Here is a 56,291-nt window from a genome sequence, read left to right on the forward strand (position 1 = left end):
GTCGATTTGACATGGTGCCCGTAAGGGCCCATGTCAAATCGAGCCTCGGTGGGGAGGTTGCGGGTCCGTTGTGGGCGGTTGGGTGAGGGCCTCGGGGGCGTGGTGGGGTTTGGGGTCGTTCGGTTTGCCGTGTGGCCGGTTTACCTCTGCGTTGCCAGGGCTTGGGGGAGCGGGTCGTAGCGGCTGAACCGGCGGGTGTAAGTGCCGGTGCCCGAGGTCAGGGAGCGCAGTTCCACGGCGTAGCGGAGCAGTTCGGTGGCGGGGACCTCGGCGCGGATCACCGTGTAGCCCGGGCTTTCCGCCTCCGTGCCGAGCACTCGGCCGCGTCGGCTCGACAGGTCTCCCAGCACGGTGCCGAGGTGGTCGTCGGGCAGTCGCACGGTCACCTCGTCGACGGGTTCCAGCAGGCACGTCTTGCCGTTCGCGGCGGCCTCCTTCAACGCCAGCGCGCCGGCGGTCTGGAAGGCGGCGTCCGACGAGTCGACCGAGTGCGCCTTGCCGTCCACCAGCGTGACGCGGACGTCCACCACCGGGTGGCCGCCGGACAGGCCGCGTTCGAGCTGGGCCCGCACGCCCTTCTCCACGCTGGGGATGAACTGGTTGGGCACCGCGCCGCCGACGATCTTGTCCACGAACTCGAAGCCGGACCCGCGCGGCAGGGGGTCGACCACGATGTCGCACACCGCGTACTGGCCGTGCCCGCCGGACTGCTTCACGTGCCGTCCGTGGCCCTTGGCCTGGCTCGCGAACGTCTCCCGCAACGCCACCCGCACCGGCTCGGTGTCGACCTCCGCGCCGCCCGCGCGCAGCCGCGCCAGCACGACGTCCGCGTGCGCCTCGCCCATGCACCACAGCACCAGTTGGTGGGTCTCGGCGTTGCGCTCCAGCCGCAGCGTCGGGTCGCCCGCGACCAGCTTGCCCAGGTTGCGCGCCAGGTTGTCCTCGTCGCTGCGGCTGCGCGGGACGACGGCCACCGGCAGCAGCGGTTCCGGCATCTCCCACGGTGCCATCAGCAGCGGCTTCTCCGGCGCGGACACAGTGTCGCCGGTCTCGGCGGAGCCGAGCTTGGTCAACGCGCACAGGTCGCCGGCCACGCAGTACGGCACCTCGCGCAGGTTCGCGCCCAACGGCGAGTAGACGTGCGCCACCCGTTCGTCCACGTCGTGGTCCTCGTGACCGCGGTCGGCCATGCCGTGGCCCGACACGTGCACCGGGCGTTCGGGGCGCAGCGTCCCGGAGAACACGCGCACCAGCGACACCCGGCCCACGTACGAGTCGACCGCCGTGCGCACGACCTCGGCCACCAGCGGGCCGTTCGGGTCGGCCGCCAGGCGCGGCTGCGGGATGCCGTCCACGCCGGTCACCTCGGGCAGCGGGTGCTCCAGGGGAGAGGGGAACGCGCGGGCGATGCCGTCGAGCACCTCCGGCAGGCCGAGGCCCGTCACCGCGCACACCGGCATCACGGGGTGGAACGAGCCGCGCGCGACCGCCGTCTCCAGGTCCGCGACGAGCGTCGCCTGGTCGATCTCCTCGCCGCCGAGGTAGCGGTCCATCAGGGTCTCGTCCTCGCTCTCCGCGATGATCCCCTCGATGAGCGCGTTGCGCTCCTCCTCGAAGCGGGGGTCGTCGGTGGTGAGCAGGTTGACCAGCCCGTCGCCGTCGGGAAGGTACAGCGGCACGACGCCCGCGCCGAACGCCGCCTGGCACGCGGCGATCTCTCCCGGCACGTCGGCGCGCTGGTGATCGGTGCGGGCGACCACGACCGCCCGCGGCATGCCGACCATCGCGCACTCCTCCCAGAGCGCGACCGTGGCCGGGTCGACGCCTTCCGCCGCGCTGACCACGAACAGCGCCGCGTCGGCCGCGCGCAGGCCGGCGCGCAACTCGCCGACGAAGTCCGCGTAACCGGGCGTGTCGATCAGGTTGATCTTGATGTCGCCGTGCTGGACCGGGGCGACCGCGAGGCCGACCGATCGCTGCTGGCGCACCGCGGCGGGGTCGTGGTCGCACACCGTGTTGCCCTCGGTGACCGATCCTGGTCGGGTCAGCACGCCGGTGCTGGCGAGCAGGGCCTCGGCGAGCGTCGTCTTGCCGGAGCCGGACGGGCCGACCAGCACGACGTTGCGGACCTTGGCCGGGTCGTCCACAGCGACCGCGCCTGCCGAGTGGCCGTTGTCGGAGTGTTTGCTGCCCATTGGGACCACCCTCCACAAGTATTTAGTGTTCGATCTCACACCCGTGGGGCGCGGGGGACAACCCCAAGCGGCCACACCCAACCCGGCAGGAGGAATCCGGACGGAGACCGCCCCCACCTCCGCCGCACGTCGGCGCGTCGGTGGGTGGCGTACGCCACTACCTGCGAAGGAAGCGGAAGTGGCCTGCCGAGAACGTGCCTGATTGGCATGCTTCGGCGGTCCACGTCGGCCGTACCATGGGTGGTGTTCGCCCCCTACTTCGAGAGAGGCTGGTCGTGACCACTTCACCCGACGCCGGCACCCAGGTCACCGGCACTTCCCGCGTCAAGCGGGGCATGGCGGAGATGCTCAAGGGCGGCGTGATCATGGACGTGGTCAACGCCGAGCAGGCCAAGATCGCCGAGGACGCCGGCGCCGTCGCCGTCATGGCGCTGGAGCGGGTGCCCGCCGACATCCGCGCGCAGGGCGGCGTGTCCCGGATGAGCGACCCGGACATGATCGACGGCATCATCTCCGCGGTGTCGATCCCGGTCATGGCCAAGGCCCGCATCGGCCACTTCGTCGAGGCGCAGGTGCTCCAGGCCCTCGGCGTGGACTACATCGACGAGTCCGAGGTGCTGACCCCGGCCGACTACGCCAACCACATCGACAAGTGGCAGTTCACCGTGCCGTTCGTGTGCGGTGCGACGAACCTGGGCGAGGCGCTGCGCCGCATCACCGAGGGTGCGGCGATGATCCGCTCCAAGGGCGAGGCCGGCACCGGTGACGTCTCCAACGCCACCACGCACATGCGCAAGATCCGCGCGGAGCTCCTGCGGTTGCAGAACCTGCCCGCCGACGAGCTGTACGTCGCGGCGAAGGAGCTCCAGGCTCCGTACGAGCTGGTCCGCGAGGTCGCCGAGGCGGGCAAGCTGCCCGTCGTCCTGTTCACCGCGGGCGGCATCGCCACGCCGGCCGACGCGGCGATGATGATGCAGCTCGGTGCTGAGGGCGTGTTCGTCGGTTCGGGCATCTTCAAGTCCGGCAACCCGGCGCAGCGCGCGGAGGCGATCGTCAAGGCGACGACGTTCTACGACGACCCGGACGTGATCGCGAAGGTGTCGCGCGGCCTCGGCGAGGCCATGGTCGGCATCAACGTGGACGAGATCCCGGAACCCCACCGCCTGGCCGAGCGCGGCTGGTGAACCCGACGTGACCGCGGCCCGCCGGACCACCGGCGGGCCGTTCGTCGTATCAGGAGACCAGGTACACCTCGATGTCGACCTGGTGCCCGTTCGAACCGGCCAAGTTGGCTTCGGTGGTCACGAGGGGCACACCCAGTTGCTCGGCGAGGGCGACGTAGAACGCGTCGTGCGCGCTGATCGATCCCCGCAGGCTCCAAGCCCGCTGGCTCAGCCCTCGCAGCGGGAACCGCTCGACTGGGGACGTGCGGATGAACGAGAACGCCGTGGTGGCTTCTCCACCGGACGACTCCTTCCGGCGCTCCATGCGGCGCAAGACCGCCAGCGCTTCCGCGTCGAGGAGGGCCGGTGCGGCCGCAGTCGAGTTCGACAGTCGCCGCAAGAGCATCCGGTCGGGCGCCTTGTTGGCCACGACCTCGATGAGCACCGAGCAGTCGACCACCATGTCGAAGGCCGTCACTCGTCCTCCTCGCGGACCTCGCGGATGGTTCGCTGGATGGTTTCGCCGTCGACTCCCCAGCCGCGGTCGGTGGCGGCCCGTGTCCATTCCTCCATCGTGGGCCTGTTGGCCATGTCCACGAGGTGGTTCCTGAGGTAGGCGGTGAGCGACATCCCGCGGGCCCCGGCACGGGCTTGGAGCGTGTCGACCACGTCGGCGGGCACGTCGCGGATGTGGACCGGCTTCGTGTCGCGCTCGCTCATGTCCTCGACTGTAGGTGGCGCGGTTGCTGTCTGCATGCAAGATCTACCGGCCGATCGGCTGCCCGCCTGGATCGCTCGACCGTGCGTTCTAGACGTGCTCCGAGACCAGCAGGGCGGTCGTACCCCGTTCGAGTGCCTGGGCCGTGTGCGGGACGTCGCCCGGGTAGAGCAGGTAGTCGCCCGGACCCAGTTCGATCGGCTCGGTCTGCGGGCCGGCGAGCAGGCGGCCCGTGCTGACGATCACGTGTTCCACGGTTCCGGGCATGTGCGGCTCGGACTCGCGGGCCGGGCCAGGCTCCAGTTGGAGCATGTAGATGTCACGCCGGGCGCCCGGCGGGCACGAGGCGAGCAGGGTCGCGGTGTAGTGGGCGCGTTCCGAGTAGATCGCCGGACCCTCGCCCGCGCGGATCACCCGGATGCGCGGCGTCGGCGGGTCGACCAGGCGCGAGAACGGCACGCCGAGCGCGACGCCGAGCGCCCAGAGGGTCTCCACGCTGGGGTTTCCGCTCGCCGACTCCAGTTGGGACAACGTGGACTTCGCGATCCCCGCCCGCTTGGCCAGCTCGCTCAACGACAGCCCGACGCGCTCGCGCTCACGGCGCAGCGAGGCGGCGATGACGTCGAGCGGCGCCCCTGTGTTCGACATGACAGTCCAATCGTTCGGCTTGACGAACGTCTTGTCACTGTTCATCGTAAAAGACGATGCGTTCGACATGGCGAACCCTTGATGCCGAGCTGCTGCGTGACGTCGCCGCGGTAGCCGCCGGCGCCGCGGTCAGCGGCGCCTCGTTCGGCGCGATCTCCACCGGCGCGGGCCTGCCGTGGTGGCTGCCCGTGGTGATGTCGCTGCTGGTCTTCGCGGGCGGTTCGCAGTTCATGGCGGTCGGTGTGGTCGCGGCGGGCGGCAGCCCGGCCGCCGCGGTGCTGGCCGGGCTCCTGCTCAACGTCCGCCACCTGCCGTTCGGCCTGGCGGTCGGCGGCGTGCTCGGCAAGGGCCTGCTGCAACGGCTCGTCGGCAGCCACCTCTTGATCGACGAGACGACCGCGTTCGCGCTGGCCCAGAGCGACCCGCGCCGGGCCAAGGCCGCCTACTGGTCGTGCGGCGTCGCGCTGTTCATCGCCTGGAACGTCGCCGTGGTCGCGGGCGCGCTGGTCGGCCAGAACATCGGCGACCCGGCCGCGTTCGGGCTGGACGCGGCGTTCCCCGCGGCCCTGCTCGCGCTCCTGCTGCCCGCGCTCAAGGACAAGGCCACCCGGCACGCCGCCCTGCTCGGCGCGGCCCTCGCCCTGGCCGCCACGCCGTTCCTGCCCGCCGGCGTCCCGGTGCTGTTCGCGCTCGGCGGCCTGCTGATCACCGCACGACAGGAGGCCAAGCCGTGACGCTGACCGCGGTCCTGGTGCTCGCCGCGGGCACCTACGCGTTCCGCCTGGCCGGGCCGCTGCTGCGCGACCGCCTGACGCTGTCGGACCGGGTCAAGCTGCTGATGTCCACCTCGGCGACCGTCTTGCTGTTCGCCCTGGTCGCCACGACCACGCTCACCAAGGGCCAGGGCTTCGCGGGCCTCGCCCTGCCGATCGGCGTCCTGGTCGCCGGTGTCGCGGCGTGGCGCAAAGCGCCGTTCGTCGTCGTGGTCGTGCTGGCCGCCGTGACGACCGCGGGCCTGCGGTTCGCCGGCGTGTTCTAGAGGTACTCGCGCAACCGGCCGGCCAACCGGTGACGGTCCTGGGGCGCGCCGAAGTCCGGCTCGGCGCCGCCCGTCCGGCCGGCCAGCACGTCGTCGACGAACTGCGCCACCTCGTCCGGCGGCGGCACGAGCGGCAGGCCGAGGTGCGCCACGACGACCGGCTTCTCGGTCGGGTCGGTCTCCACCGCGATCGACCAGCCACGCCGCTCGTTCCACAGCAGCATCAGGTCGCGCCCCGGCCCTTCCAGGCCGAGGTACGCGGTGGCGGTGTCGCTGACCTCGAACTCGGTGCCCTCGGGCGGCACGCCGATCTCCTCGGCCACCGCTCGCACGTACCGGGCCAATCCGAGGCTGATCAGCGCACTCTCATCCATACCTCTCATTCTGGACCTTTCCACGCGCTCCCGACCGCTCATCCGGCGATCGGGGCCGTGAGCCATGTCTCCGGGATGCCGAACGCCTCCACCAAGACCCGCGCGTGCGGCCGCAACCGGCCGCACAACTCGTTCACCGCCTGGGACACCGCCTTCGCCCGCTGCGGCGTGAGCCGGCCGTGCTCCAGGAACCACGCCCGGTCCGCCTCGATCGTGCTCAACGCGTACAGGTCGCACACCTCGTCCAGCAACCCCTTCGCCTCCGCGTCCGCGCACCGGTCCACCGCCGCCACGAACGCCTCCAGCACCACCCGGTCCACGTGGGCGCGCGCGGCGTGCAGCACGTGGTCCTGCGCGGCGTTGAACACGTCGAACGCGTCGTCCCGCGACGCGCGCCGCAACCTCCGGGCCAACCCCTCCAGCACGTGCCTCTCGCGGTCCTCGAACTGCCGCACCTGCCAACCCCGGTCCAGCAACGCGTCCGAACTGCCCGACACCAACCGGTCGATGATCGCCCGCGCCGCCGTCCGCTCGATCACCACACCCACCGCCTGGTCCGCCACGAACCGCGCCATGCCCCACGGGTCCAGGTCTCCGACGTGATCGCGATAGCTGGTCAACAACCCCTTCGCGACCAACTGCAGCAGCACCGTGTTGTCACCCTCGAACGTCGTGAACACATCGGTGTCCGCCTTCAACCCGGCGATCAGGTTCTCCGACAGGTAACCGGCCCCACCGCACGCCTCCCGGCACGTCTGGATCGTCTCCGTCGCGTGCCACGTGGCCACCGCCTTCAACCCCGCCGCCCGCGACTCCAACTCCCGCTGCTGCCGGTCGTCCGCCACGTCGTGCAGCGCCGACACCAGTTCCTCCTGCGCGAAGTGCAGCGCGTACGACTTCGCCAACGCCGGCAACAACCGCCGCTGGTGCGCCAGGTAGTCGAGCACCACGACTTCCTCACCCGTGTCGGGCCGCGTGAACTGCCTCCGCGCCTCGCCGTACCGGACGGCCAACGCCAACGCCTTCTTCGTCGCACTACCCGCACCACCGGCCACACTGATCCGCCCCCGGACCAACGTGCCGAGCATGGTGAAGAACCGCCTGCCCTCACCCTCGATCGGGCTGGAGTACGTGCCGTCCGGCGCCACGTCCCCGTACCGGTTGAGCAGGTTCGCCCGGGGCACCCGCACCCGCTCGAACCACAACCGCCCGTTGTCCACGCCGTTGAGCCCGGCCTTCGGCCCGCAGTCCTCGATGCGCACACCCGGCATCGGCGCTCCGTGCTCATCGCGAATCGGCACGAGCACCGCGTGCACCCCGTGCGTCACACCACCCGTCACCAACTGCGCGAACACCACCGCCATCCGCCCGTCACGCGCCGCGTTGCCGATGTAGTCCTTGCGCGCCGACGGGTCCGGCGTGTCGACCACGAACTCCTCGGTGTCCGGGTCATACGTAGCCGTGGTGCGCAAGTGCTGCACATCCGACCCGTGCCCCGTCTCGGTCATCGCGAAGCAACCGGGCAACTCCAACCCCATGATCGCCCGCAAGTACCGCTCGTGGTGCCCCACCGTCCCCAACGCCTGCACCGCACCACCGAACAACCCCCACTGCACCCCCGCCTTCACCATCAACGACAGATCGCCGAACCCCAGGACCTCGAACGCCACCACCGACCCACCGACATCGTCCCGCCCGCCGTACTCGGCCGGAAACCCGATCAACGGGTGCCCACCGTCCGCCAACACCCGCATCTGCTCCCAGACCCAGGCCCGGTACTCCTCGCGCCCCAGCTCACCAGCCGGCTTCACCCCACCGAGCAACTCCAACGAGCCACGGCGCAACTCACCCCACCGCCCGTCCAGCAACTCCCGCACCGCTTCAACTCCACCCACAGTGATCCCCATACCCCCTTGCTAACACAGCTCAACCCCACCGGCCCGCCGAGAACACCCCACCCCGTCCACTGGCACGCCCTTCCCTCAAAAGGAGGGCTTCGTGTCATCCCGCCGACCTGGCTCCGCCCCACCGCGCGTGTCAAGGGGCTGTGCGTCCCTTACCCCAGCCGGACAGCGAAACCCGTCATCCTGCTGATCTGCCCATCCGGCGAGGACAGCTTTTAATCTCTCAAGCCCTTACTCTGAACGGAGTAACACACCCCACCCTCCGGGCGACCCCATCAGTGGAACCTGTCACTCCGGAGGCAACCCATGACGTTCCGTAACCACCCCAAGCCAGTCACGGCCATCGCCGCGCTCGCACTGACCGCACCACTGCTCGTGACCAGCCCCGCCATCGCCGACCCCAACAACAACTCACCGGCCAAACTCACCAAGGCCGTCACTCTCGACGGCGTGCTGCGCCACCTCGACGCGTTCCAGGCCATCGCCGACACCCACGGCGACCGGGCCGCCGGCCGGCCCGGCTACCGGGCATCGGTCGACTACGTCGTCGACACCCTGACCACCGCCGGCTACACCCCGACCGTGCAGCAGTTCGACTTCCCCTACACGGAGGAGAAGTCCGAACTCGAACAACTCGCGCCCGTCCCCACCACCTACGTCGTCGACCGCGACTTCACCCGCAACAACTTCACCCCGACGTTCGTCGGCGAAGCCGCCGCACCGGCCTACCCGGTGGACGTCGTCATCCCGCCCGGCCCGACGCCGAACTCCAACAGCAGCGGCTGCGAGGCCGCCGACTTCTTCGGCTTCCCGATCGGGGGCATCGCGCTGCTGCAGCGCGGCACGTGCGGCTTCGCCCAGAAGACGCTGAACGCCCAGGCCGCGGGCGCGTCCGGCGTCGTCCTGTTCAACGAGGGACAGCCGGGCCGCACGGGTCTGTCCACGCCGATCGGCGACACCCCGGGCCTCGCGATCCCGGTCGTCTTCGCCACCTACGCGGTCGGCGAGGCGCTCGCCACCAACGTTCCCCGGATCGTCCGGGTGAAGGTCGACTTCTTCTCCGAACCACGCCCCGCGTGGAACGTGTTCGCCGAGTCGCACGAGGGCTCGGCCGACAACACCGTGATGGCCGGCGCGCACCTCGACAGCGTGCAGGCCGGCGCCGGGATCAACGACAACGGCACCGGTTCCGCCGCGCTGCTGGAGACCGCCGTCCAGATGGCCAAGGTCAAGACCGACAACCTGGTCCGGTTCGCGTGGTGGGGCGCCGAGGAGGAAGGCCTGCTCGGCTCCGAGCACTACGTCGCCACCCTGCCGCAGGCCGAGTTGGACCGGATCGCGCTGTACCTGAACTTCGACATGGTCGGCTCGCCCAACTACTTCAACGGCGTCTACGACGGTGACAACTCCAGCGGCACCGCCCCGCCCGGGTTCATCCCGCCAGGCTCGGCGGAGATCGAGGACGTGTTCGAGAAGTTCTACGCCGACCGCGGCGTGCCGTCGGAGGACACCGAGTTCTCCGGCCGGTCCGACTACGGCCCGTTCATCCAGGTCGGCATCCCGGCCGGTGGCCTGTTCACCGGCGCCGAAGGCATCAAGACCGCAGCTCAGGCGGCCCGCTACGGCGGCGTCGCGGACGTCGCGTTCGACCCGTGCTACCACCAGCCGTGCGACAGCCTCACCCCGGTCGACGACGGCGCCGACCCCGCGCTGTACGCGCAACTGGACGCCGTCTACGACCTGCGCGGCAACGTCAACGCGGTGGCTCTGGACGTCAACTCCGACGCCATCGCCACCGCGGTCATCACCTTCGCCTTCGACACGCCGACCGTGAAGAGCGTGCGCAAATCCCACTCAGTGCGCATCACCTCCTCGGGATCGCGCACCACCTCCTGAAGAACCCACCCGTCACCTACTCACCACCCGCCGGCGGCACGGTGTGCTTCCGGACGTGCTGGAACAGCAGGTTCGTCTGCACCTCGCTGACCTCCCGGCGGGTGGTGAAGCGGTCCAGCACCAGGCGCTGCAGGTGCGCCGTGTCCGACACCGCGACGTGCACCAGGAAGTCCTCCGGCCCCGCCACGTGCGACATCGCCAGCACCTCCGGCAACGTCAGCACGTAATCCATGAACGGCTCCACGATCGCCCTCGTGTGCGGCCGGACCCGCACCGCGATGATCGCCTGCACCGGCCGTCCGATGGCGGCCAGGTCGACCTCCGCGTGGTAGCCGGTGATCACGCCGCGCTCGCGCAGCGACCGGTGCCGGACCACGCACGTCGACGCCGCCACGTTGACCCGGTCCGCCAAGTCCTTGTTGGGCAGCCGAGCGTCCTTCTGGAGCTCCTGCACGATCGCCGCGTCCACCGAATCCAGCACCGCAAAACCCTCCCACCGCCGAACGACCTGCGGAACTTACCCGCACCAGCCGACGATAAGTCCAAGATTCGCGCATGACCCGGTTGCGAACGACGGCGGTGCACGGTGGGCGCGACGATCTCGCCGACCTGGGCGTGCACGCCCTGCCGATCGACCTGTCCACCACCTACCCGATCCCGGACCAAGCCGAGGGCGGCCACGCGCTGCAACACCTCGCCGAGGGCGCGGCGCACGCCGCCTCGCCGGTCTACTCCCGGCTGCACAACCCGACCGTGGCCCGGTTCGAGCGGGCCCTGGCGACGTTGGAGGGCACGTCGGCCGCCGTGGCGTTCGGCAGCGGCATGGCCGCGGTGACCGCCGTGGTGCAGGCCGCGTGCGTGCTGACCGGCAAGCCGCACGTGGTCGCCGTGCGCCCGATCTACGGCGGCACCGACCACCTGCTGTCGTCCGGTCTGCTCGGCGTGCGCACCACCTACGCGACCGCCGACCGCGTCGCCGACGCGATCACCCCCGACACGGGCTTGGTGGTCATCGAGACACCGGCCAACCCGAACCTGGACCTGCTCGACATCGCCGCGATCGTCGCCCGGGCGGGCGGCGTCCCGGTGATGGTGGACAACACGTTCGCCACGCCCGTGCTCCAGAACCCGGCCGCTCTCGGCGCCACCTACGTGCTGCACTCCGGCACCAAGTACCTCGGCGGGCACGGCGACGTGCTCGGCGGCGTCGTGGCGTGCGCCGAGGAGCACGCCGGGCCGTTGCGCCAGATCCGGATCATCACCGGCGCGGTGCTGCACCCGCTGGGCGGCTACCTGATGCACCGGGGCCTGGCCACGCTGCCGCTCCGCGTCGAGGCGGCCCAGCGCAGCGCGATCGACCTGGCCGCACGGCTCGACGCGCACCCCGGCACCGGCCTGGTCCGGCACCCGAGCCTGCCCGGCGCCGACCCGGCCGGCCTGATCGGCACGCAGCTGCGCGGTCCGGGCGCGGTGCTGGCGTTCACCACCCGTGAGGACCCGACCGCGGTCGTGCGCAGGCTCGAGCTGATCACGCCCGCCGTGAGCCTCGGGTCGGTCGACACGCTCATCGAGCACCCCGCCGCGTTGACGCACCGACTGGTGCCCGACACCGCGCGCGAGGCGTCCGGCGTGCCGACCAACCTCCTGCGCCTGAGCGTCGGACTGGAGGACGTCGAGGACATCTGGGACGACCTCGACCGCGCCCTCTCCGGATACGACCGCACCCTCTCCGGGCATTGTGAAGAGGATTACATCAAGTCTTCCTCAAGCGATTTCCGAGAACGGGCCGTCAGCCACTAGCGTTTCGCCGTCATGGTGTGAACCGGGCGCGCGCAGTCGGCCCCCGTCGAGTGCTCCAATCGAGCCGATCGGCGGCCGGACCTGCTACAACAGGCCACCGCGCGCTTCGGTTCGCGCCATGTCGCGAAGCCGGTGAACGCGATGGATGATTCGGCTTTCCGAATTCCTGCGCGCACTGACCGGTCCCCGACCGGATCAGTGCCGACCGAACGGGACCGAACTGGTGCCAACCGGACCAGTACCGGCCGAATCGGACCGAACCGGACCTTGGGGGCCCGGACTCGACCCGGCACCCGGATCGCGTCGCCGCTTCCCCGTGCTCGCCGCGCCATCCTCCGCTCCGCGGCGCGGGCGAGCCGCCCGAGCCCGTCGTTCGACAGCCCACCAGGCCGCCGAACGGGTCGCGGCGCGCGACTGGCGCGCCGCGGGAAGACCGAACGGCCGGGCGGGTGCCACGAGCACCCGTCCGGCCCGGTCACCTAGGCTGGTGGCAGTTCACCTAGGAGGAAACCCAGCCGTGTCCGTCGTCGGTGTCCTCGCCCTCCAGGGCGACGTCCGTGAGCACCTCGTCGCGTTGGCCGAGGCCGACGTGCTCGCCCGCCCGATCCGCCGGCCCGAGGAGTTGGCCGAGGTCGACGGCGTGGTGCTGCCGGGCGGCGAGTCGACGACCATCAGCCGGCTGCTCGCCACGTTCGACCTGCTCGAACCACTGCGCGCCCGGATCAAGGAGGGCATGCCCGCCTACGGTTCGTGCGCCGGGATGATCCTGCTGGCCGACCGGGTCCTGGACGGGCGGCCCGACCAGCACCAGCTCGGCGGGCTCGACATCGTGGTGCGGCGCAACGCGTTCGGCAGGCAGGTCGATTCCTTCGAGGCCGAACTCGACTTCACCGACGTGGGCGAGGTGCACGCGGTGTTCATCCGCGCCCCGTGGGTGGAATCGGCGGGATCGGACGTGGAAGTACTCGCCCGGGTGCCCGAAACGGAAGACGCCGGAGAGGCCGCCGGTAGGATCGTCGCGGTTCGGCAGGGGCACGTGCTCGCCACCTCGTTCCACCCGGAACTGACCGGCGACGGGCGGGTGCACCGCCTTTTCGTGGACATGGTCCGTGCCGCGGGCTGAGTATTCGACGGAGGAAAGATGAGCGGCCACTCAAAGTGGGCGACCACCAAGCACAAGAAGGCCGCAATCGACGCCAAGCGCGGCAAGCTCTTCGCGCGGCTGATCAAGAACATCGAGGTGGCGGCCCGCACCGGCGGTAGCGACCCCGACGGCAACCCGACCCTGTACGACGCCATCCAGAAGGCGCGGAAGAACTCCGTGCCGCTGGACAACATCGAGCGCGCCCGCAAGCGCGGCGGTGGCGAGGAGGCCGGCGGCGCGGACTGGCAGACCATCATGTACGAGGGCTACGGCCCCAACGGCGTGGCGGTGCTGGTCGAGTGCCTGACCGACAACCGCAACCGGGCCGCGTCCGAGGTCCGCACCGCGATGACCCGCAACGGCGGCTCGATGGCCGACCCGGGCTCGGTGGCGTACATGTTCACCCGCAAGGGCGTGGTCATCGTGCCGAAGGGCGACCTGTCCGAGGACGACGTGCTGATGGCCGTGCTCGACGCGGGCGCGGAGGAGGTCAACGACCTCGGCGAGAGCTACGAGGTCGTGTCCGAGGCCGGTGACCTGGTCGCGGTGCGCAAGTCCCTCCAGGACGCCGGCTACGACTACGAGTCGGCGGAGGCGAACTTCCTGCCGTCGGTGACCGTGCAGCTGGAGGCCGAGGGCGCGCGGAAGATCTTCAAGCTGATCGACGCGCTCGAGGACTGCGACGACGTGCAGAACGTGTTCGCGAACTTCGACGTCTCCGACGAGGTCATGGCCGAGGTCGACTGAGCCCGACCTCCGGATCCGACCTCCGGGCCGGCCTTGAACCCGACGGCCCCTTCGCGGCAGTTGCCGCGGCGGGGCCGTCGCCGTCCCGACCTGTCGTCCGACCGGGGCACGTCGCGGCCGCGCTTATGCGGGGTTGACGCCCGCAACGGGCACAATGGCCGGGTGTCGAACCCCTCCGCCCCCTCCGTCCAGGACATCAACCTGCGCAACTGGCTGTTGACGCAGGCCGAGCAGCACGGTCACGCCGTCGTCACCGTGCCCGAGGACGACGAAGGCGCCGGCTACTCGTTCTCCGTCGGCGCGTGGCGCCGGTTCGGCGTCGCCGAGGCCGTGGTCCTGGGCCTGCCGCCCGAGCACGCGCAGGTGCTCATCCGCGCGTACGTCGACCGCGCCAGGCGTGGCGAGCGGTTCGTGCCCGGTCGGCTCTACTACGACTTCCTGGGCGGTGTGCCGGTCACGTTCGAGCGCGTCTTCAAGGGCTTCTACCCGGAGTTCTTCGGCAGCGCGTTCCTGCTCTACGGCAAGGGCGACTTCGCCGCCCTCCAGATCATCCTGCCCACCGCGGACGGCAAGTTCCCGTGGCACCACGACGCGCCGATGGGCTTCGGCGACTGGCAGCTGCTGCTGACCGAGAGCGGCCGGCCGGAGAGCTGGGAGCCGGGCGTCACCGGTCCCTGAGCGACCCCACCAGCACTGTTCGGCACCGTCCGGGCCCCGCCGCACCACGCGGCGGGGCCCGACGTCGTTGTCCGGGAAATGTTGTCAGGGCAACGCCCACCGACCGCTGACAACGTCCGAGGGCTATCAATGGCCTGTGCGTCGACTGTCGGGGGCTACGCACACCGCGAGGGGGAGGTGCGCCCCGTCCCGCGTAGTCGGGGAGCTGCGCGGGGCGGGGCGCGCGCGACGAGGCTTGGTCACGGGGGCCCCGCCCGTGCCAAGGAAGAGGCCGTGGGGGAGAGCCTCCGATGGGCTCTCCCCTCGGTGCCCACCACCATCCGAACCGCGATCAGCCGAACGATCACGTGACCGGCCACTACCGGATTGGCCGTCCCTGCCCGGCAGCCACCGCGACCGCCGGCTCCACCGCCCGCTACGGCGTCCGGCCGAGCAGCGCGACGAGCCGGGTCTGCGGGTCCGCGTTGTCGGGCACCGGCACCGGCGGGTCGAACAGCCCGCTCGCCGCCCACGCCCCCGCGTTCGGCTCCATGTACTCCAGCACCGCCTCGGCGAGGTCCGGGTCGATCCGGTCGTCCGCCCCGATCGCCCGCGCCAGGTCCCAGGCGTGCACGGCGAGGTCGGACGTCATCTGCCAGCCGTACTCGACCGCCGTCGCCTTGCCGTAGCTCAGGTGCACGGGCTTGAGCAGCGCTTTCGGCGCGATCCACGCCTCGCGAGCCGCGGCTGCCGCCAGCACCCACGAGTGCAGCGGGTCGTGGCCGAGTTGGTCGCCGTCGAACCGGTCGCCGACCTGCTCGATCGTGCAGCCGGCCAGCAGTTCCGGCGCCCACAGCTGCTCGTGGACCAAGTGGTTGACCAGGTCGTGGACCGACCACTCCTTGCAGGGTGTGCCCCAGTCCCACTGCTCGGGGCGCACCAAGCGCACCCGCGAGTCGAACTCCGTCATCGCGCGTCCGTGAGCCTCGATCAGATCCACCCCACGAGTGCACCAAACGTTGAACCGGCCCGCACCCCGAGGCTGTGCGATAGGCCACTCGGGCGTATCGGGATTTCATCCCGTACACCCGTACGGCGTAATGTGGCCCGGTCTGCCGACGGTGACATCGTTGACACAGGAGGAACACGTGAGCGCCACGAGCGCCGTCTCCACCCCGCAGCGGGGCTTCTTCGGTCATCCCCGAGGACTGTCGACGCTGTTCTTCACCGAGCTGTGGGAGCGCTTCTCCTACTACGGGATGAAGGCGATCCTCGCCTACTACCTGTACCGGTCCACCGCCGAAGGCGGCCTCGGGCTCGACCAGAGCTTCGCGTTGTCGTTGGTCGCCATCTACGGCGCGTCGGTCTACATGTCCGGCGTCGCGGGCGGTTGGCTGGCCGACCGGGTGCTCGGCGGGCAGCGCGCCGTGTTCTACGGCGGCGTGCTGATCATGTTCGGGCACATCGCGCTGGCGCTGCCGATCGGCCTGGCGGGCGTCTACACCGGTCTGATCCTGATCGTGCTCGGCACCGGTCTGCTCAAGCCGAACATCTCCACGGTGGTCGGCGGCCTGTACGACCGGCAGGACCCGCGCCGCGACTCCGGCTTCACGATCTTCTACATGGGCATCAACCTCGGCGGCTTCCTCGCGCCGCTGGTGTGCGGGTTCCTCGGCGAGACCTACGACTGGCACCTCGGCTTCGGCGCCGCGGCGGTCGGCATGGCGTTGGGCCTGGTCGTCTACCGGCTCGGCCAACGCGGTCTCGGCGACTCGGCCTCCGCGCCCCCGTTCCCGCTGCCCGCCGAGGAGCGCGGCCGGGTGATCGGTCGGATCGTGGGCGTGGCCCTCGGCTCGGTGGCCGTGGTGGCGCTGCTGGTCGTGCTCGGGGTGCTCGGCGCGGAGGGCGTGATCAACCTGATCAGCCTGCTGTCGGTGCTGCTGCCGATCGGCTACTTCACCGTGATGATCCGCAGCCCGCGCACCACGCCGGTGGAGCGGTCGCGGGTGATCGCCTACATCCCGCTGTTCATCGCGGCGGCGATGTTCTGGCTGCTGTTCGAGCAGAGCGCGACGGTGATCGCCGCGTTCGCCGACACCAGGGTCGACAACTCGTTCCTCGGGTGGGTGTTCCCGCCGTCGTTCATCCAGTCGATCAACCCGGTGATGATCATCGCGGTGGCGCCGCTGTTCGCGCTGCTGTGGGTGAAGCTGGCCAAGCGCCAGCCCTCGACGCCGCGCAAGTTCGCCTACTCGTTGCTGCTGGTCGGCCTGTCGTTCCTCCTGATGATGATCGCGAGCCAGGGTGACCCGTCGGTGCGGGTGAGCTTCCTGTGGCTGGTGCTGATGTACCTGGTCATGACGTGCGGCGAGTTGCTGCTGTCGCCGGTGGGCCTGTCGGTGACGACGAAGCTCGCGCCGCGCGCGTTCGCCTCGCAGACCATGGGCCTGTGGTTCCTGGCCACGGCGGCGGGCTCGGGCGTGGGCGCGATCGTGGTGCGGTTCTACAGCGACGAGAACGCCGTGGCGTACTTCGGCGTGCTCGGCGCGGTGGCGATCGGCCTCGGTGTGGCGCTGGTCGTCGCGACGAAGTCCATCCACCGGTTGATGCGGGGCGTGGACTGACCTGACCCCGTTCGGTGAGGGGCGCGGCGCACGCCCCTCACCGGACGGTCATCCGGACCCCGCTACTTGAACGCCGCGGCGTTGCGCGCGGCCCAGTCCGCGAAGGATCCGGCGGGGCGGCCGAGGACCCGTTCGACGTCCGGGCGCACCCGCTGCTCGTCGGCGGACGGCGTGCCGAGGACGCCGAGGGTGGCGTCCGCGACCCGCTCGGGCATGAACCGCAGCATCTGCGCCCGCGCCTCCTCCCGGGTCTGCTCGACGAACCGCACCGGCTCGCCCAGCGCGTCCCCGATCGCCGCGACCTGCTGCCGCGGCGTGACGGGCTCCGGCCCGGTCAACACGTACGTGCTGCCGCCGTGACCCGCCTCCCGCAACGTCACGGCCGCGACCGCGGCGATGTCGTCCGGATCGACGGCCGGCAGCGCGACGTCCGCGAACGGCGCCGCGGCCACCCGCTGCTCGCGGATCGTCGCGGCCCAGGCGAAGGCGTTCGAGTCGAACGCGCCGGGCCGCAGCACGGTCCACTCCAGCCCCGACCGCTTGACGGCGTCCTCCAGGTCGGGGGAGTGGCGCAGCGTCTCGACTCCCTGCGAGGACAGCAGCACCACCCGCCGGACGCCACCGGCCCGCGCGCGGTCGAGCGCATCGGCCACCACGGTCCCGTCGCCACCCGCCGACAGCCAGTCTCCCGATGTCAGCAGGAACAACGACTCCGCACCGTCGAACGCGGGCTCCAGGCCGGCCGGCCGCATCAGGTCCGCCCGCACGTGGCGCACGCCCTCGGGCATGTCCCGTGCCGAGACCCCGCGTGACACGGCGGTCACCCGCTCACCCGCCTCGACCAGCGCCCGCACCAGCGTCCGCCCGACGTTCCCGGTCGCACCGGTCACCACGATCATGATCACTCCCCATAGGCCGGGTTCTGCTTGCCCGAGGGAAGTTACTGTCCTGGATATAGTAGGTACCTAGAGGAAAGTATTGGCGGAAGGGGCTTGTTGTGACCAGTGGCACAACCCGGGCGGCGGTCGACCCGGAGCAGGCCTGTCCGATCGCGCCGGTGGTGGACATCGTGTTCAGCCGCTGGACGACCCCGATCCTGTGGGCCCTGAACGAGTTCGGGCGGCAGCGGTTCGTGGAGCTGTCGCGCCGCATCACCACGATCACGCCCAAGGTGCTCACGCAGCGGCTGCGGCAACTGGAGCGCGACGGGCTCGTCGAGCGCACCTACCACGCCGAGGTGCCGCCCCGCGTGGAGTACGAGATCAGCGAGCTCGGGCGGAGCCTGGCGCCGTTGTTCGCACACCTGGCCGAGTGGTCCGCGGTGAACCTGGAGAAAGTCGAGCGGGCGCGGCAGGACCACGACGCCAAAGAACACGTGGGTGGCCGCAGAAATCCGCAATAGTGCGGAAAGGACGCAACGACCCGCCGCGGCGGCGGTGCGGCGGGTCGACGCGCGAGTACAGCATGCACCACATTCCTGAGGCTCAGCTGATGGTTTCCACGATCGGGTGGTGTTTTTTCGCGCCCGTGGTGACCGGAAGCCTCGCCGCACCCCGGATGACGCGCGATGGACGGCGGTGCACGCGACCCGCCGCTTTCAGGTCCGGGAACCGGCGGAACAGGCCGCGCAGGGCCGCCGCGCCCTCCATCCGGGCCAGTCCCGCGCCGAGGCAGTAGTGGATCCCGGACGAGAACGCCAGGTGCTCCCGCACGTCCGCGCGACCGGGGTCGAACCGGTGCGGGTCGGCGAACACCGCCGGGTCGCGGTTCGCCGCCGCCAGCATCAGCATGATCGGCGTTCCCTTGGGCAGCCGCGTACCGGCGACCTCGGTCGTCTCGAACGGAACCCGCACCGTGTACTGCACCGGCGGGTCGTGGCGCAGCGTCTCCTCCACGACGGCGTCGGCGTAGCCGGGGTCGGCGAGCAACCGCTCGCGGACCTCGGGGTGCCCCAACACCTCCAGCACCGAGTTGCCGATCAGGTTGACCGTGGTCTCGAACCCGGCCACCAGCAGCAGTTCCGTCGTGGCGATCAGGTCTTCGCGGGTCAGGTCGTCGTGCGCCACCAGCGCGGACACGATGTCGTCGCCGCCCGGGTGCCGCCGCCGGTGCGCGATCAGGTCGTCCAGGAACGCCTCGAACTCCCGCAACGCCTCCTGCAGCGCCTTCAGCCCGCGCAGGTCCCGCACGCCGTCGAGCGCGTTGACCAACGCGCTGCCCCACCGGGCGAACGTCGCGTGGTCCGCGCCCGGCACGCCGAGCAGGTCGGCGATCACCTGGATCGGCACCCTGGCCGCGAAGTCCCCGACGAGGTCGAACGTCCCCCGGTCCGCCACCTCGTCCAGGTACTCGTCGACCACCCGCTCCACGGTCGCCGCCTGCGCGCGCAGGCCGCGCGGCGTGAACCAGGGCGCGACCAGCCGCCGCAACCGCGTGTGGTCGGGTGGGTTGAGCACCAGGAACGACTCCTCGACCGGGTTCACCAGCCGCCGTCCGTCGGGCTGGAGCGACGAGTCCACCGGCGACAGCGCGCCCGCGGACAGCGGCCCGAACCCGGGATCGCGCAGCAACTTCGAGGACAACTCGTGCGAGGCGGTGAGGTACAGCCCCATCTTCGTCTTCACCAGCACGCCCTGGCGGCGCACCGACTCGTACACCGGGTAGGGGTCGCTGGTCGGGTTCTCCCCGAGCAGTCGGGCGGCGGGATCGCCGAGGAGGGCTTGGGCCCGGACGATGGTGCGCCCCAGGAACAGCAGCGTCGCGTTCTTCACCGTGGACGGCATGCCACCACGGTGGCCTGAACGCGAGAAAGGTTCAAGCCGGGCGCGGCGAACCCCGAACCGCGCGCACCCGAGAGAACCCGACCGGGCCCGACCGAAACCGTTGTCACCCGGCGGAAAACCGATCGCCGCCACCGACCCGCCCGCACTACGCTCCCGCGCGATGACCACCGTCCTCTGGCTCCTCGGTCCTTCCGGCGTCGGCAAGTCGACCGTCGGCTGGCTGGTCTACCGGTCCCTCGACCGCGCCTCGTACGTGGACGCCGACCAACTCGGCCTCTGCTACCCGTCGACCGCCGACGACCCCGAGAACCACCGGGTCAAGTCGACCGCGCTCGGCGCGCTGTGGCCGGAGTTCAAGGGCTCCCCGCTCGTCGTCTCCGGCTTCCTCGACACCCCCGAGGACGCCCGCCGGTACACCGAACGCCTGCCGGGCGCGGACATCGCGCTGTGCCGGTTGCGGGTGGGCCGCGCCGAGCTGCGCGCCCGCTTCCTCGGCCGTGGCTGGCTCACCGACGCGGTCGAGGAGGTCCTCGACGGCGCCGACGCGCTGGAGCGGGCCCCCGACTTCGCCGACTTCACCGTGGACACCGACGGCCGCGCGCCCTCCTCGATCGCGGCGGAGATCCGGAAGAGGTGGACCGCGTGACCGTCCTGTGGATCGCCGGACCGCGCGCGGTCGGCAAGTCGACGGTGGGTTGGGCGGTCTACAGCCGGATCTTCGCGCGCGCCAAAGCGGGCTACGTCGACCTGGCCCAGATCACCTTCACCACACCGCCGCTCGACGCTGCCGGCAAGGCGCGGCGGCTCGACGCGGTCCGGCGCACCTACCAGGACGAGGGCGCGCGGCACCTGGTCATCACGGGTGACGCCGAGAACCGCGTGCCGGACGCGAAGCTGTGCCTGCTGGCGGCGAGCCACGACCAGCTCGTGGCACGCCTGCTCCTGCGTGGCGCGGGCATGGGGCCGCCGATCCCGGGCGACGACCTCCGGGGCGTGCCCGAGGAGGAACTGCGCCGCCTGGCCGTACCCGCCGTCGCGCCGGTCGCCGACCTCGTGGTCTACACCGACGGCCGGCAGGTCGACGAGATCGCGGAGGAGATCCTCGACCGGTTCTTCCCCGAGCTCGCCGCCTGACTGGCCCGCCTCGCCGCCTAACCCTTCCGGACCACCAACGACGCCAGCCGCCACGTGCCGCCGTCCGGCGTCCGCTGCGGCGTCTCGGCCAACGCCAGGTCCGGGAACCGTCGCAGCACGGCCGACAGCGCCACCTGCGTCTGCACGCGGGCGAACGCGGCCCCGAGGCAGAAGTGCGCGCCGTGCGAGTATCCGAGGTGCCCGACCGGCGGCACGCGCGTGACGTCCAGTTCGTCCGGCGCGGTGTAGACGCGCGGGTCGCGGTTGGCCGACACGATCGCCGTCATCACGGGCTGACCCTTGTCGATCACCACGTCGCCGAAGGCCACCTCCTCCTTGGTGAACCGGGGCACGGTGAGCAGCTGCGGGCCGACCCACCGCGTCAGCTCCTCCACCGCGCGCGGCATCAGGCCGGGGTCCGCCCGCAGCGCGGCGAGCTGGTCGGGGTGGGCGAGCAGGGCTTCGAGGCCGTTGACGATGAGGTTGCTCGGCGTCTGGCCGGCGATCACCAGCTGCCACACCAGGGTGACCAGCTCCGCGTCGGTGAAGCGGTCGCCGTGCTCGTCCCGCACCCGCAGCAGCTGGGAGATCAGGTCGTCACCCGGTGACGTCCGGCGCAGCTCGACGGCCTCCAGCGCCCCCTCGACGATCCCCGGGATCGCGGCGAGGAACCCGGGCCCGTAGCCGCTCACCACGGCCGCGCCGTACTCGCGCCACCGCGCTCGGTTCCCGGCGGGGATGCCGACCAGCTCGCAGATGACGTCCATCGGCAGCGGCCGGGCGAAGTGCTCCATCAGGTCCACCGTGTCGCCGTCCGGCAGGGCGTCGAGCAGCGCGGCCACGATCGCCTCGACCCGCGGCCGGAACTCCTCCGCCCGACGCGCCGTGAACGCGGGCGCGGCCAGCTTGCGCAGCCGCAGGTGCTCGGGGCCGTTCAGCTCGGACATCGTGCGCAGGTAGGGCTTGCAGTGCTCCGGGATGCCCGGCAGGCCCATGAAGCTGTTCGGGCTCAGCTCGAAGCGCGGGTCGGCGAGCATCGCCTTGGCGTCCTCGTGGCGGGTGAGGATCCACATGTCGCCCATGCCGGGCAGGGGCATCCGCGCCACCGGGCAGCGTTCGCGGGCCTCCCCGTACGCGGTGAACGGGTCCAGCAGCACCTCGGGGTTGGCGGGGTCGATCTCGGGCACGGTCAACTCTGGCCTCCGGATGTTCAGATCAGATGTTCTCATCATCTGAATGGTCACGGTATCTTGACCGCTCGACGGCTGGCAAACGGGGAGCGTGGCGGTGCGGCTGAGCAGGGCGGAGGCGCAGGAGCGCAACCGGGCGCGGGTGCTGGACGCGGCCCGCGCGGAGTTCGTCGAACGCGGTTTCCGGGACGCCAAGGTCGACATGATCGCGCAGCGCGCCGAGCTGACCCGGGGCGCGGTGTACTCGAACTTCCCCGGCAAGCGCGCCCTCTACTTCGCGGTGCTGGCCGACCTGGCGGAACGTGCGACGCCGCCGTCGAACCCGCAACGCGGAGCGGACCGGAGGGCCGCGCTCGGGGCTCTGGCCCGCGCGTGGGTCACCTCGCTCAGCCACGACGCGCTGGCGCGCGATTTCCTGCCCGAGGTCGCCGCCGAGGAGGTGACGCGCCGGCCGTTCACGCAGTTGATGAAGCTGGACGCGGTGCTGCTCAGCCTCGCCCTGGAAGCGCTCGACCCGGTCGTGCCGCCGCCCGGCTCGCCGCCCGCCCGGGTGGTCCGGCTCGCCGAGATCGTGCTCGCCACCCTGCACGGCGCGAGCGGCCTCGCCGCCGCCGCGCCCGGCTTCCTGGAGCCGTTCGACGTGATCAGCGCGTGCGAACAGCTCGCGGACCTGGAGCTGAACGACTGGTGGGCGGCGCCTCCCGGCGCGGTGGTGCTCCCGGAGGACCGGCCGTGGGCTCCGCCCGTCGTGGTCGACCTCGTGCGCGGCGAGGAGGTGACGCCCGATGAGAACGGCGTGGTGGTCGTGCTGGGGCTCAACCGGCTGGCCGCGGTGGAGGAGGCGGTGCGGACCACCGGTGGTCGCGTGACCCTCGCGATGGTGACCGGCACTCCGGGGGAGTTGGCGCCGTTGGCCCGGCTGGTGCTGGCGCGCTTGTGCGTCGGCCTGCGGCAGGCGTTCCCGGTCGGGGCGTGGCCGCGGCTGCGGGTGGTGTGCGACGAGACCGGCGCGCTGGCGGGCGCGGCGGGCGTGCCGTCGGTGAGCGACGAGACCGAGACCGCGATCCGCGTCGAGGGCGGCCGGGTGGTGGCGCGGGCCGAGGGCTCAGGCGCGGGTCACGCGGTCAGCTCCGGGGCACGGGTGCGGACCTAGTCACGGGCCTGGTGGCGGGTCGGGCGGCGGCCGGACGGCGTTCCAGGACCTTGCGGAAGTCGGCCGGGATCGGGGTGCTGCGCAGTTCCGGCGTGCCGAAGGAGACGTACCGGTTCCAGCCGGTGGCCACCGGCGTGCCGTCGACGTCCGCGTCGAACCCCATGGTCAACGTGGTGGTGCCCAGCGTCCGCACCCGGACCGCGATGCGCAGCAGGTCGTCGAACCTGGCCGGGTGGAGGTACCGGATGGACGTCTCGGCCATCACGAAGTCGACGCCGTGCTTCTCCAACTCCTTGTAGGAGCCCAGCAGGGAGCGCAGCGTCTCCACCATGGCGGCCTCGAAGAAGACCGCGTAGCGCGACGCGTGCACGATCCCCTGGCGGTCGCAGTCGACCGGGCGCACCCGCACCCGGTGCACGTGGGCAGGTCGGGCGTCAGCCATGTCGGCGATCCTATGGGGTCACCTGGACGGTGCGCGTCGGCCTAGCGGTGACTGCTCCGAGTGATGCCCCGACCAGTTGGCCCGCCGCGACCAGCAAGATCACCGACGTCGACGACCACGCGATGAGCAGCGCGCCGCCGCCCGCCGCGCCCACCGCGTACGCCCCGATCTTCAGGCTCGCGCCCGTGGTCGACACCTGGCCGAGCAGCGGACCCGGCGTGTACCGCTGCCGCGCGGTGATCGTCGCGGTCAGGACGGGCCCCTGCGCCAGACCGCTGACCAGCGCCAGAACCAGCAGCACCGGGAAGTGCTGGGCGATCGGCCACAACGCCAGCGTCACGCCGTACAGCGCGACCGTCGTGAACACGACCCGCTCCGGACGCCACCGCGGCAGCCACCGGCGGACCGCCAGGATGCAGCCGATGGCGCCGACCTCGAACACCGCCCACACCACCCCGGCCTGGTCGCCGTCCACGCCGAGCCCGGCGACGTGCAGCGGCAGCGCCGTGGCGAGCATGCCCACCGACCCGTAGCCGACCACGGAGGCGACCGTCGCGCCACGCAACGGCGGCGTGGTGACCAGGTGCCGCAGACCCCGCTTGATCGCCGCACGCAGCGACGGGTGCTCGCCGGGCGGGTGCGGCGGCACGCGCAACGTCAGCGTGCACAGCCCGCCCGCCAGCGCCAGCGCGGCGACCACGGCCACCGCGACGGCGGGCGACGCGGCCGTGCTCAGCACGCCCGCCAGCCCCGGTCCGGCGACCGCCGCCCCGTTGAACAGCAACGCGTCCTGCGACGTGGCCCGGTTCAGGTCGCCGGCCAGGCGCGGGACCAGGCTGGTGAACCCGCCGCTGGTCATCGGCAGCGTGATGCCCGCGACGAACGCCGCCGCCACGAGCCAGGGCGCCGGCGCGAACACCATGGCCACCGCCATCGCGCCGAGCGCGAACTGGTTGGCCGCCAACGCCGCCACCGGCCGACCGGTACGGTCGAGCCACGCGCCCAGCAGCGGCCCGGACAGGATCGAGGGCACGGTGTACGCGGCGATCACCGCACCGGACAGCACGGTCGACCCGCTGCGCGAGAGGGCGAGCAGCACCACGGCCACGGCCACCATCTCGTCGGCCAGCCGGGCGAGGCCCGCGGCCCAGAGGTACCGGCCCATCACGCCTTGCGGCGGTGCCGTCGGACGCTCTCCTCCACCAGGTCGAGCACGGGTTCGAGGTCGTCGGCGGGCAGGCCCATGGCCAGGTGCGACACCAGGCCTTCCAGCACCAGCTCCAGGAACGACGTCAGCACGTCCACGTCCACGTCGTCGCGCAGGTTCCCGGCCTCGCGCTGGCGCTCCAGCCGCTGCCGGGTCGCGTCGGTCAGCTGCCGCGAGCGCTCCGCCCACCTGGCCCGGAACTCCTGGTCGGTGCGCAGCCGCCGCGACACCTCCAGCCGCGTGCCGAGCCAGTCCGCCGGGTGCTCGACGTCGTTGGGGTCCGGCGGGTACAGCAGGTCGCGCATCACCTGCACGAGCCCCTGCTCGGCGACGACCTCGGCCATGCGCAGCGCGTCGTCCTCGGCGAGGGCGAGGAACAGCGACTCCTTGTCCCGGAAGTGGTGGAAGATCGCGCCCCTGGACAGGCCGGTAGCCTCTTCCAGGCGGCGCACGGTCGCGCCTTCGTAGCCGAAACGCGCGAAACACGCACGAGCGCCGTCGAGGATCTGACGGCGACGGGCATCGAGGTGGTCCTGGCTCACCCTGGGCACCTGTCGATGTTGCCAGGGCCGCCTGACGAAATCCAATCAGTACGTACGGCTTGCCCTGTCCACTTTGGGGTGTACTTCGACGTCTCGACTCGAAACCCCAGGTCACCGTCACTACGGTGGCGCACCGTGACCGCAGGTGAGGACATTCGTCCGCCGCTGAGGCTGGTGTCGGGATTGGGCTGGTCGAACCGACCGTCCACGGTGGACCGCAGTCGGCACGGCCCCGACTTGATCGATCTGATCAGGCTCGTCGGCCGGCGACCCGGTGACGTGGCCGACGGTCCGGCCGGGTGCGCCGTCGTGGTCTTCGAGGCGTTGTGCGTCCCGGAGCCGCTGCGCACGCCCGCCTACGCCCTGGCGTTCGGCGACGACCCCGCCGGCATCGGCGTCGACCGGTTGCCGCACGCGGCCGCGCGGTTCTTCGTGCACGAGGCCGCGCTGCACGTCCGCGTCGGAGACGAAGCGGTGATGGCCGACCAGCTGGACGCGCTGGCGAGCCGGACCGACGCGCCGGTCCGCCTGGTGCCGTTCACGGCGGGCCACGTCGGCGTGCTGCGGTCGTCGTTCGCGCTGCCGGAGGGGCGGCGACCGGCGGACGTGCTGGACCGGATCGCCTTGGACGTGCCGTCCTCGCGGACCGAGTTCCGCCGCCAGGCCGCGCGCTACCGGAGCAGGTGAGGGGACGGCCATGGGATCGCACTCTCTGCGCTCGCGACCGACGCCGCGCGCGCCCCGACGACGGCTCCCGTTCGCCGCCGTGGTCGCCGCGACGGCGCTGTCCCTGCTGACCGCCTCCGGTGCCGCGCACGGGCTCACCGACCACCAGTCCGAGTCCGCCACGATCTCGCGCGGCGCGGTGGAGTCCGAGCACGCCGGGTTCACCGGGACCGGGTACGTCGACTACGACGACAGCTTCGGCGGCTACGTCGAGTACGCCGTGACCGCCGCCCGGTCGGGCGCGCACGCGCTGGTCTTCCGCTACGCCAACGGGACCGAGGACGACCTCCCGCTCGCGCTGACCGTCAACGGGAAGCGCGCGGGCGCGGTCTCCTTCCCCGGCACGGGCTCGTGGACCACGTGGCGCGAGGTCACCGCGTCCGTGCGGTTGTCGGCGGGCGTGAACCGGGTCCGCGCCACCGCCACCACCGCGGACGGCGGCCCGAACGCCGACCGCCTCACCGTGGACGACGCCGACGTCGAGGCGCCGACCCCGCCGCGGGACCTGCGCGCCACGGGCAGGTCCGAGACCACCGTGTCGCTCGCGTGGGACGCGGCCTCCGACGACGTCGGCGTGGTCGGCTACGACGTCTACCAGCACGGTCAGCTCATGACGAGCGTGTCCGGCACGACCCTGTCGGCCACCGTCACGGGTCTGCGCCCCGACACCGCCTACGACTGGACGGTCTTCGCCCGCGACGCCACGCCCAACGTCTCGCAGGCCAGCAACAACGTCGTCGTGCGCACCGACGCCCCGCCGCCGGACAACGAGGCGCCCACGGCGCCGGGCGACCTGCGCGCCACCGGCAAGTCCTCGACCAGCGTGTCGTTGGCGTGGGAGGCGTCCACCGACAACGTCGGCGTCACCGGGTACGTGGTGCACCGCGACGGCACCCAGGTGGCCACGACGGACCACCCGTCCACCACGGTCACCGGCCTGACCTCCGGCACCGGCTACCGGTTCGCGGTGCGGGCGCGTGACGCGGCGGGCAACCTCTCGGCGTTCAGCGACGAGGTGGTCGTCGCGCCCGGCGGGACGACGCCGCCGGGCGAGCCGAGGCCCGGCGCGGTGACCACGGTGCGGGAGGGCACCGACGTGCCGTGGGGCCTGGCGTTCCTGCCCGACGGCACGGCGCTGGTGTCCGAGCGGGAGCGGTTCCGGCTCTACCGCCTCACGCCGGACGGCAAGCGCACCGACGTCGGCCGGGTGCCGGGCGCGCAGAGCACCGACGGCGAGGGCGGCGTGCTGGGCATCGAGCTGTCGCCCACGTTCGCCACCGACGGGCACGTGTTCGTCTACCACACGGCCGAGGAAGGCAACCAGGTCGTGCGCGCCAGGCTCATCGGCGAGACCCTCACCGGCTGGACCACGATCCTGGACGGCATCCCGAAGAACCGCTACCACAACGGCGGCCGGCTGCGGTTCAGCCCGGACGGCAGGTACCTGTTCGTCTCCACCGGCGACGCGCAGAACGGCAGCTACGGGCAGAACCTCGACACCGACGCGGGCAAGATCCTGCGCATCAACCCGGACGGCTCGATCCCGGCGGACAACCCGTTCCCGGGCAAAGCGATCTGGAGCTACGGGCACCGCAACGTGCAGGGCCTCGACTTCGACTCGCAGGGCAGGCTGTGGGCGACGGAGTTCGGCAACAACACGCTCGACGAGCTCAACCTGATCCAGCGCGGCGGCAACTACGGCTGGCCGGGCTGCGAGGGCACGCAGGGGTACTGCGAGGGCAGCATCCCGCCGAAGCGGACGTGGCCGACGTCGGCGGCGGGGCCGAGCGGGCTCGCGATCATCAACGACCACCTGTTCATCGGCACCACGGTCGGCCAGCGGGTGTACCGGCTGCGCATCGAGGGCTCCGAGCCGGTCGACGAGCAGGTCTACTTCCAGGGCGAGTACGGGCGGTTGCGGACGGTCGAGGTCGACCGGGAGGGCGACCTCTGGCTGACCACGTCGTGGGACCGGGACTGGGATCCCGGCAACGACCGCGTGCTGCACGTCGACGTCGACTACCAGGGTTCCTGATCGGTCACCCGGATGCCACGAGTTGTTCACGCCGTGCCCGGATTGTCCGCTCGGACACCGGGACTCGCCCACTCGGAGCAGGCGGGAGGCCTCCTGAACGCGGTCACCCGCCACCCGACCGGCCGTCATCCCCGCCTCCGCCACCCGGCATGTCGTTGATCCGCAAGGGTTTCCACAGCTGCGAGTGTCGGTGCCTGCGTGTAGCGTCGAACGGACGAGATTTGATCACGGGGAGTGCAACCAGTGACTGCTGTCCGTAACGCACCGGCTCCGGGGCCCACCCCGGCGGTGTTCCGGGATCGAGCGGAGGCCGAGGCCTACGTCGCCTCGGTCTGCTTCAAGCACGGACCTCCGAGATTGCTCGGAGTCGAGTTGGAATGGACCGTTCACCACGTCGAAGATCCCAGCCGACCGCTCGACGCGAAGACCCTCGCGGCCGCGCTCGGCCGGCACGCGCCACCGACCCTCGTCCCCGACAGCCCCCAGCGGCCACTGCCCTCCGGCACCCCGCTGACCGTGGAACCGGGTGGCCAGGTCGAGATCTCCACACCGCCGCGCGATTCGCTGACGGATCTGCTCAAGACCGTCGCCGCGGACATCGACCACCTCCACAGCCTGCTCGAACCCGCCGGTCTCCGGCTCGGTCAGCACGGCGCCGACCCGTTCCGCCCGCCGCGCCGGATGCTCCAGGTCCCGCGCTACGCGGCCATGGAACACGCCTTCGCCCCCCTCGGGCCCGAGGGCATCACCATGATGTGCAGCACCGCGGGCCTCCAGGTCTGCCTGGACGCCGGGCTGGCCGCCGACCTGCCGCGGCGCTGGGCCGCGGTGCACGCGCTCGGACCCGTCCTCACCGCGCTGTTCGCCAACTCGCCTGGTGTGAACGGCCGGCGGACGGACTGGGCCAGCGCGAGGATGCGCACGCTCTACGCCACCGACCCGGTGCGGACCCGTCCCGCGGCGGTGTGCGCGAAACCGGCCGACGCGTGGGCGAAGCGCGTGCTCGACAGCCCGGTCATCGCCGTGCGCAGACCGGGGCCGAACTGGCTGCCGCCGCACCCGTTGACGTTCGCCGACTGGATCGCGGGCGCCCTCGACGGCCCGCCGACGGCCGACGACCTCGACTACCACCTCACCCTCCAGTTCCCGCCGGTGCGCCCGCGCGGGTACCTGGAGGTCCGCTACCTGGACACGCCGCCGGACGGCCAGTGGTTGCCGCCGGTCGTGCTGATGGCGGCGTTGTTCAGCACGTCGCAATCCGTGGACGGGGTGCTCGCGGCGACCGAGGGCGCCGCGAACCGCTGGCTCGCCGCCGCGCGGTACGGCCTGGCCGACCCGGTGCTCGCCCGCGCGGCGCGCGACGTGGTCGACCTGGGCTGCGCCGCGCTGTCCGACACCGACCTGTCGGTCGGCCAGACCGACGCGATCGCCGAAGAACTGCACCGCACGCTCGCTGAGAAGACCGGAGGGGGCCGTTCATGACCAGCACCGAGGACCTTCGCGACCGGGTCGCCGCCCAGCTCACCAGGGCACGCGACCGCAGCAGGCTGCTCACCGACGCGGTGGACGACCACGACCTCGTCCGCCAGCACTCCAAGCTGATGTCACCGCTGGTGTGGGACCTCGCGCACATCGGCAACCAGGAAGAGCTGTGGCTGGTCCGCGACGTGGGCGGCCGTGAGCCGGTCCGGGCGGACATCGACGAGCTGTACGACGCGTTCAAGCACGCCCGGTCGGCCCGGCCGGAACTGCCGCTGCTCGGGCCCGCCGAAGCCCGCAAGTACGTCGGCGAGGTCCGCGACAAGGTGTTCGACGTGCTCGAGCGCACGCCGCTGGAAGGCCATCGGCTCCTCGACGGCGGGTTCGCGTTCGGCATGATCGTGCAGCACGAGCAGCAGCACGACGAGACCATGCTGGCCACGCACCAGCTGCGCGTCGGCGACCCGGTGCTGGACGCGCCGCCGCCGCCGCGCGGCGGCCCGGTGGGCCCGGCCGAGGTGCTGGTGCCCGGCGGGCCGTTCACCATGGGCACGTCCACCGAGGCGTGGGCGCTGGACAACGAGCGGCCCGCGCACCAGGTGGTCACCGAGCCGTTCTTCATCGACACCACGCCGGTGACGAACGGCGCGTACGCGGCGTTCATCGCCGACGGCGGCTACCGCGACCCGAGGTGGTGGAGCGAGGCCGGCTGGGCGCACGTGCGGAAGGCGTCGCTGGTCGCGCCGCGGTTCTGGGAACGGGTCGGCGACCAGTGGTACCGCACCGCGTTCGGCCGCACCGAGCCGATCGAGCCCGACCAGCCGGTCGTGCACGTCTGCTACCACGAGGCGGAGGCGTACGCGAAGTGGGCGGGCAAGCGGCTGCCCACCGAGGTGGAGTGGGAGAAGGCGGCCCGCTTCGACCCGGCGACCGGCCGGTCCCGCCGCTACCCGTGGGGCGACGAGGACCCGACGGAGGCGCACGCGAACCTGAACCAGCGGCACCTGACGCCCGCTCCGGTCGGGGCGTACCCGGCGGGCGCGTCGGCGTTGGGCGTGCACCAGCTCATCGGTGACGTGTGGGAGTGGACCAGCTCCGACTTCCACGGCTACGCCGGGTTCGAGGTGTTCCCGTACGCGGAGTACTCGCAGGTGTTCTTCGGTCCGGACTACAAGGTGCTGCGCGGCGGGTCGTTCGGCAGCGACCAGGCCGCGGTGCGCTCGACGTTCCGGAACTGGGACTACCCGATCCGACGGCAGATCTTCGCCGGCTTCCGCTGCGCGCGGGACGCTTCGCGGGACGAACTGACCTGACCGTGTGCCGCCATCTGGGTTATCTGGGCCCCGCCGTGCCCGTCGCCGCGCTGGTGCACGACCCGCCGCACTCGTTGGTGCGGCAGTCGTACGCGCCGCGGGACATGCGCGGCGGCGGCACGGTCAACGTGGACGGTTACGGCGTGGGGTGGTACCCCGCGCCGGGCGGCCCGGCGGTGCGCTACCGCCGGGCGGGCACGATCTGGTCGGACGAGAACCTGCTGGCGCTGAGCCGGGTGACGATGTCCGGCGCGGTGCTGGCCGCGGTGCGCTCGGCGACGGTCGGCATGCCGGTGGCGGACACCGCGTGCGCGCCGTTCACCGACGGGCAGTGGCTGTTCAGCCACAACGGGCGGGTCGCCGACTGGCCGGAGTCCGTGGTGGACCTGGCCAAGACGCTGCCGGTGGCCTCGTTGCTGACGTTGGACGCGCCGACCGACGCCGCTCTGCTGTGGGCGTTGGTGCGGTCGCGGCTCGCTTCGGGTGCCGCGCCGGGTGCCGCGCTGGCTTCGGTCGTGTCCGAAGTCGCCGCCGCCGCGCCCGGCTCGCGGCTGAACCTGTTGCTCACCAACGGCACCGCGCTCGTCGGCACGACGTGGACCCACTCGTTGTGGGTGCGCTCCGGCGACGGCGCGGTGACGTTGGCCTCCGAGCCGTTGGACGACGACCCGCGCTGGCGGGAGGTGCCCGACGGGCACGTCGTCACGGCTGATGTGTCTACTGTGGACGTTCAACGGATTGGACGAGGATGACCGAGCCTGTGCTGGACGTGCACCTGACCCCCGAGGACGCGGCGATCGCGCTGCGCGCCGAGGCGCGGGCAGGGCTGACCGCGCGGCCGAAGTGGGTCTCGCCGAAGTGGTTCTACGACGCGGTGGGCAGTGACCTGTTCGAGGAGATCACCCGGCTGCCCGAGTACTACCCGACCCGCGCGGAGCGGGAGATCCTGGTGGCGCGGGCGGCGGAGATCGCGTCGCTCACCGGCGCGCACTCGTTGGTGGAGCTGGGTTCCGGCTCGTCGGAGAAGACCCGGCTGCTGCTCAGCGCGCTGCGCTCGCACGGCACGCTGCAGGAGTTCGTGCCGTTGGACGTGTCGCCGTCGGCGTTGACGGACGCGGCCCGGGCGATCATGGCCGCGTACCCCGGGCTGCGGGTGCACGGCGTGGTCGGCGACTTCACCGAGCACCTCGGCCTGCTGCCCGGCGCGCCGCCGCGGGTGGTGGCGTTCCTGGGCGGGACGATCGGCAACCTGATCCCGGAGGAGCGGGACAAGTTCTTCGCTTCGGTGCGCGAGGTGCTGGACGCGGGGGAGTGGCTGCTGCTCGGCACGGACCTGGTGAAGGACCCGGACGTGCTGGTGCGCGCGTACGACGACGCCCAGGGCGTGACGGCGGAGTTCAACCGCAACGTGCTGCGGGTGATCAACCGGACGTTGGACGCCGATTTCGACCCGGCGGACTTCGAGCACGTGGCCCTGTGGAACGCCGAGGAGGAGTGGATCGAGATGCGCCTGCGGGCCCTGCGCCCGGTCAAGTCCCACGTCGCCGGGCTGTCCCTGGACGTGGAGTTCGCCGAGGGCGAGGAACTGCGCACCGAGGTGTCCGCGAAGTTCCGCCGCGAGGGCGTGGCCCGTGAGCTGGAGGCCGCGGGCTTCGCCCTCGAACGCTGGTGGACCGACCCGCAGGGGCGCTTCGCCCTGAGCCTGGCCCGCGCCGTCGGCTAGCCGACGCGCGGCGGTCCCGTGCCCGGTCCCGGGTGCGGGACCACCGCGTCGTCGGACGGGAGTCCCCGGCTAGTCCACCAGCTTCCGGCTGCGGGCGGGGTGTTCGAGCACGGCGGTGCTGTCGGCGCACTGGTCGACCGCGCCGAGCAGCGGCAGGCAGGCCACCTCCGGGTCGGTGATCGCGGCACGCAGGGCGGTCGTGAAGCGGTCGGCGCGCAGCACCCGGAACGGGCGGTCGTGGTACGGGCGGGTGGTCGGGTCGACCGGGTCGGCCAGGCCGAGGTCGTTGCACCGCTCGGCGATCCGCTCGTACGCCACGGCGAGGTGGTCCTCCCGCGCGCGCCAGTCGGTCGCCGCCACGGCGGCCCGCAGCACGGGCACGAGGTCGGCGTACCGGGCGAACGCGCTGCCGAGCCACTTGTCGTACGGCGGGTAGCGGCGGTCCAGCAGCAGGCGCAACCGCATCAGGTCACGGGTCAGCCTGGCCGCGACGACGGCCGACCCGAGCTCGTCCCCGACCTCTCCGCACCGCCCGACGAACGCCTCCCCTTCCGCGATGCGCGCCCACTGGCACGCCAGCACGTGCCGCCACACGTCGTCCGGGTACCACCGCAGGGCCTCGCGCGCGGGCGTCAGCACGCCGAGCCCGTCGTGGAACACCGCGCCGGCCGTCGTCTCCGCCAACCGCTGCGTCGGCGCGCCCAACCAGTCCCGCACGGTCACGCCGCCGCGCGGGTCGAACCCCAACCGCCGGTCGAACCACGTGGCCGCGTCGGTGACGTCCACCCGGTGGCGCACCGGCCCGTCCGTCAGGGCCATCCGCCCGACACCCTCGTCCTCCGTGCCGACGAAGTGCGTGGGGAACCCGAGGAACACCTTGGGCAGGTGCTCGGCCAACGCCGCCCCGATGTCGTCGGCCCGCGTGTCGTCCGGGTCGAGGAACAGCTGCAGGCGCGGCCCCCACTCGTGGTCGGCGGACCGCTCGGTGTCGAAGCCGAGCACCTCCGAACCGGCGCCGAGCCGGGCCGCGCTGTGCGGCACCTCGCCGAAGTGCTTCCTGACCAGCGGTTCGACCGCTTCCCGGTAGAACCGCTCGGCCAGCACCAGGCCCGGCATGAACCGTCCGTCAGCCACGAATCCTCCGTTCTGCGGGTGTTGCCAGACACGATCGAGTGAAAGCCTCGCGCGGTGACGTCGCGATGTCACTGAGGGGCGACGTCGAGTGAACCGAGGGAGCGCTACCGCATGCAACTCCGTAACAGAGCGCTGGTTCTCGCGCTGGCCGCGGGCACGGCCGTGTCCGGCCTCGTGGGAACCGGCACCGCCGCCGCACAGGAAGCGCTGGGCGCCACCCCCGTCCAGTGGGCTGCCTGCGCCCAGGACGTCCTGGGCGAGATCCCGGCCGCGCAGCGCGACAAGGTCAGCTGCGCCAACCACCCCGTGCCGCTGGACCACCGCAAGCCCAACGGCGCCAAGATCACCGTCGCGCTGATGAAGCGCCCGGCCGACGACCAGGCGAACAAGGTCGGCTCGCTGTTCATCAACCCCGGCGGCCCGGGCGGCGCCGGCCTGATCTACTCGGCCTACGGCAGCTCGTTCTTCCAGCCGGAGGTCATGAAGCGGTTCGACCTGATCGGGTTCGACCCCCGCGGCGTCGGCCGCAGCTCGCCGTTGCGCTGCTTCAAGACCCTCGAAGAGGCCAACGAGGTCTTCGGCCGCATGTCCGGTGTCCCGGTCACGCGCACCGAGATCCGCAACACCATGGACGCGACCAAGGACTACACCGACGCGTGCGCGCGCAACGCGGGCCCGTTGCTGGACCACATGTCCACCGAGGCCGTCGCACGTGACCTCGACCTGCTGCGGCAGGGCGTCGGCGACCGGCAGCTCACGTTCGTCGGCTTCTCCTACGGCACGCTGCTCGGCGCGACCTACGCCAACATCTTCCCGTCGAAGTCGCGCGCCCTCGTGCTGGACGGCAACGTCGACCCGGCGCTGCGCACGTCCAACGGCGCGGAGTACGACCGGCAGCGCGCCAAGGGCTTCGAGCTCGCGCTGGACGCGTTCCTGAAGCGCTGCGACGCCGAGGGCGACAAGTGCGCCTACAGCGACGGTGACCCGCGGGCCAAGTTCGACGAGGTGCGCGACCACCTGCGCACGCAGTCCATCACCCTGCCCACCAACCAGGTCGTGACCTACGAGGGCTACATCGGCCGGGTCGCCGGCGACCTGTACGCGCCGACCCGCTTCAAGGCGCTGGCCGCGTGGTTGCAGAGCATCTACGCGGTGCTGCACCCGGGCTCCGCCACGTTCTCCGCGCAGCAGCAGGCCGACCTGCTGCCGCCGTTGGCGAACAAGCGCGGTCTGGCGGACGTCCGCGCCGGGCTCACGGGTGACACCGAGTACCTGGCCGACGACTCGTACTACGGCGTGAACTGCACGGACAAGCCGTTCCTCCGGGTGCCGCAGCTGTTCCCGGCGGTGGCCGCGAAGTGGGAGCGGGAGTCGCCGACGTTCGGCCGCTTGCAGGCCGCGTCCGACCTGCTCACGTGCGCGTCCTGGCCGGTGCCCCGCCCGGACCGCTGGGACGGGCCGTGGAACAAGCGCACGCCGAACCCGGTCGTCGTGGTGGGCAACTACTACGACCCGGCCACGCAGTACGAGTTCAGCAAGCGCATGGACCGCCAGCTCGGCAACGCGCGGCTGCTCAGCGTGGACGCGTTCGGGCACTGCATCCTCGGCGACAGCGCCGGCGTCGACACCTTGGTGACCGACTACCTGGTGAACCTCAAGGCCCCGGCGGACGGCCAGGTGTTCCAGCCGAACGCCCAGCCGTTCTAGTGGCACCGAGTGCGGCCGTCGTCGCGAAGGCGACGGCCGCACCCGCCAGGACCACCAGCTCCGTCTCCACGGGCGTGCTGCGCAGCCAGGTCAGGCCCAGGTAGACGGCGGCGGTGAGCAGCACGATCGGGCTCTTGCGCCGCCACGACCACACCGCCAGGCCGACCGCGACGACGAAGGCCAGGAACAGCTCGTCGTAGTCGGTCCACGGGCCGACCGCCACGGCGACGGCCACCCCTTCGACCCCGCCGGTGTCGTTCCGGCCGCCGGGCGCGTTCGCGAGCACCGCGGGGAGTTCCCGCGCCAGGACCACCCGGTCCACGACCTGCCACACCACCAAGCCGATGCCGACCAGCAGCAACGGGTACCACGCGCCGGGACGGCGGGTGCTCAGGTCGTAGGCCGCGACCACCACCGCCGCGACCACCAGCGCGAGTGCGCTGTAGTGCCACAACGAGCCGAGCAGCCCGATGATCGCCACCACGTGCCACGGCCTCACCCGGTCGACCGTGGTGTGCGCGAGCACCGCACCCGCCAGGACCACCAGTTCCGGGTGCGGCGGGAAGTCGAACGTGGGCACGACCGGGGTGAGCGCCGTGAGCGGCGTGTAGGCGAACCAGCCGAACTCCTCGACCGGCTCCTGCCGGAAGTGCCAGCCGGCGGCCAGGTACCCCAGCGCCGTGACCGCGACGACGTGGCTGCGCGCACGCCACGCCCAGACCCCGAGGCCGATGGCGACCACCAGGCCGAACAGGAACTGCCACAGGTCGAACGCGGTCGACCCGACCGAGAGCCACCACCCGTCGGCGAACCCGCCTGCCGACGTCAGCGCGAACGCGGTCGACCCGGTCACCAGCAACGGGAACCAGGCGCCGGGCCGCTCGGCGTGCGCCTCGCGCGCCTTCAGCAGCAAGCCGGCGATCACCAGCGGGAACGTCACGTCGAGCGGCGGGCCGCCCTCCCACAGCGGGAGGGCGAGCCCGACCACCACCGGCAACGCCCACAAGGTCTTCCACCACACGGTGTCCACGGCCCCCATAAGGGCGCAACCCTAACGGCCCTCCGAGAGGCCGAACCGGACGTGCACCTTGCGCAGCCACGCCGGAGCCCACCAGTTGGCACGTCCCGCCAACCGCATCAGCGCGGGCACCAGCACGGCGCGCACGAAGGTCGCGTCGACGACGATCGCCACCGCCAGCCCCGCGCCCAGCATCTGCAGGTACATCACCCTGCCCGTGGTGTACGCGGCGAACGACAGGGCCAGGATCGCGGCGGCGGCCGTGATCAACGGCGCGCTGCGCTGGATCCCGGCGGTGACGGCGGCCCGGTCGTCACCGGTGCGGGCGTGCTCCTCGGCGATCCGGGACACCATGAACACCTCGTAGTCCATGGACAGGCCGTACGCGATGCAGAACATCAGGATCGGGATGCTCGGCTCGACCGCGCCGGTGGGCGTGAAGCCCAGTAGCGGCGCCAGGTTGCCCTCCTGGAAGCCCCACACCACCACGCCGAACATCACGGCCAGGCTGAGCAGGTTCAGCGCGGTCGCCTTGACCGGCAGCAGGACGCTGCCCGTCATCAGGAACAGCAGGACGAACGTGACCGCCAGGATCAGGCCCACCACCAGCGGCACCCGGTCGGTGAGGGCGTCGCGGAAGTCGGCGAGCTCGGCCGGGTAGCCGCCGACGAGGTAGTCCGGCTCCAGCGCGCGCACCCGCTCCACCAGTTCCGGCACGTCACCGGAGAGCGCTTCCTGGGACGGGATCGCCGACCACGTGGTGCCGTAGCCGTTGGTCGTGACGTCGACCTGCACGATGCCCGGCACGTCGCCGAGTCGCGCCGCGTAGTCGTCGTCTCCTCGGACGTCCTTGGCGATCACGCGGATGGCGTCGGTCTGCTCCTGGCCGAAGCCGGCCCGGATCTCCTCCTGCACCACCCGGCTGGACGCGTCCGGCGGCAGGATCCGGTCGTCGGGCAGGCCGAACCGCAGGCCCAGCACCGGCGCGGCGAGCAGGAGCAGCAACGCCAGCACCGCGCCGCCGACCAGCAGCGGGCGGTTCATCACCGCGTTCGCCGTCCGCGCCCAGAAACCGGTGGCGCGTTCCGCGGCCGGGTGCGGCTTCAGGCACGCCAGGGCCGCGGGCAGGATGGTGAGCGCGCCGAGCACGGACAGGCCGACCACCAGCACGCCCGCGTAGGCGAAGGAACGCAGGAACGGGAAGGGGAACAGCACCAGCATGGCCAGCGACGCGGCCACCGTGAGGCCGCTGAACAGGACCGTGCGGCCGGCCGTCGCGACCGCCCGTTCGACGGCTGCCGGCACGGTCGCGCCGCCCGCGAGCTCCTCGCGGTAGCGGGCGATGACGAACAGGCAGTAGTCCACCCCCAAGGCCAGGCCCATGACCAGCGTGATGTTCGCCGCGAACGTCGACACCTCGGTGAAGCGCGTGAGGCCGCGCAACGCGGCGAGCGTGCCCACCATGGCGAACAGCCCGATGCCGAGCGTGGTCAACGCCAGCGACACCCGCCGGTACAGCAGCACCAGCAGGAGCAGCACCACCGGCACGACGATCATCTCGGCGCGCAGGAAGTCCCGCGCGGCCTGGGCGCCGACCTGGCGGAACACCTCGTCCTGCCCGCCGACGCCCACCTCGATCACGTCGTCGGCGCGGGTGAACCGCTCGGAGAGCCCGGCGATGGCCGCCCGTGCCTCGGTGGCGCTGCCCGGCACCCGGGCCAGGATCAACGCCTGGCCGCCGTCCTCGGACCGCAGGGCGGGGCTGCGGCGGTCCCAGTAGGACTCGACCTGCCGCACGTCCGGCCCGAGCTCGGCGGCCAGCGCACGGGCCCGTTCGGCGGTCCGCGGGTCGTCCACGTCGCCGCCGCGTGCCGTGACGAGCAGGGTCAGGTTGGGGTTGCCGGTGCCGAACTCCTCGGCCAGCACCTCGGCCGCGCGCAGCGACTCCGTGCCGGGCGCCTCGAAGCGGGACAGCGACAGCGCCGACAACGCGCCGCTGCCCACGACGGCGGCGGCCACCGCGACGAGCGCGGCGACGATCAGGACCAAGCGTCGCCGGCGCACGGCGAAACGCCCCAGCAGGTGCACGGGGTTCTCCTCGACCAGGTGTCGCATAAAATGCGAGCGAGTGCTCGTGTTGTAAAAGTACGAGTGATTGCTCGTGTTTGTCAACGGGTGAGAAGGTGGTGCCCGTGGAGCCGAAGGTGGTGCGCCGGCAGGCGCGGGGCGAGCGGCGGATGGCCGAACTGCAGGACGCGGCGGCGGCCGTCTTCGCGGAGGTCGGCTACGAGGCCGCGACGACCAACGCCATCGCCGCGCGGGCGGGCGTGTCGCCGGGCACGCTGTACCAGTTCTACGGCAACAAGGAGGCCATCGCGCAGGCGTTGGCCGACCGGTACCTGGAGCAGCTGCGGTCGGCGCACGGCGCGTTGACGCCCGAGCACGCGCACCTGCCGCTGGACGAGCTGATCGACCGGATGGCGGGCCCGATGGTGGCGGTGAACGTGGCCAACCCCGGGTTCAAGGCCCTGTTCGGCCGGTCCGACCTGCCCGAGCGGCTGGCCGCGCCGACCAGGGCCGTGCACGCGGCGGTGTTCGGGCGGATCGACGCGGTGCTGGCCGCGCGCCGACCGGACCTGGCCGCCGCCGACCGCGCCCGCACCGCGCAGGTGACGATGCGGCTGTTCGGCGGGCTGATCCCGATGATCGTCTCGGCCGACGAGGGCGAGCGCCCGGTGTTGGTGGAGGAGCTGAAGAAGGTGCTGCGGGGCTACCTCGGGCCGATCGTGGGGTGATCCCGGCGCGGGCGTGAGGGGCGCCCCGGGTGTGGACGCCCCTCACGGTCTCGCGGGAACCGCTACTTCGGCGGCGGCGGGACCAGGCAGCTCACGGGAGCCGACTGGTTGCCCGAGGCGTCCACGCCGTAGACGAGCGCGTCGCCCTTGAGCGTGATGCGCCAGTCGATGTCACCGACGCCGGGCTTCTGGTTCGGCGTCGCGCCCGGGGCCTGCACCAGCTTGATCTTGGTGCCGCTCGGGAAACCGCCGAAGACCGCGGAGCTGGCGGAGTCGGAGACGTACAGCTGCGGGTTCGGGTCGACCGCGTCGGTCGCGGTCAGGACGAAGAACCCGTCCTCGTTGTCGGCGGGCGGCTCGTTGCCGCCGCCGGGGTTGTTGGTCGGCTGGCACGTCACGACCGGGGGAGTGGTGTCGACCCAGTCCTTCAGCACGTCGTCGCACACCTGGTGGCCCGCGGCGTGGGTGAAGCAGCCGCGGATCGAGTCCTGGCCGAGGCCCGCGAGGCCTTGCGCGGCCGGGTAGGTGAAGTCGACCGCGCCCGCGGCGGAGGTGTTGCCGTTGCCCGCACCGCCCGCGTTCGGGCCGCCGAGGATCGTGAAGTCGACCGGGACGTTCGCCACCGGGTCACCGAAGTCGTCGGTGACGGTCGCGGTCACGGTGTGCGTCTGGCCGGGCGTGCCCAGCTCGTTGACCTCGTGCTCGGGCTCCACGTCGATGGCCGCGGCGCACCCGCGCACGTTCACCGTCGGATTGCCGAACGTCACGACGTGGCCCTCGGCGTCGGTGTAGGCGACGGTCGGGTTGACCGCGAGCGCGCCGCCACCGGTGGCCGGGAGGTGCGTCGCGGTGAACGTCAGCGTCACCGTCTCGGTGCCGAGCTCGGCGATGGTCCAGGTGAGCTCGTTGCCGTTCTGGGCGACCGCGCCCTTGGACACCGCCGCGCCGCTGATCGAGAACTGCGGCGCCACCGTGTCGACCACGGTCACGTCGGTCGCCGCGGGCACCACGATGGCCGCGCCGATCGCCTCGAAGACCTCCTGCAGCTGGGCCGGGGTCGGCGCCTCGTAGTAGTGGTTGGCGTCGGGATCCGTGGTCCAGTCCCGGATCTCGGCCGAGTCGACGGAGCCGAGGCCGATGCCGAAGATCTCGGTGCCGGCGTTGCGCGCCGCCGCGGCCGCGGGGCTCGCGTCGGGACCCACGGTCGTCTGGCCGTCGGTCATGATGACCATGATCTTCTCGTTCGTGGGCGCCGAGCCGGCGAGCTGCGCCTGCCCGGTGGTGATGGCCGCCGAGTGGTTCGTGCCGCCGGACGCGACCAGCGCGTCGATGGCGGACTTGGCGGCGTTCGCGTCCGACGACAGCGGGGTGTCGACGGAGGCGCCGTCGGCGAAGCTGACCACGCCGATGCGGCTGCCGTTGGCGACCACGCCGTCCAGCGAGCCGTCGGTGGCCTCGTCGATGATGTCCACGAACGACTTGGCGGCGGCCTTCAGGTCGCCGATCGCGCCCTGCATGCTGCCGGACCGGTCGAGGACCAGTTCGATGTCGACCGGGTTGCCCGCGATGCCGGTCTCGGCGTCGAGCGTCACGGTGACCGGGACCGAACCGCCGCAGGCGATGTCCGTCGCACCCAGTGCCTTGGTGCCGGTGACGGTGCCTCCCGCGGCTACCGCGCCGGTGGTCGTGGCGAGTGGGGCCGCGAGTGCGGCCAACAGGATCGCGGTCACGCCGCAAGCCCGTCTTCGAGTGGTGATGTGCATTCTGATTCGCACCTCCTCGTGCGCGCCGACGAGACGTGAAATCCCCTCTGAAGTCACGTTCGCGCATTCCGTTGAAGCCGGGTAAGTCAGTCCCCGAACAGGTGCGGACCAGTGAAGATCCGACCGAATGACACTGCCGTGCGACTCGGAAGCGTCGGCATGGAAGAGGTTAAACGCAGATTTTGGCGAAGAGCAATCGGTTCACCCGATCGGTGCAATAAGAATCATCGGTCGTTTTCGATCTGCGGATCGTTACGGGCGAAACTTGAATTGTGACGACAATGCGCTGGCGATGCGTCCTCGGCCCGCGGCGTGCCTGGGACACGGCTGTCGTGCCCACGTACGACGCCTTCCACCCCGCAACCGGTTGAGCGATCGCTCCTACGTGCGGGGAGGCTCTACGCTTGCGCCATGAGGGCAGAACTCCACTGGCCCTACGTCCCGCCGGACGGCTGGACAGCGGCTGATCTCGACCACATCAGCCCGGACGGCCCTTGCGGAGAACTCGACGCGCTCAAGCGCATTGAGCTCATCGATGGAGAACTCCTGATCACGAGTCCGCAGACCGAGTTCCACATGCTGGTCGTCGACGGGCTGCGGAACGAGTTGCGTCGACAGGTGCCCGAGGGGTTCACCGCGGTCCGGGAGATGGATGTCGTGCTCGGTGAGAGGCATCGGCCCTGCCCGGACGTGTCGGTGGTCAAGAAGATCACCCGCGACTTGGACCGCACGTACTACGAGCCGGACGACGTGCTGCTGGTCGTCGAGGTCGTGTCGAAGTCGTCCGAGATCCGTGACCGCGAGACGAAACCGCGGCGGTACGCGCAGGCCGGGATCAAGCACTTCTGGCGTGTGGAGAACGGCGATGGCCTGCCCGTCGTCTACGTCTACGAGTTGGACCCGGCGACCGCCACCTACGCGCTCACCGGCATCTTCCACGACCGCCTCAAGACGACCGTGCCGTTCCCGGTGGACGTCGCCTTGGACGCGCTGGTCCGCTGAACGGCGACAGGGCCGCCCACCCACAGGTGGACGGCCCCGTCGCGTGACGCCTACTGGCTGCGGACCATCTTGCGCAGCACGTACTGCATGATGCCGCCGTTGCGGTAGTAGTCGGCCTCACCCGGCGTGTCGATGCGGACCACCGCGTCGAACTCCACCTTCGAGCCGTCCGCCTTCGTCGCCACCACGTGCACCGTGCGCGGCGTGTCGCCGTCGTTCAGCGCGGTGATGCCGGTGAAGTCGAAGGTCTCCGTGCCGTCCAGGCCGAGCGACGCCGCCGTCTCGCCCTGGGGGAACTGCAGCGGCAGGACGCCCATGCCGATCAGGTTCGACCGGTGGATGCGCTCGAACGACTCGGCGATCACGGCGCGCACGCCGAGCAGCGAGGTGCCCTTCGCGGCCCAGTCGCGCGACGAGCCCGAGCCGTACTCCTTGCCCGCCAGCACGACCAGCGGGACGCCCGCCGCGGCGTAGGCCTCGGACGCGTCGTAGATCGTGGTCTGCGGCGCGCCCTCCTCCAGGAAGTTGCGGGTGAACCCGCCCTGCACGTCGTCCAGCAGCAGGTTGCGCAGCCGGATGTTGGCGAACGTGCCCCGGATCATCACCTCGTGGTTGCCGCGCCGGGAACCGTAGGAGTTGAAGTCCTTGCGCTCGACGCCGTGCTCGGTCAGGTACTTGCCCGCGGGCGAGTCGGCCTTGATCGCGCCGGCGGGCGAGATGTGGTCGGTGGTGACCGAGTCGCCGAGCAGCGCCAGCACGCGCGCCCCGCCGATCTCCGTCACCGGGGCCGGCTCCATCTGCATGCCCTCGAAGTACGGCGGCTTGCGCACGTACGTCGACTGCGGGTCCCACTCGAACGTCTTGCCGGTCGGCGTGGGCAGCGACTGCCAGCGCTGGTCGCCGGCGAACACGTCGGCGTAGCCCTTGGTGAAGCCCTCCGGCGAGATCGCCGACGCGACGACCTCGGAGATCTCCTGCGGCGACGGCCAGATGTCGGCCAGGTACACCGGCTTGCCGTCCTGGTCCGTGCCGAGCGGCTCGGTGGTGATGTCCTTGTCCATCGAACCGGCCAGCGCGTACGCCACCACGAGCGGCGGGGACGCGAGGTAGTTCATCTTGATGTCCGGGTTGATCCGGCCCTCGAAGTTCCGGTTGCCCGACAGCACCGACACCGCGGCCAGGTCGCCCTGGTTGATGCCCGCCGAGATCTCGTCCTGCAACGGGCCCGAGTTGCCGATGCACGTGGTGCAGCCGTAGCCGACCAGGTGGAAGCCCAGCTTCTCCAGGTACGGCAGCAGCCCGGCGCGCTCGTAGTAGTCCATGACGACCTTGGAGCCCGGCGCGAGGGTCGTCTTGACCCACGGCTTGCGCTCCAGGCCCTTCTCCACGGCCTTCTTCGCCAGCAGCGCCGCGCCGAGCATCACCGACGGGTTCGACGTGTTGGTGCACGACGTGATCGCGGCGATCGCCACCGCGCCGTGGTCCAGCTCGAACTCCGCGCCGTCCAGCGTGACCTTGACCGGCTTGGACGGCCGGCCCTCCGCGCCCTCGGCGGCGGACTGGAACACGTGCGGCTTGCCGCCCGCGTCACCGTTGCTCAGCGCGGGCGAGTCGCTGGCCGGGAACGACTCCTCGGACGCCTCGTCGACCGGCGAGTTGTCCACGCCGTCGGTGTGCGCGACGTAGGAGCCGAGCGCCTGCCGGAACGCCTCCTTGGCGTTGGTCAGCTCGATGCGGTCCTGCGGGCGCTTGGGGCCGGCGATCGACGGCACGACCGTCGACAGGTCCAGCTCCAGCGTCTCGGAGTACACCGGCTCGGCGGCCGGGTCGTGCCACAGGCCCTGCTCCTTGGCGTAGGCCTCGACCAGCGCCAGCTGCTCGGCGGAACGGCCGGTCAGCTTCAGGTAGTCGATGGTCTCGCCGTCGATCGGGAAGATCGCGCAGGTCGAGCCGAACTCCGGGCTCATGTTGCCGATGGTGGCGCGGTTGGCCAGCGGCACCGCGCCGACGCCCGAGCCGTAGAACTCGACGAACTTGCCGACCACGCCGTGCTTGCGCAGCATCTCGGTGATCGTGAGCACCAGGTCGGTCGCGGTCGCGCCGGCGGGCAGCTCGCCGTGCAGCTTGAAGCCGACCACGCGCGGGATCAGCATGGAGACCGGCTGGCCGAGCATGGCGGCCTCGGCCTCGATGCCGCCGACGCCCCAGCCGAGCACGCCGATGCCGTTGACCATGGTGGTGTGGCTGTCGGTGCCGACCAGCGTGTCCGGGTAGGCCTGGCCGCCGCGGACCATGACCACGCGCGCCAGGTGCTCGATGTTCACCTGGTGCACGATGCCGGTGCCGGGCGGGACGACCTTGAACTCGTCGAACGCGGTCTGGCCCCAGCGCAGGAACTGGTAGCGCTCCTTGTTGCGCTGGTACTCCAGGTCCACGTTCAGCTCGAACGCGTCCGGCCGGCCGAAGATGTCGGCGATCACCGAGTGGTCGATGACCAGCTCGGCGGGCGCCAGCGGGTTGACCTTCGTCGGGTCGCCGCCGAGCTGGGTGACGGCCTCGCGCATGGTGGCCAGGTCGACCACGCACGGCACACCGGTGAAGTCCTGCATGACCACGCGGGAGGGCGTGAACTGGATCTCGGTGTCCGGCTCGGACGAAGGATCCCAGCTGCCCAGCGCACGCACGTGGTCGGCGGTGATGTTCGCGCCGTCCTCGGTCCGCAGGAGGTTCTCCAGCAGGATCTTCAAGCTGTACGGCAGGCGCTCGGCGCCGTCGACCGCGCTCAGCCGGAACACCTCGTACGAGGCGTCGCCGACGGTGAGCGTGCCGCGGGCGCCGAAGCTGTCCTTGCTCGCTGGTGCAGTCACGTGAAACTCCATCTGGTGACGCGCAAAGTCGGTAGGGGAACTACTGCCGAGTCTCCCGCACCCGCGGGTGCGATGCCCTCTCACCCCAAACAGTACGCGTGTCCTGTATTCCGCTTCAACCCGGCCCTACCTTGGTCGGGGCATCATCACACCCGTGGTGCGTCTTGATCGAATCGGCAAGCGCTACGGCCGCGGCCCGTGGGTGTTGCGCGACGTCACGCTCGCCGTGGAGCCGGGTGACGTGGTGGTGCTGCGCGGCGGCAACGGTGCGGGCAAGTCGACCCTCCTGCGCGTCGCGGCGGGCGTGACCGCGCCGACGAGCGGCCGGGTGAGCCGGGGCGCGTCGGTCGGGTACGCACCGGAGCGGTTCCCGACCGGGGTGAAGCTGTCCGCCCGCGACTACCTGCGCCACCTCGCCGCCGTGCGCGGTGTGCCGGTGCGGTGGGAGCTGGTGGAGGCCCTCGGGTTCGTCGGCGACCCGGACGCGCCGATGGCCACGCTGTCGAAGGGCAACACGCAGAAGGTCGCGCTGGCGCAGGCGCTGCACGCGACGGACCTGCTGGTGCTGGACGAGCCGTGGTCCGGGCTGGACGCCGCCGCGGGCGCGGTGCTCGGCGAGCTGGTGACGTCGTCGCGGGCCGCCGTCGTGCTGACCGACCACCACGGGCACGACTTGCCGGGCGCCCGCGAGGTGGCGCTCGGCGCGGTCCGACCCGGTGGCGTGGTGATCGAGCTCGACCGGGTGGGGGAGTCGTTGGCGCTGATCAGCGCACTGGAAGGGGTGTCCTCGGCGCACGAGGTCGGCGACGGCGCGCGGGTCGAGGTGCGGGCGGGGTTCAGCGACGGCGTGCTGGCCGAGGCGCTGCGGCTCGGCTGCTCGGTGCGGAGCGTGCGGTCGTGACGGCGCTGGTGCGGTACCTGCTGGTCGACGTGCTGCGCACGCAGCGCTGGCTGCCGCCGCTGCTGCTGCACGTGGCCGTGCTCGGGATGCTCTACGCGTCGGACGCCGGGCCGCCGCTGCCCGCGTACGCCGGCACGTGCGTGCTGGTCTACCCGGTGTCGGTGTGGCTGACGGTGGTCATCGCGACCGCGGAGGACCCGGTGCGGCGGACGATGACCGTGGTGACCGCCGGGGGCTGGGCCCGCGCGCAGGCCGCCGTGACCGCGTTGGCCGTGCTCGGGGCGCTGGGCGTGGCCCTGGTCGCCGCGGTGGCGCCGGTCCTGACGCAACCCCGCCCGTACCCGCTCGGCACGGTGGCGCAGGGTTTCGGCGGGTTGGCGGTGTGCGCGCTGGTCGGCGTGGGCGTCGGCGTGCTGTGCAGCCGGCCGGTGATCACGCAGGCCGGCTGGTCGGTGCTCGCCGCGACGGCGCTGGTCGTGCTGGTGTTCCTGTTCGGCCGCACCCCGCCCGTCGGCAACGTGCTGTGGGCGCTGTCCCACGACGACGGCGTCCCGTCCGCGCTGGCGCTCTCGGGGCTGGTCGCGGTGCTGTTCGTGGCCGGCGCGACCTGGCTCGGCACGGCGGTGGGCCCTCGGCGCGGCTAGGGCCTGTTTCACAAGTCTCGTTCGATGAGAGTCGCGCCGGAGGTGGTTCCTGGCGGTGCGGCCGGACGGGCCGCATACCGCTGTTGTATGTGGCCCGTCCGGCCGTGCCCCCGGGGGCCGCCTCAGGCCCGACTATCGCGAACACGGACTTGTGAAACAGGCCCTAGTGTTCGTGGCCGTCACCACTGTCTGCGGACCGCGGCCTTGACGCCGGTCACCAGGCTCGCCGGCGGCACGTCGTCGGCCACGACCGCTCCGGCGGCGATCACTGCGTCACGCCCGATGGTGACGCCGGGCAGGATCGTCGCGCCGGCGCCGATCCACACGTTCTCCGCCACGTCGATGGGCCCACCGCTGAGCCACCCCCGTCGCTCCTCGGGGTCGACCGGGTGACCGACGGTGATGAAGGTGGCCTTCGGCCCGACCATCACGCGCTCGCCGAGGCGGATGCCGGCGTAGTCGAGGAACGTGCAGTTCTGGTTGACGAACACGCGTTCCGCGAGCTCCAGGCGGAGGCCGTGGTCGGTGTAGAAGGGCGGGTGGATCGTGACCCTGTCCGGCAGCGGCCGGCCGAGGATCGCGGCGAACAGCTCGGCCTTGCCCGCTTCGTCCTCGAACGGCAGGACGTTGAGGTGGGAGGTGAGCTCGGTGGCCCGCAGGACCCGCTCGGACATGGCGCGGAACTCGGCGCTGTGGATGCGCACGAGGCGGTCATCGCGCATGACTGGGTCACTTCCTCATCGTGGTGTCGTGCGTGAGTGCCCAGGACGGGCGCCAGACGGTCCCGGGCGGCGTGGGCAGGCCGTGGAGGTGGTCGATGATCGGCCGGAGTCCGGGGTGCGGGTTCGTGCCCGGGAGCAGGAGGGAGAGCGGGTAGGCGATCGTCGGCTCGGCGATCGGGATGCGGCGCAGGTCGTAGTGCGTCGGCCAGGTGTAGCGGTCGCGCGCGCCGATGAGGGTCGCCACGTCCGCGGAGTCCGCGAGGGTGTCCTGGAGGACTTCGTTGCCGAAGTTCGGGCCCGCCGCGTCGAGGCGGAGGTCGAAGTCGGTGGTGAGCTGGTCGTAGAACTCCGACCACTCGCTGCGCGGCGCGATGCCCGGCACCCAGATCCGGTGCTCGCGCAGCCGGGCCGGCGTCAGGACGCGTGCGGAGGCGAGAGGGTGCCTGGGGCCGACGAGGAGTTCCAGCGGCGAGTCGAACGCGTGGATCATCCGGACGTCGGGCGGCAGCGCGGCCCGGTCGGTGATCGTGCGGAAGGAGGCGTCGACCTCACCCGCCTCGACCGCGGCGACCGCCAGGCGTGGGTCGTCGACCCTGAGGGTCACCACGTCGAGGTTGGTGCCGGGATGTGAGCGCCAGTAGTCGTGCAGGACGACGGCCTGCGCGCTGCGCAGCCCGAGGACGTCGACCCGGAGGGCCCGGGAGCCGGGCCGGACCGCCGTGACGGCGCGGTCGACGCCGATGACGATGCTGCGCGCGTGCGGCAGGAACGCCTGGCCGTCGAGCGTCAACTCGACCCCGCGTGCGGTGCGGGTGAACAGGTTGACCCCCAGCTCGCGCTCCAACGAAGCAACCCGCTTCGAGACCGCCTGCTGCGTGACGCCCAACTCCACCGCGGCGAGCCGCAACTGCCCGACCTCGGCCGCCCTCACGAACGACCGCAGTGCTTCCGTATCCACCGCTTGAGCCTATGGACGTGCAACCGATCGTTGTGGGTGGGCGGGAGCGGGTTGTGTCGTCGCACTTCGGCGCGGTCGGCCGGCTCCCTCACCCAACGTCCGGTTGTCGGTGCCGGAACTGCGCCCAGCGCTCTCCACAGGGCTTCCGCAGGTGCAGCGAGTCTCCGTGGGGGCGGGGTTCGGCGGGACGCCGCAAGTCTCCGCGGAGCTCGGGGGCCGGAATTGTCGTACACCGCCGGCAAAATAAAAGCAGGGGTCCCCTTGGCGGGGACCCCTGCGGAGCGGTTCGGTGGTGCGGATCGACCTACTTGATCGCCTTGATCAGTTCGTCGATGTCCTTCGGCTCCAGGCCGCGCATCAGCGTCAGGAACAGCTCGCTGTACGTGCGGAACGGGCTGACGTACCACTTGCCGTCGACCTCGGTGGCGACCACGCCGACGCCGTCCTTCAGCACCTGCGCGCCGATCCGGGCGATCACGTCGACCGCGGCCGGCGGGATGTTCCGGCCGCCCTGCTGCTCGACCAGCTGCGCGAGCTCGTCCGCGCACAGCTGCTGCGTCTGGCCCTGGACCGTGGCGCTGTAGCAGTCACCGTCCCGGCTGACCTCGACGGTCTCGCCCTCGGCCTCGACGACCAGCTTGCGGATCGTGACCAGCTTGCCGCCGGAGACGTCCTTCGAGTCCGTCTCCAGCTCGATCAGCTTCGCGCCCGAGGCGGACGTCTTGCCCATCTGGTCCAGGATGACCGGGCCGACGTCCTGCAGCACACCCATCTCGTCCGGCGGCAGCAGCGCGATGACGCCCTCGACGTCACCGTCGAGCGCCTTCTCGACCATCTGCTTCGCGGCGTCGTTCGCCGAACCCGCGCCGGCCGGCGCGATGCCCTGGGCGGGCCACTTCAGGTCTTCCTGCTCCAGCGCGGCGTTCGCGATGGTGTAGAAGAGGCTCGGGTACCACTCGTCGCCGACCTTGATCGTGGCGATGCCGATCGGCTTGCCGTCGCGGTCGGCCTTCTCCTTGGCGAAGTCGATCGTGTCGGTCTCCGTGCCGGCCTTGTCCAGCTGCGCGCCGAGCGCGTCGACCAGCTTGTCGGTCAACGGCACCTGCTTGACGTCCGAGGTGATCGTGATCTTGCCCTCGACCACCTTGTTGATCGTCAGGCGGTCGTTGACCTTCTCCGCGGCGGCGTCGTCGAACTTGATGCCCTCGCTCTTGATCTGGACGCCGCTGAGCTTGTTCGGGTCCGCGTCCTTCTTCAGGATCTCCAGCCGCTTGGCCTCGCTGATCGTGGCCTCGGTGTAGTCCTTGCTGAGCTTCGCCTCGGCGGGCGCCAGACCGTTCATGATGCCCAGGACGTCACCGCTGCCCAGCGCGCTGAGCAGGTTGTTCGCCGCGGTGGACGGGCTCTCGGCGCCGGCGGCCACGTCGTCGGAGCTGCGCAGCGCCCACACCGTGGCGACCGTGCCGGCGGCCAGCGCGAGGACGGCCACGATGGCGGTGATCACCAGGCCGGTGCGCTTCTTCTTCGGCGGCTCGCCACCCGAGAAGCCGGACGGCCCCTGGCCGTAGGGCTGGCCGAACTCCTGCTGGTAACCCTGCTGCGGGAAGCCCTGCGGACCCGTCTGCGGGTAGCCCTGCTGCGGCTGGGGCCCGGCCTGCGGGTAGCCGCCCTGCTGCGGGTACCCGCCCTGCTGGTAGCCACCCTGTTGGGGGTAGCCGCCCTGCTGCGGGCCCTGCTGCTGCGGGTAGCCCCCCTGCTGCGGCTGGCCGTACGGGTTGTTCTGCGGTGGCCATTCGCCTCCGCCGCCACCTGGGTACGTCACGGTGCTCCTCCTGGAGTGCTGATCGCTGTGCGGGATTTCGCGGTGAGCACGGTGATCGCCCCGGCGATCCCCAGCACAGCACCACCGAGGGTGGTCACCGGTCCGGTCAGGCTGATCCCGACCAGTGCCGCCTCGTTGCCCCCTTGGACGGCGGCAAGTGCCGCCACCGTTCCCGCAATCGTGCCAAACACCAGTGCGAGCCATGCCGCGATCCGGTGAAAACGCACCGCCCAAAGCACCACGCAGCACACCGCCAAGGGGGTGAGTGCCACCCACGCGCCGCGCACGACCTCGCCCGGCACACCGTCCAACCCGGCGAAACCACGCAGAGCGAGCACCTCGTAACTCGTCCTCGTGACCGTGCCCGAGCGCAGCCAGGGCAGGAAGAAACCCGTCACGGCTGTGACCAAACCGATAACTCCGAGCACCGCGCCCGTCCAGCGTCTGATTGTCGGCTCCCCCGACGGTGTCCCGCGCACGACCACATGCTCGCAGGCGTGTGGGACGGTGGTGGCATGAGTGCACGGGACGTGATGGCCTTCGCGCGGCGCATCACCGCGCTCACCGGCGCGGGCGTTTCGCTGGAGTCGGGGGTCGTGCGGTTCCGGTTCGACGCGGCGGCGTTCCTGACGTCGGCGCGCGTGCGGCGGGAGGCGTGGGAGTCCTGGCTGGACGATCCGATGTGGACGGCCGAGCCGAACGCCGCGCACCGCGCGTTGGCCGGGTTGCAGCGCGCCGGGCGGGTGCGGTCGTTGCTGACGCAGAACGTCGACGGCCTGCACCAGCGGGCCGGGTCCGAGGTGGTCGAGCTGCACGGGTCGATGTCACGTGTGGTGTGCGTCTCATGCGGCGCCGTCGGCGCGATGGGCGACGCGCTGGCGCGGGTTCGCGGCGGCGAGGTCCCCCCGGACTGCACGGTGTGCGGCGGGGTGCTCCGGCCGGCGGCGGTCGCGTTCGGCGAGCCCCTGCACGACGACGTGCTGCGCGCGGCGCGGCTGGCGGTGCTGGACTGCGACGTGATGCTGGTGGCCGGCACGTCGCTCATGGTCGAGCCGGCCGCGCGGTTGGTGCCGCTGGCGGCGAAGGCCGGCGCGTCGGTGGTGATCTGCGCCCTGGACCCGACGCCGTACGACTCGCTGGCTGCGGCGGTGGTGCGCGAGTCGGCCGCGTCGGCGCTGCCCGAGCTGGCCGCCGTGCCCGTGGTGGCGAACGGCCCGATCCGCACGTGGGGCGACCCGAGCACCTGGTGAAGCACCCGTTCGTGCCGCTCAACCACCCGTACGTGGGCGCATCGCGGTGCAAGGGTGACCGCATGGGGAGTCAACAATCACCGATCAACCTCCGTGACGCGGTCGTGGTGCCGGGGTTGGTCGACGAGTTGGACGTGCGCTGGCGCGCCGACCAGTTCAGCGCCCACGACGAGGGCCACGGCTGGCGGTTCCGGCCGAGGGGCGAGCACCTGGTGTGCTTGGGCGGGCAGGAGTTCCGGCTCGACAACCTCCACTTCCACCGGCCGAGCGAGCACTGGGTGCGCGGCCGGTCGCGTGGCGCGGAGATGCACGCCGTCCACGTAAGGGCGGACGAAGCGCTGCGGGCGTGCGTGGTGGCGGTGTTCGTGGACCTCGGCGAGCCGGGCCCGTCGGAGGCGAAGCCGCCCAGCGGCATCGACCTGCCCGCGCTCTTCCCGGGCGGCGGCTTCCACCGCTACGAGGGCTCGCTGACCACGGGGGAGTTCGACGAGATCGTCAGCTGGGTCGTGATGAACAAGTCGGTCCAGGTGGACGACCCGGCCCTGCGCGCGTTCATCCGCACGCACGCCGACCACCCCCGCCCGGTGCAGCCGGTGAACCGGAGGTTCGTGCTGGCGACCGGGTGAGGCGGGAGGTAGCCGGGGCGGTGGCGGGTTAATAAGGTCACCTCGTATGCGCGTACCCCTGACTGTCGCCGATTTCCTCCACCGGGCGGAGCAGGTCTTCGCCGACACCACGGCCTCCGTCGACGAGCCCGTCCAGCCCGCCGCGCCCGTGCCGAGGTCGACCTACGGCGAGTTCGCCACCCGCGTCCGCGCCTGGCAGGCCGGGTTCGACGCGCTCGGCCTCGGCGAGGGCGACCGGGTCGCCGTGGTCAGCCACAACTCGGCCCGGCTGCTCGAACTGCTGCACGCGGTGCCCGCCACCGGCCGCATCGCGGTGCCGGTGAACTTCCGGCTGCGACCCGACGAGGTGTCCTACATCGTCGAGCACAGCGGCGCGTCCGCGCTGCTCGTCGACCCCGAGCTGGAGCTGGACGGCGTCACCGCGCGGCACCGCTTCGTGCTCGGCGAGCAGACCGAGACCGAGCTGATGCGCTTCGACACCGAGCCGCGGCCCTGGCGCGAGCCGGACGAGGACGCCACCGCCACGATCAACTACACCTCCGGCACGACCGCCCGGCCCAAGGGCGTCCAGATGACCCACCGCAACATCTGGATCAACGCCGTCACGTTCGCCATGCACGCCCGCGTCTGGGAGCGCGACGTGTACATGCACGTCCTCCCGATGTTCCACTGCAACGGCTGGGGCATGCCCTACGGCCTGGCCGGGCTCGGCGTGCCGCAGGTCGTGCTGCGCAAGGTCGACGGCGCGGAGATCCTCACCCGGGTCCGCGACCACGGCGTCACGCTGATGTGCGGCGCGCCCGCCGTGTGGAACGCCGTGCTGGACGCCGCGCAGGACTGGGACGGCGAGATCCCCGGCCGTGACCGGGTCCGGATCATCTGCGCGGGCGCGCCGCCGCCCAGCCGCACCATCGCCCGCATGGGCGAGGAGCTCGGCTGGGAGTTCCTGCAGCTCTACGGCCTGACGGAGACCTCGCCGCTGCTGACCTTCAACCGCACCCGACCGGCCGACGACGAGCTGCCGCCGGCGGAACGGGCGCGCAAGCTCTCCCGGGCCGGCGCGCCGGGGCTCGGCGTGCGGCTGAAGGTGTCCGACACCGGCGAGGTGCTGGCCCGCGGGAACGTCGTCATGGCCGGCTACTGGGAGAACCCCGAGGCCAGCGCCCAGGCGTTGGAGGACGGCTGGTTCCACACCGGCGACGGTGGCGAGCTGGACGACGAGGGCCACCTGACGATCTCCGACCGCAAGAAGGACGTGATCATCACCGGCGGCGAGAACGTGTCGTCCATCGAGGTGGAGGACGCCCTGTTCGGCCACCCCGCGGTGGCCGAGGCGGCGGTCATCGGCGTGCCGCACGACAAGTGGGGCGAGACGATCAAGGCGCTGGTCGTGCGGGCCGAGGGCGCGGAGGTGACGGAGGCGGAGCTGATCGCGCACTGCAAGGCCCGGCTCGCCGGCTACAAGGCGCCGACGTCGGTCGAGTTCCGCGACGCCATCCCGCGCACCGCCACCGGCAAGGTGCAGAAGTTCAAGCTCCGCGAGCCGTACTGGGCCGACCTCGACCGCAAGGTCAACTGACCCGGCCGGGGGAAGTTCCCCGCGTCCGCTGTGACCCATGTGGCTGAAGTTCAGGCTGGGTCGAGTGGAAGCAGTGAGGCACGAGTGGCAGAGTCGGCCTGCATGGCGCCGTTCGGCGTAATGCCGATCGGCCGAGTGCGCGGGGAGGGCGGCAGTCGTGACTCGATGGGCGATCGTGATCGCGTTGACCACCGCGGTGGGGCTGGGCGGCACGGCGCACGCCACGCCGCCACCGCCGCCCAACCCCAGCGACGCCGAGATCAGCGCCGGCCGGCAGCAGGCCGACGCCAAGGCGGCCCACGTCGGTGAGCTGACCGGTCGGCTCACCGACGCCGAGGCGCGCCTGCGCGACCTTACCGACGAGGTCGCGTTCAAGCTGGAACTGGCCAACAAGGCGCGGGTCGACCTGGACACCGCCCAGGGCGAGGCGGACCGGGCGCGCCGGGACGCCGACGCGGCGCGGGTCGAGGCCGACGCCGCCGCCCGGGCCGTCGAGGACGCCCGCGTGCGGCTGGACGAGTTCGCCGCCGCCAGCTTCGAGCAGGGCAGCCTGGTCGGCTCGGTCTCGGCCTACTTCGGCGCGACCAGCCCGCAGGACCTGCTCGCGCGCGCGCAGCTGCTCCAGGCCGTCAGCGAGTCGAGCCTCGACGCCCTGGACGACGTCGAGCGCACCCGCGCCGAGCAGGCGAACAAGGACTCCGCCGCGCGTGCCGCGCTCGACTTGGCGGACCGGACGCAGGCCGCCGCGGACCAGGCCAAGCGGGACGCCGACGCGGCGCAGGCCACCGCCGTGCAGGCGCAGCAGGGCCAGGCCGCCGCCGCGCGCAGCATCCAGGACGACAAGGCACGCGTGGAGGGCGAGCTGAACCAGGCGCTGACCGCGGTCGAAGGGCTGGAGGACCAACGCGCCCAGTACGACCGGTGGCTGGTGGACAAGCGCCGCCAGGACGAGGAAGCCGCACGCCTGGCCGCCCTCGCCGCCGCGGCGGCGCCCCAGGCGCCACGACCGCCGACGGTCGCGGCGCCGAGCGGCCACGGTGTGGAGACCGTCGTCACCCGCGCGCTGCAGCAGCTCGGCGTGCGGTACTCGTGGGGCGGCGGCAACTACCACGGCCCGACCGTCGGCATCCGCGACGGCGGCGTCGGCGACGCGCACGGCGACTACTACAGCGTCGGCTTCGACTGCTCCGGGCTGATGATGTACGCGTTCGCGGGCGTCGGCGTCTACCTGCCGCACTACAGCGGCTACCAGTACCACGCGGGCCGCAAGGTGCCGCTCGCCCAGGCGCGGCGCGGCGACATGCTGTTCTGGGGGCCGAACGGCGGCACGCACGTCGCGCTCTACCTCGGCGACGGCATGATGGTCGAGGCGCCGTACTCCGGCTCGCACGTCCGCGTCGCCCCGGTCCGCTACGGCGGGATCATGCCGTACGCCACGCGCCTGCTGTAGCCGTCGCCGGTCACCCGCGCACCCGGGTCAACGCCGGTCGCCGACGGGTTCCAGCCGCAGCTCGCGGACCTCCTCGCGCAGCGCCCTGATCTCCTCCAGCAGCACGTCGTCGGACGCGCCGGGCCGCGGTGAGGCCTCGGACTCCATCGCGCTGCACACCACCGCGATGAACAGGTTCAGCATGGTGAACGTGCCGACCAGCAGGTAGAGCACGAAGAAGATCCAGGCCAGCGGCTGGGTGACCATCAGGTCGCGCATCACGTCCGACCAGCCGTCGCCGGTGGTGAGCTGGAACAGCGTCAGGACGGTCGCGCCGAGGTCGCCGAACCGGGGATCGCCGCCGGCGCGGAACAGGTTGACGGCGACCACGCTGCCCACGTACAGCATCAGCACCAGCAGCCCGGACAGCGACAGCAGGCCCGGGACCGACTTCACCAGCGCGGTCACCACGCGGCGCATGCTCGGCACCATCGCGACCAGGCGCAACGCGCGCAGGATGCGCAGGGCCCGGATCACCGACAGCGGACCGGCCGCTGGGAGCAGGGAGACGCCGACGACCACGAAGTCGAAGACGTTCCACGGGTCGCGGAAGAACCGGGGGCCGTGCGCGTACAGCCGCGCGGCCAGTTCCAGCACGAAGATCGCCAGGGCGGTGCGGTCCAGCACGTCGAACACGTCGCCGTAGGACGCGACCAGTGCCGTCGACGTCTCGCAGCCGAGGGTGACCGCGTTGACCACGATCACCGCGATGACCATCCGCTGGAAGCGCCTGCCGTCCACGACATCGCGGACGCGGTCGCGCAAAGCCATGCCGAACTCCTCCTGCACGCGTCGGGGATCTTGCTCGATCGAGCACCGCCCCATCGGCGGGTCGGCCGTACGGCTTGAGGGAATTCACCTGGTCGAGCGGAAGAAATCCGATTTCGCGCGGGTGTAGTCGTCGTAGTCGTCGTCTCCGGCATGTGCTTCCGCCGCACGGAGTTTCGCGGCCTCGTACGCTTTCCGCACGGCCGGGTCGGCGCGCAGCCGGTCGCGGAAGTCGATCGTCCGCCGACGCCAGGGGTTGCCGAGCTGCCGCACGTGCAGGATCGCGGTCTCCGCCGGGTCGGGGCGGACGTAGAGCCGTTTGCGGTACCGCTCCGGCGGCACCTCCGGGTCGGTGTGCCAGTCGTGGGTCACGCCGGGGGAGTCGGGGCGGGCGCCCGCGGCCGCGCGGAAGCCCAGCGCGGTCATCGCGCGGTCGAGCGCGTCGGGGTCGGGCAACGCGGTCACGCCGAGCTGGAGGTCGACGAACCGCTTGGCGCGCAACCCCGGCACGGCGGTCGAGCCGATGTGCTCGTAGCTCCACGACGGCTCGGCGAGGTGCGCGCGCAGCCGGTCGAGCAGGCGGCGCGCGACGACGGGCAGCCGCGGGTCG

53 protein-coding genes (1 of these 53 only partly in view) are annotated in these 56,291 nt (G+C 71.7%); 28 read left to right on the plus strand and 25 right to left on the minus strand.

Translation table 11 applies throughout. The annotated features are described in order from the left end of the window. Nucleotides 1-140: 140 nt before the first annotated feature. Nucleotides 141-2,195 (minus strand): elongation factor G-like protein EF-G2, encoded by a 2,055-nt coding sequence (locus LNK82_RS04420; RefSeq protein ID WP_230565624.1) that lies wholly within the window; start codon nt 2,193-2,195, stop codon nt 141-143. 236 nt (nt 2,196-2,431) lie between these two features. Here LNK82_RS04420 and pdxS point away from each other — a divergent pair, with 236 nt between their 5' ends. Next, complete coding sequence (pdxS, locus tag LNK82_RS04425; protein ID WP_372470398.1) at nt 2,432-3,379, plus strand: pyridoxal 5'-phosphate synthase lyase subunit PdxS; 948 nt, start codon at nt 2,432-2,434, stop codon at nt 3,377-3,379. Between the two features lie 49 nt (nt 3,380-3,428). On the opposite strand, the gene LNK82_RS04430 is transcribed toward pdxS, so the two are convergent. The 3 genes from LNK82_RS04430 to LNK82_RS04440 form a co-directional block, all read right to left on the minus strand. After that, on the minus strand, nt 3,429-3,836 hold the full coding sequence (locus LNK82_RS04430) for a type II toxin-antitoxin system VapC family toxin (RefSeq protein WP_230565625.1): 408 nt from the start codon (nt 3,834-3,836) through the stop codon (nt 3,429-3,431). Beyond that, nucleotides 3,833-4,078 carry an antitoxin gene (locus LNK82_RS04435; RefSeq protein ID WP_230565626.1) on the minus strand — a complete coding sequence of 82 codons (246 nt, stop codon included), beginning with the start codon at nt 4,076-4,078 and terminating at the stop codon, nt 3,833-3,835. The genes LNK82_RS04430 and LNK82_RS04435 overlap by 4 nt, the downstream gene beginning before the upstream one ends. An 88-nt stretch (nt 4,079-4,166) precedes the next feature. Next, a complete protein-coding gene (locus tag LNK82_RS04440; protein ID WP_230565627.1) occupies nt 4,167-4,724 on the minus strand; it encodes a helix-turn-helix domain-containing protein in 558 nt (185 codons plus the stop codon). Between the two features lie 56 nt (nt 4,725-4,780). On the opposite strand from LNK82_RS04440, the gene LNK82_RS04445 reads away from it, so the two are divergent. Together LNK82_RS04445 and LNK82_RS04450 are read left to right on the plus strand one after the other, a co-directional pair. Then, complete coding sequence (locus tag LNK82_RS04445) at nt 4,781-5,458, plus strand: AzlC family ABC transporter permease (protein ID WP_230565628.1); 678 nt, start codon at nt 4,781-4,783, stop codon at nt 5,456-5,458. Continuing rightward, entirely contained in the window at nt 5,455-5,763 is a 309-nt protein-coding gene (locus LNK82_RS04450) for an AzlD domain-containing protein (RefSeq protein ID WP_230565629.1), read from the plus strand. Before LNK82_RS04445 ends, LNK82_RS04450 begins: the two co-directional genes overlap by 4 nt. Here LNK82_RS04450 and LNK82_RS04455 read toward each other — a convergent pair. Continuing rightward, nucleotides 5,760-6,137 carry a DUF6292 family protein gene (locus LNK82_RS04455; protein WP_230565630.1) on the minus strand — a complete coding sequence of 126 codons (378 nt, stop codon included), beginning with the start codon at nt 6,135-6,137 and terminating at the stop codon, nt 5,760-5,762. The genes LNK82_RS04450 and LNK82_RS04455 overlap by 4 nt on opposite strands. A gap of 38 nt (nt 6,138-6,175) precedes the next feature. After that, a complete protein-coding gene (locus LNK82_RS04460) occupies nt 6,176-8,044 on the minus strand; it encodes an acyl-CoA dehydrogenase family protein (protein WP_230565631.1) in 1,869 nt (622 codons plus the stop codon). A 303-nt stretch (nt 8,045-8,347) separates the two neighbouring features. On the opposite strand from LNK82_RS04460, the gene LNK82_RS04465 reads away from it, so the two are divergent. Beyond that, nucleotides 8,348-9,937 carry a M28 family peptidase gene (locus LNK82_RS04465; RefSeq protein WP_230565632.1) on the plus strand — a complete coding sequence of 530 codons (1,590 nt, stop codon included), beginning with the start codon at nt 8,348-8,350 and terminating at the stop codon, nt 9,935-9,937. Between the two features lie 16 nt (nt 9,938-9,953). On the opposite strand, the gene LNK82_RS04470 is transcribed toward LNK82_RS04465, so the two are convergent. Continuing rightward, on the minus strand, nt 9,954-10,418 hold the full coding sequence (locus tag LNK82_RS04470; protein ID WP_230565633.1) for an Lrp/AsnC family transcriptional regulator: 465 nt from the start codon (nt 10,416-10,418) through the stop codon (nt 9,954-9,956). 74 nt (nt 10,419-10,492) lie between these two features. Between LNK82_RS04470 and LNK82_RS04475 the strand changes: the two genes are divergently transcribed. From LNK82_RS04475 to LNK82_RS04490, 4 genes are all read left to right on the plus strand, one after another. Further along, nucleotides 10,493-11,737, plus strand: a complete 1,245-nt coding sequence (locus tag LNK82_RS04475) for a trans-sulfuration enzyme family protein (protein ID WP_230565634.1) — start codon at nt 10,493-10,495, stop codon at nt 11,735-11,737. Nucleotides 11,738-12,254: 517 nt separating this feature from the next. Further along, nucleotides 12,255-12,860: a pyridoxal 5'-phosphate synthase glutaminase subunit PdxT gene (pdxT, locus tag LNK82_RS04480; RefSeq protein WP_143192976.1), complete on the plus strand. Its 606-nt coding sequence runs from the start codon at nt 12,255-12,257 to the stop codon at nt 12,858-12,860. A gap of 18 nt (nt 12,861-12,878) precedes the next feature. Beyond that, a complete protein-coding gene (locus LNK82_RS04485; protein ID WP_230565635.1) occupies nt 12,879-13,628 on the plus strand; it encodes a YebC/PmpR family DNA-binding transcriptional regulator in 750 nt (249 codons plus the stop codon). A 162-nt stretch (nt 13,629-13,790) separates the two neighbouring features. Further along, nucleotides 13,791-14,306, plus strand: coding sequence for a DUF4262 domain-containing protein (locus LNK82_RS04490; protein WP_230565636.1), 516 nt, complete (start codon nt 13,791-13,793; stop codon nt 14,304-14,306). A gap of 415 nt (nt 14,307-14,721) precedes the next feature. Here the strand turns inward: LNK82_RS04490 and LNK82_RS04495 are convergent, their stop codons facing one another. Further along, entirely contained in the window at nt 14,722-15,255 is a 534-nt protein-coding gene (locus LNK82_RS04495; protein WP_230565637.1) for a TIGR03086 family metal-binding protein, read from the minus strand. Nucleotides 15,256-15,433: 178 nt separating this feature from the next. On the opposite strand from LNK82_RS04495, the gene LNK82_RS04500 reads away from it, so the two are divergent. Beyond that, nucleotides 15,434-16,909, plus strand: coding sequence for a peptide MFS transporter (locus LNK82_RS04500; protein WP_230565638.1), 1,476 nt, complete (start codon nt 15,434-15,436; stop codon nt 16,907-16,909). A gap of 62 nt (nt 16,910-16,971) precedes the next feature. On the opposite strand, the gene LNK82_RS04505 is transcribed toward LNK82_RS04500, so the two are convergent. Then, entirely contained in the window at nt 16,972-17,808 is an 837-nt protein-coding gene (locus LNK82_RS04505; protein ID WP_230565639.1) for an NAD(P)H-binding protein, read from the minus strand. A gap of 98 nt (nt 17,809-17,906) precedes the next feature. Here LNK82_RS04505 and LNK82_RS04510 point away from each other — a divergent pair, with 98 nt between their 5' ends. After that, the gene (locus LNK82_RS04510) at nt 17,907-18,311 is read left to right on the plus strand and encodes a winged helix-turn-helix transcriptional regulator (protein ID WP_230565640.1); all 405 of its coding nucleotides are present in this window, start codon (nt 17,907-17,909) and stop codon (nt 18,309-18,311) included. An 82-nt stretch (nt 18,312-18,393) separates the two neighbouring features. Here LNK82_RS04510 and LNK82_RS04515 read toward each other — a convergent pair whose 3' ends face one another. Further along, nucleotides 18,394-19,692, minus strand: coding sequence for a cytochrome P450 (locus LNK82_RS04515; RefSeq protein WP_230565641.1), 1,299 nt, complete (start codon nt 19,690-19,692; stop codon nt 18,394-18,396). Between the two features lie 160 nt (nt 19,693-19,852). Between LNK82_RS04515 and LNK82_RS04520 the strand changes: the two genes are divergently transcribed. Together LNK82_RS04520 and LNK82_RS04525 are read left to right on the plus strand one after the other, a co-directional pair. Beyond that, nucleotides 19,853-20,338 (plus strand): nucleoside/nucleotide kinase family protein, encoded by a 486-nt coding sequence (locus tag LNK82_RS04520; RefSeq protein WP_230565642.1) that lies wholly within the window; start codon nt 19,853-19,855, stop codon nt 20,336-20,338. Then, nucleotides 20,335-20,826, plus strand: a complete 492-nt coding sequence (locus tag LNK82_RS04525; RefSeq protein WP_230565643.1) for a hypothetical protein — start codon at nt 20,335-20,337, stop codon at nt 20,824-20,826. The genes LNK82_RS04520 and LNK82_RS04525 overlap by 4 nt, the downstream gene beginning before the upstream one ends. Before the next feature lie 17 nt (nt 20,827-20,843). On the opposite strand, the gene LNK82_RS04530 is transcribed toward LNK82_RS04525, so the two are convergent. Further along, entirely contained in the window at nt 20,844-22,055 is a 1,212-nt protein-coding gene (locus LNK82_RS04530; protein ID WP_230565644.1) for a cytochrome P450 family protein, read from the minus strand. A 58-nt stretch (nt 22,056-22,113) separates the two neighbouring features. On the opposite strand from LNK82_RS04530, the gene LNK82_RS04535 reads away from it, so the two are divergent. Beyond that, nucleotides 22,114-23,169 carry a TetR/AcrR family transcriptional regulator gene (locus LNK82_RS04535; RefSeq protein WP_230565645.1) on the plus strand — a complete coding sequence of 352 codons (1,056 nt, stop codon included), beginning with the start codon at nt 22,114-22,116 and terminating at the stop codon, nt 23,167-23,169. On the opposite strand, the gene LNK82_RS04540 is transcribed toward LNK82_RS04535, so the two are convergent. From LNK82_RS04540 to LNK82_RS04550, 3 genes are read right to left on the minus strand one after another with little or no spacing between them, the layout of a single operon-like run. After that, complete coding sequence (locus tag LNK82_RS04540) at nt 23,141-23,611, minus strand: acyl-CoA thioesterase (protein ID WP_230565646.1); 471 nt, start codon at nt 23,609-23,611, stop codon at nt 23,141-23,143. The genes LNK82_RS04535 and LNK82_RS04540 overlap by 29 nt on opposite strands. Before the next feature lie 10 nt (nt 23,612-23,621). Continuing rightward, nucleotides 23,622-24,776, minus strand: coding sequence for an MFS transporter (locus LNK82_RS04545; protein ID WP_230565647.1), 1,155 nt, complete (start codon nt 24,774-24,776; stop codon nt 23,622-23,624). Next, a complete protein-coding gene (locus tag LNK82_RS04550) occupies nt 24,776-25,369 on the minus strand; it encodes a TetR/AcrR family transcriptional regulator (protein ID WP_230565648.1) in 594 nt (197 codons plus the stop codon). The genes LNK82_RS04545 and LNK82_RS04550 overlap by 1 nt, the downstream gene beginning before the upstream one ends. Nucleotides 25,370-25,495: 126 nt before the next feature. Here LNK82_RS04550 and LNK82_RS04555 point away from each other — a divergent pair, with 126 nt between their 5' ends. The 6 genes from LNK82_RS04555 to egtD all read left to right on the plus strand — a co-directional run bounded on the left by LNK82_RS04555 (nt 25,496) and on the right by egtD (nt 32,636). Beyond that, on the plus strand, nt 25,496-26,047 hold the full coding sequence (locus LNK82_RS04555; protein WP_230565649.1) for a Scr1 family TA system antitoxin-like transcriptional regulator: 552 nt from the start codon (nt 25,496-25,498) through the stop codon (nt 26,045-26,047). 10 nt (nt 26,048-26,057) lie between these two features. Continuing rightward, nucleotides 26,058-28,121: a PQQ-dependent sugar dehydrogenase gene (locus tag LNK82_RS04560; protein WP_230565650.1), complete on the plus strand. Its 2,064-nt coding sequence runs from the start codon at nt 26,058-26,060 to the stop codon at nt 28,119-28,121. Nucleotides 28,122-28,493: 372 nt separating this feature from the next. Then, on the plus strand, nt 28,494-29,603 hold the full coding sequence (locus tag LNK82_RS04565) for a glutamate-cysteine ligase family protein (RefSeq protein ID WP_372470400.1): 1,110 nt from the start codon (nt 28,494-28,496) through the stop codon (nt 29,601-29,603). After that, nucleotides 29,600-30,913, plus strand: coding sequence for an ergothioneine biosynthesis protein EgtB (gene egtB / locus LNK82_RS04570; RefSeq protein ID WP_230565652.1), 1,314 nt, complete (start codon nt 29,600-29,602; stop codon nt 30,911-30,913). Before LNK82_RS04565 ends, egtB begins: the two co-directional genes overlap by 4 nt. 2 nt (nt 30,914-30,915) lie before the next feature. After that, nucleotides 30,916-31,665, plus strand: a complete 750-nt coding sequence (gene egtC, locus LNK82_RS04575; RefSeq protein ID WP_230565653.1) for an ergothioneine biosynthesis protein EgtC — start codon at nt 30,916-30,918, stop codon at nt 31,663-31,665. Next, a complete protein-coding gene (gene egtD / locus LNK82_RS04580; RefSeq protein WP_230565654.1) occupies nt 31,662-32,636 on the plus strand; it encodes an L-histidine N(alpha)-methyltransferase in 975 nt (324 codons plus the stop codon). The genes egtC and egtD overlap by 4 nt, the downstream gene beginning before the upstream one ends. A gap of 69 nt (nt 32,637-32,705) precedes the next feature. Here egtD and LNK82_RS04585 read toward each other — a convergent pair whose 3' ends face one another. Further along, on the minus strand, nt 32,706-33,770 hold the full coding sequence (locus tag LNK82_RS04585) for a DUF4037 domain-containing protein (protein WP_230565655.1): 1,065 nt from the start codon (nt 33,768-33,770) through the stop codon (nt 32,706-32,708). A 111-nt stretch (nt 33,771-33,881) separates the two neighbouring features. Here LNK82_RS04585 and LNK82_RS04590 point away from each other — a divergent pair, with 111 nt between their 5' ends. After that, nucleotides 33,882-35,477 carry an alpha/beta hydrolase gene (locus LNK82_RS04590; protein WP_230565656.1) on the plus strand — a complete coding sequence of 532 codons (1,596 nt, stop codon included), beginning with the start codon at nt 33,882-33,884 and terminating at the stop codon, nt 35,475-35,477. Here LNK82_RS04590 and LNK82_RS04595 read toward each other — a convergent pair. Further along, nucleotides 35,425-36,516: a hypothetical protein gene (locus LNK82_RS04595; RefSeq protein WP_230565657.1), complete on the minus strand. Its 1,092-nt coding sequence runs from the start codon at nt 36,514-36,516 to the stop codon at nt 35,425-35,427. The genes LNK82_RS04590 and LNK82_RS04595 overlap by 53 nt on opposite strands. Before the next feature lie 12 nt (nt 36,517-36,528). Further along, nucleotides 36,529-38,610, minus strand: coding sequence for an MMPL family transporter (locus LNK82_RS04600; protein ID WP_230565658.1), 2,082 nt, complete (start codon nt 38,608-38,610; stop codon nt 36,529-36,531). 77 nt (nt 38,611-38,687) lie between these two features. Between LNK82_RS04600 and LNK82_RS04605 the strand changes: the two genes are divergently transcribed. Then, nucleotides 38,688-39,290, plus strand: coding sequence for a TetR/AcrR family transcriptional regulator (locus LNK82_RS04605; protein ID WP_230565659.1), 603 nt, complete (start codon nt 38,688-38,690; stop codon nt 39,288-39,290). A gap of 62 nt (nt 39,291-39,352) precedes the next feature. Here LNK82_RS04605 and LNK82_RS04610 read toward each other — a convergent pair whose 3' ends face one another. After that, a complete protein-coding gene (locus LNK82_RS04610) occupies nt 39,353-41,020 on the minus strand; it encodes a vWA domain-containing protein (RefSeq protein ID WP_230565660.1) in 1,668 nt (555 codons plus the stop codon). A gap of 444 nt (nt 41,021-41,464) precedes the next feature. Between LNK82_RS04610 and LNK82_RS04615 the strand changes: the two genes are divergently transcribed. Next, nucleotides 41,465-42,055: a Uma2 family endonuclease gene (locus tag LNK82_RS04615; protein ID WP_230565661.1), complete on the plus strand. Its 591-nt coding sequence runs from the start codon at nt 41,465-41,467 to the stop codon at nt 42,053-42,055. A 50-nt stretch (nt 42,056-42,105) separates the two neighbouring features. Here LNK82_RS04615 and LNK82_RS04620 read toward each other — a convergent pair whose 3' ends face one another. Continuing rightward, nucleotides 42,106-44,922 carry an aconitate hydratase gene (locus LNK82_RS04620; protein ID WP_230565662.1) on the minus strand — a complete coding sequence of 939 codons (2,817 nt, stop codon included), beginning with the start codon at nt 44,920-44,922 and terminating at the stop codon, nt 42,106-42,108. Nucleotides 44,923-45,079: 157 nt separating this feature from the next. On the opposite strand from LNK82_RS04620, the gene LNK82_RS04625 reads away from it, so the two are divergent. Both LNK82_RS04625 and LNK82_RS04630 read left to right on the plus strand, forming a co-directional pair. After that, complete coding sequence (locus LNK82_RS04625; RefSeq protein WP_230565663.1) at nt 45,080-45,823, plus strand: ABC transporter ATP-binding protein; 744 nt, start codon at nt 45,080-45,082, stop codon at nt 45,821-45,823. Continuing rightward, nucleotides 45,820-46,467, plus strand: a complete 648-nt coding sequence (locus LNK82_RS04630) for a hypothetical protein (protein ID WP_230565664.1) — start codon at nt 45,820-45,822, stop codon at nt 46,465-46,467. Before LNK82_RS04625 ends, LNK82_RS04630 begins: the two co-directional genes overlap by 4 nt. A gap of 179 nt (nt 46,468-46,646) precedes the next feature. Here LNK82_RS04630 and LNK82_RS04635 read toward each other — a convergent pair whose 3' ends face one another. The 4 genes from LNK82_RS04635 to LNK82_RS04650 form a co-directional block, all read right to left on the minus strand. Beyond that, nucleotides 46,647-47,189, minus strand: a complete 543-nt coding sequence (locus LNK82_RS04635) for a DapH/DapD/GlmU-related protein (RefSeq protein WP_230565665.1) — start codon at nt 47,187-47,189, stop codon at nt 46,647-46,649. Between the two features lie 7 nt (nt 47,190-47,196). Next, entirely contained in the window at nt 47,197-48,147 is a 951-nt protein-coding gene (locus tag LNK82_RS04640; RefSeq protein ID WP_230565666.1) for a LysR family transcriptional regulator, read from the minus strand. A 304-nt stretch (nt 48,148-48,451) separates the two neighbouring features. Continuing rightward, complete coding sequence (locus LNK82_RS04645) at nt 48,452-49,969, minus strand: flagellar basal body protein FliL (protein WP_230565667.1); 1,518 nt, start codon at nt 49,967-49,969, stop codon at nt 48,452-48,454. Then, on the minus strand, nt 49,966-50,367 hold the full coding sequence (locus tag LNK82_RS04650) for a hypothetical protein (RefSeq protein WP_148089054.1): 402 nt from the start codon (nt 50,365-50,367) through the stop codon (nt 49,966-49,968). The genes LNK82_RS04645 and LNK82_RS04650 overlap by 4 nt, the downstream gene beginning before the upstream one ends. A gap of 117 nt (nt 50,368-50,484) precedes the next feature. Here LNK82_RS04650 and LNK82_RS04655 point away from each other — a divergent pair, with 117 nt between their 5' ends. From LNK82_RS04655 to LNK82_RS04670, 4 genes are all read left to right on the plus strand, one after another. After that, a complete protein-coding gene (locus LNK82_RS04655; RefSeq protein WP_230565668.1) occupies nt 50,485-51,219 on the plus strand; it encodes an SIR2 family NAD-dependent protein deacylase in 735 nt (244 codons plus the stop codon). Between the two features lie 62 nt (nt 51,220-51,281). After that, complete coding sequence (locus LNK82_RS04660; protein ID WP_230565669.1) at nt 51,282-51,845, plus strand: carbonic anhydrase family protein; 564 nt, start codon at nt 51,282-51,284, stop codon at nt 51,843-51,845. A gap of 46 nt (nt 51,846-51,891) precedes the next feature. Then, nucleotides 51,892-53,424, plus strand: coding sequence for an AMP-binding protein (locus LNK82_RS04665; RefSeq protein ID WP_230565670.1), 1,533 nt, complete (start codon nt 51,892-51,894; stop codon nt 53,422-53,424). 157 nt (nt 53,425-53,581) lie between these two features. After that, nucleotides 53,582-54,874, plus strand: a complete 1,293-nt coding sequence (locus tag LNK82_RS04670; RefSeq protein WP_230565671.1) for an NlpC/P60 family protein — start codon at nt 53,582-53,584, stop codon at nt 54,872-54,874. 27 nt (nt 54,875-54,901) lie between these two features. Here LNK82_RS04670 and LNK82_RS04675 read toward each other — a convergent pair whose 3' ends face one another. Continuing rightward, a complete protein-coding gene (locus LNK82_RS04675) occupies nt 54,902-55,684 on the minus strand; it encodes an ion transporter (RefSeq protein WP_230565672.1) in 783 nt (260 codons plus the stop codon). A gap of 84 nt (nt 55,685-55,768) precedes the next feature. Continuing rightward, on the minus strand, nt 55,769-56,291 hold the 3' portion of the coding sequence (locus tag LNK82_RS04680) for a GrpB family protein (protein ID WP_230565673.1). Its footprint extends 272 nt past the window's final position; 523 of the gene's 795 nt are visible here — the last part of the coding sequence; the start codon falls outside the window, past its right edge — the gene reads right to left on this strand; the stop codon is at nt 55,769-55,771.

It is taken from the genome of Saccharothrix luteola (genome assembly GCF_020859565.1).
GTDB classification, from domain to species: Bacteria; Actinomycetota; Actinomycetes; order Mycobacteriales; family Pseudonocardiaceae; genus Actinosynnema; species Actinosynnema luteola.

Bases quoted from the DNA above. Each gene is read 5' to 3' on its own strand.
- LNK82_RS04495 (WP_230565637.1), bottom strand. From the start codon at position 15,255: ATGACGGAGTTCGACTCGCGGGTGCGCTTGGTGCGCCCCGAGCAGTGG.
- LNK82_RS04540 (WP_230565646.1), bottom strand. From the start codon at position 23,611: ATGGCTGACGCCCGACCTGCCCACGTGCACCGGGTGCGGGTGCGCCCG.
- LNK82_RS04635 (WP_230565665.1), bottom strand. From the start codon at position 47,189: ATGCGCGATGACCGCCTCGTGCGCATCCACAGCGCCGAGTTCCGCGCC.
- LNK82_RS04520 (WP_230565642.1), top strand. From the start codon at position 19,853: ATGACCACCGTCCTCTGGCTCCTCGGTCCTTCCGGCGTCGGCAAGTCG.
- LNK82_RS04665 (WP_230565670.1), top strand. From the start codon at position 51,892: ATGCGCGTACCCCTGACTGTCGCCGATTTCCTCCACCGGGCGGAGCAG.
- LNK82_RS04590 (WP_230565656.1), top strand. From the start codon at position 33,882: ATGCAACTCCGTAACAGAGCGCTGGTTCTCGCGCTGGCCGCGGGCACG.
- LNK82_RS04505 (WP_230565639.1), bottom strand. From the start codon at position 17,808: ATGATCGTGGTGACCGGTGCGACCGGGAACGTCGGGCGGACGCTGGTG.
- LNK82_RS04660 (WP_230565669.1), top strand. From the start codon at position 51,282: ATGGGGAGTCAACAATCACCGATCAACCTCCGTGACGCGGTCGTGGTG.
- LNK82_RS04420 (WP_230565624.1), bottom strand. From the start codon at position 2,195: ATGGGCAGCAAACACTCCGACAACGGCCACTCGGCAGGCGCGGTCGCT.
- LNK82_RS04455 (WP_230565630.1), bottom strand. From the start codon at position 6,137: ATGGATGAGAGTGCGCTGATCAGCCTCGGATTGGCCCGGTACGTGCGA.
- LNK82_RS04600 (WP_230565658.1), bottom strand. From the start codon at position 38,610: ATGCGACACCTGGTCGAGGAGAACCCCGTGCACCTGCTGGGGCGTTTC.
- LNK82_RS04515 (WP_230565641.1), bottom strand. From the start codon at position 19,692: ATGCCGTCCACGGTGAAGAACGCGACGCTGCTGTTCCTGGGGCGCACC.
- LNK82_RS04460 (WP_230565631.1), bottom strand. From the start codon at position 8,044: ATGGGGATCACTGTGGGTGGAGTTGAAGCGGTGCGGGAGTTGCTGGAC.
- pdxS (WP_372470398.1), top strand. From the start codon at position 2,432: ATGGGTGGTGTTCGCCCCCTACTTCGAGAGAGGCTGGTCGTGACCACT.
- egtB (WP_230565652.1), top strand. From the start codon at position 29,600: ATGACCAGCACCGAGGACCTTCGCGACCGGGTCGCCGCCCAGCTCACC.
- LNK82_RS04560 (WP_230565650.1), top strand. From the start codon at position 26,058: ATGGGATCGCACTCTCTGCGCTCGCGACCGACGCCGCGCGCGCCCCGA.
- LNK82_RS04475 (WP_230565634.1), top strand. From the start codon at position 10,493: ATGACCCGGTTGCGAACGACGGCGGTGCACGGTGGGCGCGACGATCTC.
- LNK82_RS04435 (WP_230565626.1), bottom strand. From the start codon at position 4,078: ATGAGCGAGCGCGACACGAAGCCGGTCCACATCCGCGACGTGCCCGCC.
- LNK82_RS04465 (WP_230565632.1), top strand. From the start codon at position 8,348: ATGACGTTCCGTAACCACCCCAAGCCAGTCACGGCCATCGCCGCGCTC.
- LNK82_RS04485 (WP_230565635.1), top strand. From the start codon at position 12,879: ATGAGCGGCCACTCAAAGTGGGCGACCACCAAGCACAAGAAGGCCGCA.
- LNK82_RS04675 (WP_230565672.1), bottom strand. From the start codon at position 55,684: ATGGCTTTGCGCGACCGCGTCCGCGATGTCGTGGACGGCAGGCGCTTC.
- LNK82_RS04530 (WP_230565644.1), bottom strand. From the start codon at position 22,055: ATGAGAACATCTGATCTGAACATCCGGAGGCCAGAGTTGACCGTGCCC.
- egtD (WP_230565654.1), top strand. From the start codon at position 31,662: ATGACCGAGCCTGTGCTGGACGTGCACCTGACCCCCGAGGACGCGGCG.
- LNK82_RS04655 (WP_230565668.1), top strand. From the start codon at position 50,485: ATGAGTGCACGGGACGTGATGGCCTTCGCGCGGCGCATCACCGCGCTC.
- LNK82_RS04615 (WP_230565661.1), top strand. From the start codon at position 41,465: ATGAGGGCAGAACTCCACTGGCCCTACGTCCCGCCGGACGGCTGGACA.
- LNK82_RS04595 (WP_230565657.1), bottom strand. From the start codon at position 36,516: ATGGGGGCCGTGGACACCGTGTGGTGGAAGACCTTGTGGGCGTTGCCG.
- LNK82_RS04545 (WP_230565647.1), bottom strand. From the start codon at position 24,776: ATGGGCCGGTACCTCTGGGCCGCGGGCCTCGCCCGGCTGGCCGACGAG.
- LNK82_RS04440 (WP_230565627.1), bottom strand. From the start codon at position 4,724: ATGTCGAACACAGGGGCGCCGCTCGACGTCATCGCCGCCTCGCTGCGC.
- LNK82_RS04445 (WP_230565628.1), top strand. From the start codon at position 4,781: ATGCGTTCGACATGGCGAACCCTTGATGCCGAGCTGCTGCGTGACGTC.